Annotated in this window: 57 protein-coding genes, 1 tRNA gene and 1 riboswitch (2 of these 59 cut by a window edge); of the genes, 37 read left to right on the top strand and 21 right to left on the bottom strand. The window is 65.3% G+C overall.

Annotation, left to right across the window (positions count from 1 at the left end):
- On the bottom strand, positions 1–558 hold the 5' portion of the coding sequence (gene ribA, locus IB235_RS07070; RefSeq protein WP_192336165.1) for a GTP cyclohydrolase II. The gene continues 504 nt to the left of window position 1, outside the view; the window shows 558 of its 1,062 coding nt (coding positions 1–558); it begins with the start codon at positions 556–558; the stop codon falls past the left edge of the window.
- Positions 559–691: 133 nt separating this feature from the next.
- Here ribA and IB235_RS07065 point away from each other — a divergent pair, with 133 nt between their 5' ends.
- The 5 genes from IB235_RS07065 to IB235_RS07045 all read left to right on the top strand — a co-directional run bounded on the left by IB235_RS07065 (position 692) and on the right by IB235_RS07045 (position 4,220).
- Positions 692–1,378, top strand: a complete 687-nt coding sequence (locus tag IB235_RS07065; protein WP_155038900.1) for a response regulator transcription factor — start codon at positions 692–694, stop codon at positions 1,376–1,378.
- 218 nt (positions 1,379–1,596) lie between these two features.
- On the top strand, positions 1,597–2,382 hold the full coding sequence (locus IB235_RS07060; protein ID WP_192336164.1) for an exodeoxyribonuclease III: 786 nt from the start codon (positions 1,597–1,599) through the stop codon (positions 2,380–2,382).
- Positions 2,383–2,456: 74 nt separating this feature from the next.
- A complete protein-coding gene (gene trxA, locus IB235_RS07055) occupies positions 2,457–3,374 on the top strand; it encodes a thioredoxin (RefSeq protein WP_370576842.1) in 918 nt (305 codons plus the stop codon).
- Between the two features lies 1 nt (position 3,375).
- A complete protein-coding gene (locus IB235_RS07050) occupies positions 3,376–4,017 on the top strand; it encodes an LON peptidase substrate-binding domain-containing protein (RefSeq protein WP_155038898.1) in 642 nt (213 codons plus the stop codon).
- Positions 4,014–4,220 (top strand): Trm112 family protein, encoded by a 207-nt coding sequence (locus IB235_RS07045; RefSeq protein WP_155038897.1) that lies wholly within the window; start codon positions 4,014–4,016, stop codon positions 4,218–4,220. The genes IB235_RS07050 and IB235_RS07045 overlap by 4 nt, the downstream gene beginning before the upstream one ends.
- Before the next feature lie 81 nt (positions 4,221–4,301).
- Here IB235_RS07045 and argC read toward each other — a convergent pair whose 3' ends face one another.
- The 7 genes from argC to IB235_RS07010 all read right to left on the bottom strand — a co-directional run bounded on the left by argC (position 4,302) and on the right by IB235_RS07010 (position 16,030).
- Complete coding sequence (gene argC / locus IB235_RS07040; protein ID WP_192336163.1) at positions 4,302–5,210, bottom strand: N-acetyl-gamma-glutamyl-phosphate reductase; 909 nt, start codon at positions 5,208–5,210, stop codon at positions 4,302–4,304.
- Between the two features lie 62 nt (positions 5,211–5,272).
- Positions 5,273–5,605, bottom strand: a complete 333-nt coding sequence (locus IB235_RS07035; protein ID WP_192336162.1) for a DUF779 domain-containing protein — start codon at positions 5,603–5,605, stop codon at positions 5,273–5,275.
- Between the two features lie 18 nt (positions 5,606–5,623).
- A complete protein-coding gene (adhP, locus tag IB235_RS07030) occupies positions 5,624–6,658 on the bottom strand; it encodes an alcohol dehydrogenase AdhP (protein WP_192336161.1) in 1,035 nt (344 codons plus the stop codon).
- Positions 6,659–6,743: 85 nt separating this feature from the next.
- Positions 6,744–8,270, bottom strand: a complete 1,527-nt coding sequence (adh, locus tag IB235_RS07025) for an aldehyde dehydrogenase (RefSeq protein WP_155038893.1) — start codon at positions 8,268–8,270, stop codon at positions 6,744–6,746.
- A gap of 103 nt (positions 8,271–8,373) precedes the next feature.
- Positions 8,374–9,345, bottom strand: a complete 972-nt coding sequence (locus tag IB235_RS07020) for a GAF domain-containing protein (protein ID WP_192336160.1) — start codon at positions 9,343–9,345, stop codon at positions 8,374–8,376.
- Positions 9,346–9,412: 67 nt separating this feature from the next.
- Positions 9,413–14,911 (bottom strand): alpha-2-macroglobulin family protein, encoded by a 5,499-nt coding sequence (locus IB235_RS07015; protein WP_192336159.1) that lies wholly within the window; start codon positions 14,909–14,911, stop codon positions 9,413–9,415.
- Positions 14,912–14,971: 60 nt separating this feature from the next.
- Positions 14,972–16,030: a quinoprotein relay system zinc metallohydrolase 2 gene (locus IB235_RS07010; RefSeq protein ID WP_192336158.1), complete on the bottom strand. Its 1,059-nt coding sequence runs from the start codon at positions 16,028–16,030 to the stop codon at positions 14,972–14,974.
- Positions 16,031–16,221: 191 nt separating this feature from the next.
- Between IB235_RS07010 and pqqA the strand changes: the two genes are divergently transcribed.
- The 6 genes from pqqA to IB235_RS06980 all read left to right on the top strand — a co-directional run bounded on the left by pqqA (position 16,222) and on the right by IB235_RS06980 (position 20,258).
- Positions 16,222–16,314, top strand: a complete 93-nt coding sequence (pqqA, locus tag IB235_RS07005; protein WP_028720682.1) for a pyrroloquinoline quinone precursor peptide PqqA — start codon at positions 16,222–16,224, stop codon at positions 16,312–16,314.
- A gap of 72 nt (positions 16,315–16,386) precedes the next feature.
- Complete coding sequence (gene pqqB, locus IB235_RS07000; RefSeq protein ID WP_192336157.1) at positions 16,387–17,277, top strand: pyrroloquinoline quinone biosynthesis protein PqqB; 891 nt, start codon at positions 16,387–16,389, stop codon at positions 17,275–17,277.
- Positions 17,274–18,053, top strand: a complete 780-nt coding sequence (pqqC, locus tag IB235_RS06995) for a pyrroloquinoline-quinone synthase PqqC (RefSeq protein ID WP_192336156.1) — start codon at positions 17,274–17,276, stop codon at positions 18,051–18,053. Before pqqB ends, pqqC begins: the two co-directional genes overlap by 4 nt.
- Positions 18,050–18,358, top strand: coding sequence for a pyrroloquinoline quinone biosynthesis peptide chaperone PqqD (gene pqqD, locus IB235_RS06990; protein WP_155038887.1), 309 nt, complete (start codon positions 18,050–18,052; stop codon positions 18,356–18,358). Before pqqC ends, pqqD begins: the two co-directional genes overlap by 4 nt.
- Entirely contained in the window at positions 18,355–19,491 is a 1,137-nt protein-coding gene (gene pqqE / locus IB235_RS06985; protein ID WP_192336155.1) for a pyrroloquinoline quinone biosynthesis protein PqqE, read from the top strand. The genes pqqD and pqqE overlap by 4 nt, the downstream gene beginning before the upstream one ends.
- Entirely contained in the window at positions 19,488–20,258 is a 771-nt protein-coding gene (locus IB235_RS06980; protein ID WP_192336154.1) for a quinoprotein dehydrogenase-associated SoxYZ-like carrier, read from the top strand. Before pqqE ends, IB235_RS06980 begins: the two co-directional genes overlap by 4 nt.
- On the opposite strand, the gene IB235_RS06975 is transcribed toward IB235_RS06980, so the two are convergent.
- The 3 genes from IB235_RS06975 to IB235_RS06965 all read right to left on the bottom strand — a co-directional run bounded on the left by IB235_RS06975 (position 20,246) and on the right by IB235_RS06965 (position 22,587).
- Positions 20,246–20,836, bottom strand: a complete 591-nt coding sequence (locus tag IB235_RS06975; RefSeq protein WP_192336153.1) for an ATP-binding cassette domain-containing protein — start codon at positions 20,834–20,836, stop codon at positions 20,246–20,248. The two genes, IB235_RS06980 and IB235_RS06975, sit on opposite strands and share 13 nt — an antisense overlap.
- Positions 20,826–21,539 (bottom strand): ABC transporter permease, encoded by a 714-nt coding sequence (locus tag IB235_RS06970; protein ID WP_192336240.1) that lies wholly within the window; start codon positions 21,537–21,539, stop codon positions 20,826–20,828. The genes IB235_RS06975 and IB235_RS06970 overlap by 11 nt, the downstream gene beginning before the upstream one ends.
- Positions 21,540–21,603: 64 nt before the next feature.
- Positions 21,604–22,587: an ABC transporter substrate-binding protein gene (locus IB235_RS06965; RefSeq protein ID WP_192336152.1), complete on the bottom strand. Its 984-nt coding sequence runs from the start codon at positions 22,585–22,587 to the stop codon at positions 21,604–21,606.
- 190 nt (positions 22,588–22,777) lie between these two features.
- Between IB235_RS06965 and IB235_RS06960 the strand changes: the two genes are divergently transcribed.
- The 11 genes from IB235_RS06960 to IB235_RS06910 all read left to right on the top strand — a co-directional run bounded on the left by IB235_RS06960 (position 22,778) and on the right by IB235_RS06910 (position 33,219).
- Positions 22,778–23,488: a response regulator transcription factor gene (locus tag IB235_RS06960; RefSeq protein ID WP_192336151.1), complete on the top strand. Its 711-nt coding sequence runs from the start codon at positions 22,778–22,780 to the stop codon at positions 23,486–23,488.
- Complete coding sequence (locus IB235_RS06955; RefSeq protein WP_192336150.1) at positions 23,485–24,672, top strand: FIST N-terminal domain-containing protein; 1,188 nt, start codon at positions 23,485–23,487, stop codon at positions 24,670–24,672. The genes IB235_RS06960 and IB235_RS06955 overlap by 4 nt, the downstream gene beginning before the upstream one ends.
- 3 nt (positions 24,673–24,675) lie before the next feature.
- Positions 24,676–26,001 carry a hybrid sensor histidine kinase/response regulator gene (locus IB235_RS06950; RefSeq protein WP_155038881.1) on the top strand — a complete coding sequence of 442 codons (1,326 nt, stop codon included), beginning with the start codon at positions 24,676–24,678 and terminating at the stop codon, positions 25,999–26,001.
- Positions 26,002–26,085: 84 nt separating this feature from the next.
- Positions 26,086–26,703, top strand: coding sequence for a hypothetical protein (locus IB235_RS06945; protein WP_155038880.1), 618 nt, complete (start codon positions 26,086–26,088; stop codon positions 26,701–26,703).
- Positions 26,700–27,041 carry a hypothetical protein gene (locus tag IB235_RS06940; protein ID WP_192336149.1) on the top strand — a complete coding sequence of 114 codons (342 nt, stop codon included), beginning with the start codon at positions 26,700–26,702 and terminating at the stop codon, positions 27,039–27,041. Before IB235_RS06945 ends, IB235_RS06940 begins: the two co-directional genes overlap by 4 nt.
- Before the next feature lie 60 nt (positions 27,042–27,101).
- Positions 27,102–27,884 (top strand): SDR family oxidoreductase, encoded by a 783-nt coding sequence (locus IB235_RS06935; RefSeq protein ID WP_192336148.1) that lies wholly within the window; start codon positions 27,102–27,104, stop codon positions 27,882–27,884.
- A gap of 55 nt (positions 27,885–27,939) precedes the next feature.
- Positions 27,940–28,029, top strand: a riboswitch (glycine riboswitch).
- 130 nt (positions 28,030–28,159) lie between these two features.
- A complete protein-coding gene (gene gcvT, locus IB235_RS06930; protein WP_192336147.1) occupies positions 28,160–29,272 on the top strand; it encodes a glycine cleavage system aminomethyltransferase GcvT in 1,113 nt (370 codons plus the stop codon).
- 10 nt (positions 29,273–29,282) lie between these two features.
- Positions 29,283–29,639 (top strand): glycine cleavage system protein GcvH, encoded by a 357-nt coding sequence (gene gcvH / locus IB235_RS06925; protein ID WP_155038876.1) that lies wholly within the window; start codon positions 29,283–29,285, stop codon positions 29,637–29,639.
- Positions 29,640–29,770: 131 nt separating this feature from the next.
- On the top strand, positions 29,771–32,602 hold the full coding sequence (gene gcvP, locus IB235_RS06920) for an aminomethyl-transferring glycine dehydrogenase (protein ID WP_192336146.1): 2,832 nt from the start codon (positions 29,771–29,773) through the stop codon (positions 32,600–32,602).
- A gap of 59 nt (positions 32,603–32,661) precedes the next feature.
- Entirely contained in the window at positions 32,662–33,108 is a 447-nt protein-coding gene (trxC, locus tag IB235_RS06915; RefSeq protein WP_192336145.1) for a thioredoxin TrxC, read from the top strand.
- A gap of 35 nt (positions 33,109–33,143) precedes the next feature.
- Positions 33,144–33,219: transfer RNA gene (locus IB235_RS06910), tRNA-Ala, on the top strand.
- 87 nt (positions 33,220–33,306) lie between these two features.
- Here IB235_RS06910 and IB235_RS06905 read toward each other — a convergent pair.
- On the bottom strand, positions 33,307–34,047 hold the full coding sequence (locus IB235_RS06905; RefSeq protein ID WP_192336144.1) for an N-formylglutamate amidohydrolase: 741 nt from the start codon (positions 34,045–34,047) through the stop codon (positions 33,307–33,309).
- 120 nt (positions 34,048–34,167) lie between these two features.
- Between IB235_RS06905 and pyk the strand changes: the two genes are divergently transcribed.
- The 8 genes from pyk to pheS all read left to right on the top strand — a co-directional run bounded on the left by pyk (position 34,168) and on the right by pheS (position 41,100).
- The gene (gene pyk / locus IB235_RS06900; protein WP_155038872.1) at positions 34,168–35,613 is read left to right on the top strand and encodes a pyruvate kinase; all 1,446 of its coding nucleotides are present in this window, start codon (positions 34,168–34,170) and stop codon (positions 35,611–35,613) included.
- 42 nt (positions 35,614–35,655) lie between these two features.
- Positions 35,656–36,024 (top strand): hypothetical protein, encoded by a 369-nt coding sequence (locus tag IB235_RS06895; RefSeq protein WP_192336143.1) that lies wholly within the window; start codon positions 35,656–35,658, stop codon positions 36,022–36,024.
- Positions 36,025–36,132: 108 nt separating this feature from the next.
- Complete coding sequence (rpmI, locus tag IB235_RS06890; RefSeq protein WP_024843601.1) at positions 36,133–36,333, top strand: 50S ribosomal protein L35; 201 nt, start codon at positions 36,133–36,135, stop codon at positions 36,331–36,333.
- 12 nt (positions 36,334–36,345) lie between these two features.
- A complete protein-coding gene (gene rplT, locus IB235_RS06885; protein WP_155038870.1) occupies positions 36,346–36,705 on the top strand; it encodes a 50S ribosomal protein L20 in 360 nt (119 codons plus the stop codon).
- Between the two features lie 65 nt (positions 36,706–36,770).
- Positions 36,771–38,141, top strand: a complete 1,371-nt coding sequence (locus IB235_RS06880) for a cytochrome P450 (protein WP_192336239.1) — start codon at positions 36,771–36,773, stop codon at positions 38,139–38,141.
- Positions 38,142–38,199: 58 nt separating this feature from the next.
- The gene (locus tag IB235_RS06875) at positions 38,200–39,609 is read left to right on the top strand and encodes a sodium:alanine symporter family protein (protein WP_192336142.1); all 1,410 of its coding nucleotides are present in this window, start codon (positions 38,200–38,202) and stop codon (positions 39,607–39,609) included.
- 3 nt (positions 39,610–39,612) lie between these two features.
- Positions 39,613–39,951 carry an arsenate reductase family protein gene (locus IB235_RS06870; protein WP_192336141.1) on the top strand — a complete coding sequence of 113 codons (339 nt, stop codon included), beginning with the start codon at positions 39,613–39,615 and terminating at the stop codon, positions 39,949–39,951.
- A gap of 66 nt (positions 39,952–40,017) precedes the next feature.
- On the top strand, positions 40,018–41,100 hold the full coding sequence (gene pheS, locus IB235_RS06865; protein WP_192336140.1) for a phenylalanine--tRNA ligase subunit alpha: 1,083 nt from the start codon (positions 40,018–40,020) through the stop codon (positions 41,098–41,100).
- A gap of 46 nt (positions 41,101–41,146) precedes the next feature.
- On the opposite strand, the gene IB235_RS06860 is transcribed toward pheS, so the two are convergent.
- Positions 41,147–41,473 (bottom strand): TM2 domain-containing protein, encoded by a 327-nt coding sequence (locus IB235_RS06860; RefSeq protein ID WP_155038867.1) that lies wholly within the window; start codon positions 41,471–41,473, stop codon positions 41,147–41,149.
- A gap of 253 nt (positions 41,474–41,726) precedes the next feature.
- Between IB235_RS06860 and IB235_RS06855 the strand changes: the two genes are divergently transcribed.
- Complete coding sequence (locus tag IB235_RS06855; RefSeq protein ID WP_192336139.1) at positions 41,727–42,659, top strand: Hint domain-containing protein; 933 nt, start codon at positions 41,727–41,729, stop codon at positions 42,657–42,659.
- 37 nt (positions 42,660–42,696) lie between these two features.
- Here the strand turns inward: IB235_RS06855 and IB235_RS06850 are convergent, their stop codons facing one another.
- Together IB235_RS06850 and IB235_RS06845 are read right to left on the bottom strand one after the other, a co-directional pair.
- Positions 42,697–43,470, bottom strand: coding sequence for a hypothetical protein (locus IB235_RS06850; RefSeq protein ID WP_192336138.1), 774 nt, complete (start codon positions 43,468–43,470; stop codon positions 42,697–42,699).
- A gap of 65 nt (positions 43,471–43,535) precedes the next feature.
- On the bottom strand, positions 43,536–43,847 hold the full coding sequence (locus tag IB235_RS06845) for a TM2 domain-containing protein (RefSeq protein WP_155038864.1): 312 nt from the start codon (positions 43,845–43,847) through the stop codon (positions 43,536–43,538).
- Between the two features lie 174 nt (positions 43,848–44,021).
- Here IB235_RS06845 and pheT point away from each other — a divergent pair, with 174 nt between their 5' ends.
- Positions 44,022–46,409, top strand: a complete 2,388-nt coding sequence (pheT, locus tag IB235_RS06840; RefSeq protein WP_192336137.1) for a phenylalanine--tRNA ligase subunit beta — start codon at positions 44,022–44,024, stop codon at positions 46,407–46,409.
- A gap of 32 nt (positions 46,410–46,441) precedes the next feature.
- On the opposite strand, the gene IB235_RS06835 is transcribed toward pheT, so the two are convergent.
- Together IB235_RS06835 and IB235_RS06830 are read right to left on the bottom strand one after the other, a co-directional pair.
- Entirely contained in the window at positions 46,442–47,194 is a 753-nt protein-coding gene (locus tag IB235_RS06835) for a YoaK family protein (protein ID WP_192336136.1), read from the bottom strand.
- A gap of 123 nt (positions 47,195–47,317) precedes the next feature.
- Positions 47,318–48,019: a glutathione S-transferase N-terminal domain-containing protein gene (locus tag IB235_RS06830; protein WP_192336135.1), complete on the bottom strand. Its 702-nt coding sequence runs from the start codon at positions 48,017–48,019 to the stop codon at positions 47,318–47,320.
- An 89-nt stretch (positions 48,020–48,108) separates the two neighbouring features.
- Here IB235_RS06830 and mscL point away from each other — a divergent pair, with 89 nt between their 5' ends.
- On the top strand, positions 48,109–48,543 hold the full coding sequence (gene mscL, locus IB235_RS06825; RefSeq protein WP_192336134.1) for a large conductance mechanosensitive channel protein MscL: 435 nt from the start codon (positions 48,109–48,111) through the stop codon (positions 48,541–48,543).
- Between the two features lie 117 nt (positions 48,544–48,660).
- Positions 48,661–49,119 (top strand): Lrp/AsnC family transcriptional regulator, encoded by a 459-nt coding sequence (locus IB235_RS06820; RefSeq protein ID WP_192336238.1) that lies wholly within the window; start codon positions 48,661–48,663, stop codon positions 49,117–49,119.
- Between the two features lie 63 nt (positions 49,120–49,182).
- Here IB235_RS06820 and rpsU read toward each other — a convergent pair whose 3' ends face one another.
- Positions 49,183–49,389, bottom strand: a complete 207-nt coding sequence (gene rpsU / locus IB235_RS06815; RefSeq protein ID WP_011748553.1) for a 30S ribosomal protein S21 — start codon at positions 49,387–49,389, stop codon at positions 49,183–49,185.
- Positions 49,390–49,502: 113 nt separating this feature from the next.
- On the opposite strand from rpsU, the gene IB235_RS06810 reads away from it, so the two are divergent.
- Both IB235_RS06810 and IB235_RS06805 read left to right on the top strand, forming a co-directional pair.
- Positions 49,503–50,183, top strand: a complete 681-nt coding sequence (locus IB235_RS06810; protein WP_192336133.1) for a COQ9 family protein — start codon at positions 49,503–49,505, stop codon at positions 50,181–50,183.
- On the top strand, positions 50,180–51,172 hold the full coding sequence (locus IB235_RS06805) for an NAD(P)H-quinone oxidoreductase (RefSeq protein ID WP_192336132.1): 993 nt from the start codon (positions 50,180–50,182) through the stop codon (positions 51,170–51,172). The genes IB235_RS06810 and IB235_RS06805 overlap by 4 nt, the downstream gene beginning before the upstream one ends.
- A gap of 234 nt (positions 51,173–51,406) precedes the next feature.
- Here the strand turns inward: IB235_RS06805 and IB235_RS06800 are convergent, their stop codons facing one another.
- On the bottom strand, positions 51,407–52,039 hold the full coding sequence (locus IB235_RS06800; RefSeq protein WP_192336131.1) for a ribonuclease T2: 633 nt from the start codon (positions 52,037–52,039) through the stop codon (positions 51,407–51,409).
- 165 nt (positions 52,040–52,204) lie between these two features.
- On the opposite strand from IB235_RS06800, the gene IB235_RS06795 reads away from it, so the two are divergent.
- Entirely contained in the window at positions 52,205–52,954 is a 750-nt protein-coding gene (locus tag IB235_RS06795) for a DUF1013 domain-containing protein (RefSeq protein WP_155038855.1), read from the top strand.
- Positions 52,955–53,002: 48 nt separating this feature from the next.
- Here the strand turns inward: IB235_RS06795 and IB235_RS06790 are convergent, their stop codons facing one another.
- Positions 53,003–54,475, bottom strand: a complete 1,473-nt coding sequence (locus IB235_RS06790) for an NAD-dependent succinate-semialdehyde dehydrogenase (protein WP_192336130.1) — start codon at positions 54,473–54,475, stop codon at positions 53,003–53,005.
- 197 nt (positions 54,476–54,672) lie between these two features.
- Positions 54,673–55,438, bottom strand: partial view of a P1 family peptidase gene (locus IB235_RS06785; RefSeq protein ID WP_192336237.1) — the 3' portion only. The gene runs 218 nt beyond the window's last position; the window shows 766 of its 984 coding nt (coding positions 219–984); its start codon lies beyond the right edge, outside the window; it ends in the stop codon at positions 54,673–54,675.

Raw genomic sequence — 55,438 nt, 5'->3', positions numbered from 1 at the left:
ATCGTCGGGTCGAAAGATATGCAGCTTCGAATTCTCGGCGGCCAGAAGCGGTAGCCGCGCCGCCGCGACCGGAGCCATGATGGATTCGCGCGCCAGTTGCTCCAGCGCCGGGCCGGGTTCCAGCCGGGTCAGCCCCTCGGGGACGCTATCCACCGGAACCATCAGCACGGCCGGCAGCAGTTCCGCCGATTTCGCCAGCGCGATGGCGGCACGATGCGCCGCGACATCGCCGCCGCGCAGGCTGTTGAGCGGCCCTTTCATCGGTGTCATCAGATCGCCCGCCGGATCGGCCATCGATCGCAGCCAGGCCAGATCGGCATCGGGGGGCAGCGCGATCCGCGCCAGATCGCCGTCATAAACCCGCGCCTTCAGCGTGCCGGCCCGCCAAGCGGTCAGCGCCAGATGCGCCGCGCCCATTTGGCGCATCAGGGCCAGCCGATCGGGCGACAAGGTCTCGATCGCGGCGGCCAGATAGCCCCCCAGCACGACCGGCAGACCGATCCGCAGATCGGTGCGCGCGCGCGAAACGGTTTCGATCAGGGTAGGGATCAGGGACATGGCTCGGGCCGGATTGAAACAAACTGAAACATAGGGACGATTTCCGACAACTCCATGTGAGAATTGCTGCAATGCGCTGGACGCCCGCCCCCGGTCCCCTCACGTTTCCGACATAAAGCCAAAGGAGGCAAGAATGGCCGGACTGAAAAAGATCCTGTTGGTCGATGACGAAGAGGACCTGCGCGAGGCGCTGGCCGAGCAACTTGTCGCGACCGAAGATTTCGAAGTGTTCGAGGCGGGCTCGGGCCATGAGGCGGTCGAACGCACCAAGGGCGCGATCTTTGACCTCGTGGTGCTGGATGTGGGCCTGCCCGATACCGACGGGCGCGAGCTGTGCAAGCGCCTGCGCAAGCAGGGCGTGAAATGCCCGATCGTCATGCTGACCGGACATGACACCGATGCCGACACCATCCTTGGCCTTGATTCCGGCGCGAACGATTACATCACCAAGCCGTTCAAGTTCCCGGTCCTGCTGGCCCGCCTGCGGGCGCAACTGCGTACCCATGAACAGTCCGAGGACGCGATCTTCCAGCTTGGCCCCTATACGTTCAAGCCAGCGATGAAGATGCTCATCGATCAGAAGGACCGCAAGATCCGCCTGACCGAGAAGGAAACCAATATCCTGAAGTTCCTCTATCGCGCGCAGGATGGCGTGGTTGCCCGCGACGTGCTGCTGCACGAGGTCTGGGGCTACAACGCCGGCGTCACCACCCACACGCTGGAAACCCATATCTACCGACTGCGCCAGAAGATCGAGCCCGATCCCTCCAGCGCGCGCCTGCTGGTCACCGAATCCGGTGGCTACCGGTTGGTGGTCTGAGGGCAGGTTTCAGCCTAGGCGGCGAGGGCGCTTCGCCCCCCGCACCCCCGAGGATATTTAAGCAAGAAAGAACTTCTCGACACTCTCGGTCCCGCGCAGCTTCTTTCTTGTCCAAATATCCCGCAGGGGGTTCGGGGGACGCGAAGTCCCCCGTGGCGGAACGGTGGACAAGGGCGCTCCGCCGCCCTAGGGTCCGGCCCCGACAAAGGAGCGCGCCCATGTTCACCATCGCCACCTGGAACATCAATTCGGTCCGCCTGCGCGAGGCGCTGGTCTCGCGGCTTCTGACCGAGGAAACCCCCGACATCCTCTGCCTGCAAGAGATCAAGACCCCGATCGAGAAATTTCCGGCCGAGGCCTTTGCCGCGCTTGGCTACCGCTATCTCGTGGCGCGGGGGCAAAAGGGCTATAATGGCGTCGCCATCCTGTCGAAGCTGCCGCTGGAAGATGCGGGCGACCGTGACTATGCCAGCCTTGGCCATGCCCGCCATGTCGCGGCCACGCTGGAAAACGGCGTTACCATCCACAATTTCTATGTCCCTGCCGGCGGCGACATTCCCGATCGCGAGCAGAACGTGAAATTCGGCCAGAAGCTGGATTTCCTGACCGAGATGCGCGACGCCTTCCATGCCGACAACCCGTCGAAATCGATCATGGTGGGCGATCTGAACATCGCGCCGCGCGAAGATGACGTCTGGTCGCACAAGCAGTTGCTGAAGATCGTCAGCCACACCCCCATTGAGGTCGAGCATCTGGGCGCCGCGCAGGACGCGGGCAAATGGGTCGACATCACTCGTCAGGACATCCCCTCGGGCCTGCTTTACAGTTGGTGGAGCTATCGCGCCAAGGATTGGGACGCCGCCGACAAGGGCCGCCGTCTGGACCATATCTGGGCCACGCCCGATATCGCGAATGCCGGCCACGCCAGCCGCATCCTGCGCCCTGTGCGCGGATGGGAACAGCCCAGCGACCACGTCCCGGTTCTGGCCAGCTTCGATCTGTAATCCGGCCTTTCGCAAGAGCCGATCAGGCACCATATTGCGCCTGACGCAAAACACCCGAACTTCTGGGGAAGACAATGGCCATGCTTTTTGACGGCGCCGCCCAACCCGCGCCCAAGACCGAAGACTTCATCATCGACGTGACCGAGGCCAATTTCATGGCCGAGGTGGTGGAAAAATCCATGGAGGTCCCGGTCATCGTGGACTTCTGGGCGCCGTGGTGCGGTCCCTGCAAGACGCTGGGACCCCAGATGGAGGCCGAGGTCGCCCGCCACAAGGGCCGCGTGCGCATGGCCAAGGTGAACGTGGACGAGAACCAGATGATCGCCGCGCAGATGCGCGTGCAGTCGATCCCGACCGTCTATGCCTTTTTCCAGGGCCAGCCGGTTGACGGTTTCCAGGGCGCCGTGCCGCAAAGCCAGATCAAGCAATTCGTCGACAAGTTGGCCCAGATGGGCGGCGATGATGGCGGCCTTGCCGATGCGCTGGAAGCGGCCGAGGCCATGCTGACCGAAGGCGCGAACGAGGACGCGGCCGAGACCTTTGCCGCGATCATCGGTGAGGAGCCCGAAAACGCCATCGCGTGGGGCGGGCTGATCCGCGCCCGTCTGGCCTCGGGCGATCTGGATGCGGCCGAAGCCGATCTGGCCAATGTCCCCGCCGCTGCCGCCACCGCCGCTCCGGTCGAAGCTGCCCGCGCCCAGTTGCAACTGGCGCGTCAGGCCGCATCGGCCGGACCGCTTGACGATCTGCGCCACAAGGTCGAGGCCGATCCCGCCGACCAGCAGGCGCGTTTCGACTATGCCACCGCGCTTCATGCCGGGGGTGAGGTCGAAGCCGCGATCGACCAGCTTCTGGAAGGTTTCCGTCGCGACCGCGAATGGAATGACGGCGCGGCCAAGGCCCAGCTCATCACCATCTTCGATGCGCTGAAGCCCACCGATCCGATTGCCCAGAAAGGTCGCCGGCGGCTCTCGTCGCTGATCTTCCTGTAAGATGGCGCGCAGCCCGGACCTGCCACGGACGATCCCGCTGTTCCCGCTGGGGGGCGCGATCCTGCTGCCGCGCTCGCGGCTGCCCCTGCAGATCTTTGAGCCGCGCTATCTGCAGATGGTCGAGGACGTGCTGGCCACGCCCGAGCGGCTGATCGGCATGATCCAACCCATGCAGAACGGCAAGGGGCGGCTGTCGCAGATTGGCTGCGCCGGTCGTATCGTCGCCTTTTCGGAACTGCCGGACCGGCGGATGATGATCTCGCTTCAGGCGCGCTCGCGCTTCCGGGTGCTGCATCAGGAACCCGAGGGCGAGCGCCCTTACCGGGTGGCGCTGGTCGATTGGCAGGATTTCCGGCAGGATCTGGACAGCCGCGGCGAATCTGCCCCCGGCTATGACCGCGCCACCCTGATGACGCGGTTGCGGCGCTTTGCCGATCTGCGCGGGCTGGCCTCGGATTGGAGCGCTGCCGAATCGGCCGAGGAAGAAACGCTGGTCAACATGCTGTCCATGCTGCTGCCCTTCTCGCATGAGGAAAAACAGGCGCTGCTGGAAAGCCCGACCCTTGCGGATCGTCGCGAATTGCTGGACGGGCTGCTGGAATACGCCCTGCGGGGCGGCGAAGACGAAGAGAGGATCCAATGAGCGACGCGACTGCATCCGCCCCCGAACGCGGTTTCGACCGCCATATGCTTGAGGCGCTGGTCTGCCCGGTGACCCATGCCACCCTGCGCTATGACGCCAAGGCGCAGGAGCTGATCTCGGAAGCCGCGGGACTGGCTTTCCCGATCCATGACGGCATCCCGATCATGCTGATCGACGAGGCCCGGCAGATCAAGGCCGACTGAGCTTTCGGTGCTGCTCGGCATACGGGCGGTTTACGGCCTGTGTACAGATGTCACAGGCCGTTTTTTCATGTTCTCAGGCCGTTACAGGCCCGCAGCCTCATCGGTGCCTAGCATGATGTTCAGGTTCTGAACCGCTGCGCCGGACGCGCCCTTGCCAAGGTTGTCCAACACCGCCACCAGCACCGCGCAGCCGTTTTCGGCATCGCCATGCACCGACAGTTCCAGCCGGTTGGTGTCATTCAGCGCCGTCGGCACGACCCGCGCCGCGGCATCGACGACCGAGACGAAACGGCTGCCCGCATAATGCGCCTCAAGCGCCTCGCGCAGGTTGGTCAGGTTACGCTTGCCGTCCAGATGCAGCGGGATCTGCACCGCCATGCCTTGGGCGAAATTGCCCACCGAAGGCGAAAAGACCGGGCGTGTCGAAAGCCCGACATATTTCATGATTTCAGGCAGATGCTTGTGCTTCTGTCCCAGTGCATAGACGAAGGCGGCGGGGGCCTGGCCGCGCTCGTATTCGCCGATCAGCTCTTTGCCGCCGCCGGTATAGCCCGACACCGCATTGATCGACAAAGCCTCATCCGCGCCGACCAGCCCGGCCTTGACCACCGGGGCAAGCGCCGCGATCGCCCCGGTCGAATAGCAGCCGGGATTGCTGACCAGTTTCGCGCCCGCAATCGCCTGGCGCATGCCGGGGGCCAGTTCGGCAAAGCCGAAAACCCAGGCCGGATCAACGCGATGCGCGGTCGAGGCATCGATGAAGCGCACCGGCAGGTCTGCGGCCAAAGCCACGGCTTCCTTGGCGGCCGCGTCGGGCAGGCACAGGATCGCCACATCGGCGCTGGCAAAAGCCTCGCGACGGGCATCGGCATCCTTGCGGCGGGCGGGATCGATCTGGATCAGTTCGATATCCTTGCGCCCGATCAGCCGGTCGCGGATCTGCAAGCCGGTCGTGCCAGCTTCGCCGTCGATGAAAACCTTATGCGCCATCATGGCCTCCTGTATCGCGGGGGCGTTGTAGCGCAGGGGCGGGGTTCAGGCAAACCCGGATGTCAGATCTCGCACAGGTCCGAGCGGGTCAGGAACCGCTGCTCGCGCCCATTATCCAGACTGAACATGCCGCCCCGGCCGGGAACCGCGTCGATGGTCAGGCGGGTATGCTTCCACACCTCATACTGGCTGGCCGAGATGTAAAAGGGCATGCCGCCGATCTCGCCCAGCTTCACGTCCCGCTCGCTCAGGCGAAACTCGCCTTGCGGGTAGCACATGGGCGATGACCCGTCGCAGCATCCCCCCGACTGATGGAACAGCACCGGCCCGTGTTCGGCGACGATCTGGGTCAGCAATTGCAGCGCGGCATGGGTGGCGGTGACGCGGTCCTCCATGGTTCAGGCCTCCATGGCTCAGGCGGTCAGGTCAAGGACCATGCGGCCCTCGATCTGCCCTTTGTGCATGCGCGAGAAGATGTCGTTGATGTCTTCCAGTTTGGCACTGTGGACGGTCGCACGAACCTTGCCCTGCGCCGCGAAATCCAGAGATTCCTGCAGATCCAGCCGCGTTCCGACGATCGAGCCACGCACGGTGATCCCGTTCAGCACCATGCCAAAGATATCCAGCGGGAAATTCCCCGGCGGCAGGCCGTTCAGCGACACGGTGCCGCCGCGCGCGGTCATGCCGATGGCCTGCTCGAACGCCTTGGGACTGACGGCGGTGACCAGAACGCCCTGCGCGCCGCCATCGGTCTCGCGCCGGATGGTGGCGGCGGGGTCGATATCGGTCTTGGCGTTGACGGTGATCGTTGCGCCCAGCTTGCGGGCAAAGGCCAGTTTTTCATCGTCGATATCGACGGCGGCGACGTTCAGGCCCATCGCCTTGGCATATTGCACAGCCATATGGCCCAGCCCGCCCACGCCCGAGATTACCACCCAGTCGCCGGGCTTGGTATCGGTGACCTTCAGCCCCTTGTAGACGGTGACGCCCGCGCACAGCACGGGGGCGATTTCCAGAAAGTCGATACCTTTCGGCAGATGGCCCACGTAATTCGGATCGGCCACGACATATTCGGCAAAGCCGCCATTGACCGAATAGCCGGTATTCTGCTGCTCGGTGCAAAGCGTCTCCCAGCCGCCAAGGCAATGGCGGCAATGGCCGCAGGCGGTGTAAAGCCATGGCACGCCGACGCGGTCGCCTTCCTTGACATGCTTCACGCCCGCGCCCACGGCAGAGACAAAGCCCACGCCCTCATGCCCCGGAATGAAGGGCGGATTGGGCTTGACCGGCCAGTCGCCCTCGGCGGCATGCAAGTCGGTATGGCAGACACCCGAGGCCTGTATGGCGACCTGAATCATGCCGGGGCCGGGTTCGGGGACCGGCACCTCGTCGATGGTCAGGGGTTTGCCGAATGCGCGGACCACCGCGGCCTTCATGGTCTTTGCCATACCGTAAGCTCCTTGCGGAAAGATCGTCGGGAAGGAAAAGGGTAGGGCACCGGGGCGGATTACCCGCCCCGATGCGCTTGCCGGTTCAGAAGAAGCCGAGCTTCTTGGGAGAGTAGCTGACCAGCATGTTCTTGGTCTGCTGATAGTGATCCAGCATCATCTTGTGGGTTTCGCGACCGATGCCGGACTGCTTGTAGCCGCCAAAGGCCGCATGGGCCGGATAGGCGTGATAGCAGTTGGTCCAGACCCGGCCAGCCTTGATGCCGCGGCCCATGCTGTAGCAGGTATTGGCATCGCGCGACCACACGCCCGCGCCAAGGCCGTACAGCGTGTCATTGGCGATTTCCAAGGCTTCGGCCTGGGTCTTGAAGGTCGTGACCGACACCACCGGGCCAAAGATTTCTTCCTGGAAAATCCGCATCTTGTTGTGGCCGCGGAAGATCGTCGGCTCGATATAGAAGCCGCTGGACAGCTCGCCGCCCAGATCGGCCGCCTTGCCGCCGATCAGGACCTCGGCGCCTTCCTTCTTGCCGATGTCCAGATAGGACAGGATCTTTTCCTTCTGCTCGGATGAGGCCTGCGCGCCGATCATGGTGGCGGCATCGCGCGGATCGCCCTGCTTGATCGCCTGCACGCGCTTCACCGCGCGTTCCATGAACCGGTCATAGATCGATTCCTGGATCAGCACGCGCGACGGGCAGGTGCAGACCTCGCCCTGGTTCAGCGCGAACATGGCAAAGCCTTCCAGTGCCTTGTCGAAGAAATCGTCATCCTCGCGGGCAACATCCTCGAAGAAGATGTTGGGAGACTTGCCCCCGAGTTCCAGCGTCACCGGGATCAGGTTTTCAGCCGCATATTGCATGATCAGGCGGCCGGTGGTGGTTTCCCCGGTGAAGGCGATCTTGGAAATCCGCGGGTTCGAGGCCAGCGGCTTGCCCGCCTCAAGCCCGAAGCCATTGACGATGTTCAAGACGCCCGGAGGCAGCAGGTCACCGATCAGGTTGGCCCAGACCATGATGCTGGCCGGGGTCTGTTCGGCGGGTTTCAGCACCACGCAGTTGCCTGCAGCCAGCGCCGGGGCCAGTTTCCAGCAGGCCATCAGCAGCGGGAAGTTCCACGGGATGATCTGGCCGACGACGCCCAGCGGCTCGTGGAAGTGATAGGCGATGGTGGTGGCGTCGATTTCCGAGATCGTGCCTTCTTGCGAACGCAGGACACCGGCGAAATAGCGGAAATGGTCGATGGCCAGCGGCACGTCGGCGGCCATGGTCTCGCGGATGGGTTTGCCATTGTCCCAGGTCTCGGCGGTGGCGAGCAGCTCAAGGTTCGCCTCCATCCGGTCGGCGATCTTCAGCAGCGCATTGGCCCGTTCGGCAACCGGGGTTTGGCCCCATTTGTCCTTGGCGGCATGGGCCGCGTCCAGCGCCAGTTCGATGTCATCGGCATTGGAACGCGCGATCTCGCCGATCTCGGCTCCGGTGATCGGCGTGGTGTTGGTGAAGTATTTTCCGGATTTCGGCGCGACCCAGTTGCCACCGATAAAGTTGTCGTAGCGCTTGGCGAAGGGCAGCACGTTCACGCCCTTGAAGTCATGCGTCTGGTCGTTCGGCATTGTTTCCTCCTGTCAGTCCGGCTCCTCCTGCCGGTCTGGGGAAAGCCTGTGACGGAGGCGCAGACAAATCAACGCAAGGTCACGCCGCAGCGCGGAATGTGTTTCAGGACCGAGACAGTCGGCCCGGATTTTCGGAAATCCCCAGACGGGACATGCGCCGGTACAGCGTCGCGCGCCCCACACCCAGCGCGCGTGCTGCCGCCGAGACGTTTCCTTCCGCCCGCGCAAGGGCACGAATCAGCGCGGCGCGTTCGGCCTTTTCAAAGCCGGTCGCCTCATCCTCGCGCCCGAACAGGTCCGATGCGGGGCGGGGGCGAAGCTGGCCTTCCTTTTCCAGCCCAAAGGCGCGGCGGGCGGCGCGGTTCACGCCGATGGCCAGATCGTCCTTGTCGACGGCGATCAGCAGCATCGCCTCGTCCCCGCCGGGCGGTTGCGCGGTGATGATGCGGGCACCGGGGAACGAGGCGCGAAAGAACGCGGCCTCGATCTGGCGGGCGCTTTGCGCGACCTGCGCGGCGATCAGCCCGTTCCAGCGCTCGGTATCGGTGCGCGCCGAACTGACATCCAGCGCCGCGATCAACCGCCCGTCCGGGCCCCAGATCGGCGCATCCATGCAGGACAGGCCGGTATTGCGGGCATAGAAATGTTCGTCGCGATGGATGGTGACCTGCCGCCCCTCGATGATGCAGGTGCCGATGCCGTTGGTGCCCTCGGCGGCCTCGGACCAGTCGGCGCCGTTGCACAGGCCCCAGCCGCGGAAAACGCCCGCATCGGCCTCGGTCACGCGCTGTTCCAGCACGATGCCACTGGCATCGGTCAGCAGCACGCTGCATCCGGTCGGGCAGACCAGCTGGAACAGCTGGTCCAGCTGCGGGCGGGCGACGTTGATGAAGCCGTCCAGTGCCTCGCGACGCTCGGCCAGTTCGCGCGGGGTCAGCCGGCGCACGCTGGGCGCACCTGCCGGGTCCAGACCATGCTTGACCATCGAACGTCGCCAGCTTGCCGCCAGCCGCGTCACCGCGCCGGGCGATTGCGAGGCTTTCGCGACGCGATCCTCATGTCGGTGTTCGGGCAAGGCGTCCTCCCTTCCTTACTCGATCCCCGGAGTATCGACCGGCTTGTCGTATGGGGCAAGAAATCCTTTACGGCGTGACGGTGACGTGACCCCCGGCGCTCCAGGCCCGGAACTCGGGGCGATACATGTCCTCGACGCTGGCCGAGGGGTGGCGGAAGCTGCCCTGCGTCACCGCGCGGATGATATAGGCCAACCGGAAGGGCTCGGTCCCGGTCCAGCTGAGCGCGGCGGCAAAGCGGTCGGAGCGGAACTCGGTCATCTCGGCATCGGTCTGGCCGTCCAGCCAGTCCAGCGAGGACACATCGCCCGCCCGCAGCAGGTTCGGGTTGTCGATCTCCCATCCGGCGGGCAGCGGGTCGGTGACGATCAGGCGGCCACCGCCGTCGGATTCCGGGGTGACCTCCAGCCGGACGACCATGCGCGTGCCCTGCGCGACCTGCGTGGGGTCGATCGCTTCGCCCTCCATGGTGAAGTAGCTGCGCGCGATGCGGTAGCCGCGCCCACCGACCTGCGGCGGGGTGGCGGGTTTGCCGGTGGCGGTCAATGTCACCTCCAGCGGCTGATCGCCGGGATTGGCGATGGCTGCGGATGCATCGGGCAGGCTGGTCACGGGCTGGTCCAGTGCCATGCCGTTCAGGCTGGCCTGCGGCGGGGATTGCGACAGCGCCTGCGCCGCCAGCACCGTCCAGACCGATTCCTGCGTTGAGAGGCTGCGTCCGCTATCCTGCGCATTCCCGATCTGCTCGGCCACGTCGCTGGTCAGCGCGGTCTGGTCGATCACCTGGGTCTTGGCCTCGGCGGCCAGAGCCAGCAGTGCCGTCGCATCGCGCAGGCGCGTGCCGTAATCGGCGCGGAAGACCTGCGGTTCCGGCGTGGACTGGTCCAGCGCCGCGCCCGCCTGCTGGAACATCCGGTCGGCGCGGGCCTGATCGCCATACGAGGCCAGCGCCGCCCCCAGATGCCCTGCCGCCATCGGCGTCGAGAAGGCCGCCGCCGCGGTATCGGCATAGTAGCGCAGATCGCCCACCGTCGCCGCACGTTCCCGCGCCAGCACCGCCAGCGCATAAGCCAGCGCGGCATTGTCCTCGGGCGAGGAGGCGCTGGGGTCGCTGGCGTAATTGGCGCGGTTTCTCAGATTGTCGATCGCCATGCGGAAGGCGCGGTCGGGGACCTGATGACCCGCCGTCCGTGCGCGGGACAGGAAGTCGGTGGTATAGGCCTCTAGCCACAGATCGCCCGAATCCGCCCGCCACAACCCGAAGCCGCCATTCGGGGCCTGCCGGGTCAGGATCTGGGTGATGGCGTCCGTGACGGCCTTGTCGGTGTCCGTCGCGCCGACGCCCTCGATGGCGGACAGGCGCGGCAGATACAGCAGCGGCAGCGCGCCCGAGGTCAGCTGTTCGGTGCAGCCATAGGGATAACGCTCCAGCCGGGCCAGCGCGCCCGCCACATCCAGCCGTGCATAGGGGCCGATGGCTGCGGTCAGCAGCGCGCCGGGCATCAGCCCTTCGGTCAGGTCCGGGGGCAGGGTGACGCTGCTGCCCGGCGCGACGCTCAGCCGGTCCTGCCGCTGGATGTCGGGATCGTTCAGCGCCACGGCAATGGCGATGTCTTTGGTCAGCTGGGTGCCGTCGGGCGTGGTCAGGGTCAGGCGCAGATTGGCCACGCCCTCGGCATCGCTGGCGGTGATGGGCATCTGGACCTGAGCCTCGGATTTCTCGGCCAGGGTGACTTCGGGCTGCGGCAGGCTGGCCAGAACGGGCGCGTCGCCGCCAGTCTGCTGGACGGCCAGACGCATCGCGCCCGTCGGGCCCGAGGCATGGGTCAGGCGCAGTCCGACCTGCGCGGCATCGCCCGGCGCAAGGAAGGCGGGCGCGGTCACGGTCAGCACCACCGGGTCGCGGACAAGGACCGAGGTATCGGCCTGACCGACGCCCTGATCGCTCCAGACCACGGCCATGACCCGGACCTCGCCGTTGAAATCGCCCACGGGGATTTCAACCTTGGCCGTGCCGTCCGCAGCAATGGTGACGGGGCCAGAGAACCAGCTCATCAGTTTCTCGGTCGGGGGCGGGCCGTCGGCATTGGCGGACATGGCGTCGCCGCCTTCGCGCAGCGCCCCGTCCGGCGCGCCCGAGGGCAGGATCAGCCGCCCATAAAGATCGCGCAGGCCCACGCCCAGCCGCCGCTGGCCGAAGTAATGGCCGGATGGGTCGGGCGGTGCAAAGCGGGTCAGGTTCAGGATACCCTGATCGACGGCGGCAATGGTCGCCTGCACCGTCTGGCCCGCCGCGCCTTCGACCTTCAGGGTCACCGGGATTACTCCGCGCGGGCGGGTTTCCTTGGGGGCCTCGATCGCGGCGGACAGCTTTCGCGGCCCCGGATCGACAGCGGCGTGGGCCAGACCCAGCGCCCGCACCGGGACGCGATTGCCCGGCGCGACCTCGCCCAAGGGGCGGATGGCGCTGACGGTGACATAGACGCCGGCGCCCCAATCATCGGTCACCGGCAGGTCCACGGTGTTTTCACCGGCCTTCAGCGCCACGGTCTGCATGGCGACCAGCCGGTTCGACAGGACCGAGACAATCCCCATCCCATCGGCCAGGGCCTGCACCTTGACCCGCGCGGTGTCGCCGCTGCGATAGGCGGGCTTATCCAGCAGCACCTGCAAGCGGTCCGGCGTGGGCGACCCGGCATTGGCCACCGCACCCCAACCCGCATTGAAGGTGACCGAAGCTTGGCCGCCGCTGCCCGAGGCAGGTTCCGCGACCAGCTCATATTGGCCCCATTCCACCGGGACCGCGATCTCGGCAGGGTCCGCGCCGGGCTCAGCCACGCCTTCGGTCACGCGCGAGCGCGTCGTGATCGGCTCCCAGTTCCATTGCCCGTCCAGCGAGTACCATTGGTAATCGGTATCGATCCGGTTCAGCACCCAGCGGACCGGGGCGGTCGTGCGGGTCAGGTCGGGGGCCACCGCGACCAGCGAAAAGCGGGCCTCGGCGTTTTCGGCGACGGTATCGCCCTCAAATAGCGGACGGATGCCGATGATCGGCGCATCAGGCATGACGATGCGCGATTCCACCCGCTCGACCGGGCGGCCCGCGCCTTCGCGCAGATCAAGGATGACCGTCGCGTCGAAGGGACGCGGACCAAGCTGGGTCGCCGGGGGCAGACTGGCTTGCAGGCTGTAATTCCCCTGCGCATCGGTCACGCCCGCGGGCAGGCTTTCCATGACCGGCTGGGTTTCGTCGTCAGCACGGCCGAACTGATAGCCGTCGAAACCGGCAAGGCTGCGGCTGGGGGCAAGGCGCAACTGTCCCTCGACCGGCAGGTTTGCGGCGGGCGCGCCGAACAGCCAATGCGCGCTAAGCGAGACGGTAAGCTCGCCTCCGGCACGGGCGGGGCCATCGGGCAGGCGGGGGGTAAAGTCGATGCGCTCGGGCAGGAAATCCTCGACCAGCAGGCGGGCGGTGGCCAATGCCGGGCCATCAGCTTCGGCGCGCAGTTCCAGCCGCCATGTTCCACGTGGGGCATTGCCGGGGATCTGCCAGTTCAGCGTGCTGCCGCCCGCACCGGCGGCAGTGGGCTGCAGCCGCGCCTGCTCAACCCCGTCGGGGCGCAGGACCACCGCCGTCAAAGGCAACTTGTCCAGCGCACGGACCTGCGCGTCGCGGGCAAGGATCGTGGCGTTCACGACTTCGCCCACGCGATAGGCACCACGATCAGTCGTCAGGAAGATGTCGATGGGCGGCGCGGGCGGCTGGCCCTCGACCCCGCGATCGGACAGGTCGAATTCAGGATCGGTCAGCGACAGGAAGGCCATGTCGCGCGGCGCGCGGTCCGCGCCCTCGCCTTGCCAATCGGTCACCGTGACCAGCGCAGGTTCCGCCCCGCCGGTCCCAAAGCTCAGGCCCGGCGCGAAATGGGCGATGCCTTGGGCATCGCTCGCCACCCGCGCCAGAACCTCGTTCGAGCGGCTGACCAGCGCGACTTCGGCCCCCGGCTTGGCACCGCCGTCGCGCAGGCCCCGCACCGCGACGGTCAGCCCGTCCGTGCCCGAGAAGGTCGAGATCCCGAAATCCGAGATCACGAACCATTGCGTCGCCAGTCCCGTGTCCTGCACATCCTGACCCGAGACATTGGCCTCAAGGATATAGATTCCCGGCTCAAGCGGCCCGGCCTCGGCGGGCACGGCAAGACTGGTGGTCAGTTCCTGATTGAGCGATTCGCGACCGACCGGACGCGCGACCTCGGCCGAGCCCTTCCAGACCTCGCGCGCCATCCGCCCCGAGAAATAATCGGTCTGCCAGCTGTCGAGAGGCGAGGCGAACATGTCCTCGGCCATGGTGCGGATCAGGTTGCGGTCGGAAATCCGCAGCAGGCGCAGATCGACGCGATCGGCATTGATCGTGACCATCGACAGGCGCTGGTCCCCCGATGCGGGCAGGACATAGGCGCGGCCCGGAAAGCGCACCTCGGGCGCGCGGTCGCGGACATAGCCTTTCAGCGTCACGTCGCGCGCCAGTTTCTCGCCATCGCCCGAAGGCAGGCCCGCGCGCAGGGTCATTTCGACATCCTGCCCATGGGTCAGTCCGGCAACGCACAGCCGGTCGCCACTGGCCTCAACCGTCAGGTCACCGGCGGGCAGGCGCAGATAGGGGACGTAATCGGCGCCCTTGACCAGCTCGCGCGACATTACGGCGCAGAAGCGGGGCAGGCGGGATTCGGGCTCGACCTGCGTGTCGGTGACGCGGAAACCGTTCCGGGCCTCGGATTCGTCCAATGCGGTCGCGATTTCGGGGTCGTTCGGCGAAAGCTGGGCCGCCAGCCGCAGCGCGCTTAGCCCGTCGCGGCCCCGGTCCAGACGCTCCAGCGCCATGGCCAGCCAGGACAGCGCCCGCCCTGCCACGGCATCGGAATCGGCGCGAAGATAGCCGTTCACCGCCATCGAGGCGATGGAGCCCGCGGCCTGCCGGTCGTTCGAATCGCTGGTGTAGAGCGTGAGCCGGGCCAGATTGGTCCAGTCCTCGGCCAGATCGTCGGTGGAGACGATCTGCGACAGGCTGCGCGCCGCCCCGGCCAGATCGCCTGCTGCCTCGGCGGCTTCGGCTTCGGCACGGGGATCGCCCGGACCCTGCGTCGGGGTCATCGCGGGCCACAGCCGCGCCTGATGCAGCGCGGCGTCCAGATCGGCCGTAGACAGAAAAGCAGCAGCCCCGGCCCGCGCGCGGGCAAGGTCGCGCTGCTCATCGGGGGTGGCGACGACGCGGGCGGAAATGGCCCCGACAAAGGGTGCGGGTTCGCCCGCCTCGGATTTGGGGAAGCAGGACCGCGCCTTCTGGTTATAGGTCAGCGCCTGGCATTGGTCGTCACCCAGACAGGCCTGAATGCAGGCCTGCAGCGTGGTGTCGAAAATCCGTGACAGATCGCCGCCGGGCAAGTCGGCATCGGGCAGAAGTTGCAGGCGGCGGTCGGGAATCGGCGCATCCTGCGCTATTGCGGGCGCGGTCAGCGACAGGCCAAGGGCAAGGGCGGCGACAAGATGGCGGGGCGATTGCACGAGCATGGGCTTCTCCGGTCCGAATGCCCATAGTTGTGGCATCACCGGCCCATGCGGGCAATCAGCCTATTCCCATTCGATCTGGGAATAGGCGGTGGCGGCATTGCGGGCGGTGGTGGCGGCGAAATCAGCCCAGCCCTCGGACCAGGGCTTCATCATGTTGACGATGGCGGGGATCGCCTGCGACAGCGGCATGCCATTCGCGACGGCCTTGCGGGTCGTATCGCGCAGCGCCTGCAGATACTGCTGCTGCGGCGCCACGGCTTCGTCCCAGTTTTCTGCGATGGGGCCGTGGCCCGGCACGATCAGCGCGGGTGCCGGTTCGGGCGGACCTACCGCGATCCAGTCAAGCCAGCCCTTGAGCGACCCGTCCAGCGACGGCGTCAGCCCGCGAAACACCAGATCCCCGGTGAAAAGCGCGCCTGATTCGCTGTCCTGCACGATCAGGTCATTGTCGGTATGGCCGCTGGGCTCGGGCGTCACCGTCAGCTCGGTCGGTCCCAGCGGGATCACCATGGCTGCGGTCAGCTTCTGGTCGACCGGGGCGATCTGGGTGCCCAGAAAGGCGAGATTCCCGATCTGGTTGGGGATCGAGATCATCCAGCCATCGGCGCGGCGGGCCACCGCCTCGGGCAGGCGGCTGGATGCGACGATGCGCGCGCCGGCCTCGGCAAAGACCTCGGCCCCCAGAATGTGGTCGGGATGCATATGGGTCAGGATCAGGTGGCTGATCGGCTTGTCGGTGACCTTGCGGATCGCGGCATAGAGCGCCTCGCCCTCGGCCCGGCTGCCACCGGCGTCGATCACTGCGACGGTATCGCCGACGATGAACGAGAGGTTGGCGATACGGCCCTGATTCTGCCGCGAAAGCTGATCGACCGCGCCCTGGTGGAAAAACAGGTCGCCAGCGATTTCCTGCATCGCCAGCGCGGGCAGGTCCTCGGTCGGGACGCAGCGCGCCTCGCCACCCTTCAGCCGGGGGTGTCGGGCCAGCCAGTCGCGGGCGATCGGCTCGGCCCGGCGCTGGCATTCGGCGCGGTCGGCAGAGTCGGCGGCGGGCAACAGGCGCTCGGCGCAGGTGGTTGGATCATTCGCCAGACAGGCGGCCAGCATCAGATGAAACATACCCGCCCTCCATGTTTCGCGCGGCAGGGGAAAGTAGCATGGCATGGCCCGGCGCGCCAACTGGAGCTTGTGGGCAGATGTCCCGGGTGAGCCGGTCGAAATGTCCTAAGACCTTTGGCTGGTTGACTGAAATCACCATCGGCATAGCATCACAGGGTCCGCAATTGCGGCGCTATGATAGGGAGGAACTCATGGCTTGGACCAAACCCGCGCTGAAGGAAATTTCCTGCGGCATGGAAATCAACATGTACGCCCCGGCCGAAGACGAGCCGGTCCTGTTCTGAGATAATCTGACACAAGCGTAATTCCGGCCGGTTCCGCCCGCGTCGGGACCGGTCGCGCCAAAAGCCATAACCATGCGTATCGTGATTCTCGGCACCGGCGCCGGTGGAGGGCTGCCGCAGTGGAACTGTGGCTGTCCGAACTGCGAAGCCGCGCGCGCGGGGCGTATCCCCGCGATGAGCCAGAGCGGGATTGCGATTTCCGCAGACGGAATCGATTGGGCGCTGGTGAATGCCTCGCCCGATCTTCGAACCCAATTGGCCGCCAGCCCCGTGTTGCGCCCTGAAGGGCTGCGGCATTCCCCGATCCGCTCGGTTCTTGTGACCAATGGCGATATCGACCATGTCGCGGGGCTTCTGACCCTGCGCGAAGGGCAGGCCTTTGATCTGTTCGCCACGCCCGCCATTCATCGCGTGCTGGCGGACAACCCGATGCTGGCCGCCCTGAACCCCCAGCTTGTCCCCCGGCGCGAGATCGTTCTGGACCGACCTTTCACGCTGGTCCCGGGCGTCACCGCGACGCTGTTCGCCGTGCCCGGCAAGGTGCCCCTGTATCTTGAGGGCGAGGTGGTCGAGACCGGCCAGATGGGTGAGGAAACGGTCGGCGTGGAACTTAGCGCGGGCGGTCGGCGCGTCTATTACATCCCCGGCTGCGCCACCGTCCCCGAATGGCTGAAGGACCGCATCGCGGGCGCCGATGCGCTGCTGATGGACGGGACCTTATGGACCGATGATGAGATGATCCGCGCGGGTCTTGGTGCCAAGACCGGGCGGCGCATGGGGCATGTCCCGGTCTCGGGCGCGGATGGCAGCATGTCGGCCCTGAACGACGTGCCGGTCGCATGCCGGATCTATGTGCATCTGAACAATTCAAACCCGCTGGTCGATCCCGCCAGTCCCGAGCGCGCCCGCGCCGAGGCTGCTGGCTGGCAGATCGGCCATGACGGCATGGAGATCACGCCATGAAGCTTGCCGATCGCGGACCCCAATCCCGTACCGATTTCCACGAACGGCTCAAGCATATCGGGGCCGAGCGTTATCACGACCGCCACCCGTTCCATAAGCGGCTGCATGGCGGGCAATGCTCGGTCGACGAGGTGCGGGCATGGGTCATCAATCGCTGGCAGTACCAGTCCCGCATCCCGATGAAGGACGCGGCCTTCATGTCCCGGATCGAGGACCCGCAACTGCGCCGCATCTGGCGCAGTCGCATCGAGGATCACGATGGCGGCGTCACCGAGGGCGGCGGCATTCGCCGCTGGCTGGCCTTGGCCCAGGCGGTGGGGCTTGATCCCGACTATGTCGCCAGCGGGGTGGGCGTCATGCCCGCCACCCGCTTTGCCGTCGATGCCTATGTCCGCTTCGTCCGCGACATGCCGCTGCTGGATGCGGTGGCGGCTTCCCTGACCGAGATGTTCGCCCCCAAGATCCATGCCGAACGGATCGAGGGCCTGCTGGCGCATTACGACTTTGCCGATGATGCCAGCCTGGCCTATTTCAAGAAGCGTCTGGCCGAGGCGCCCAAGGATGTCGAATTCGGGCTGAACTATGTGCTGGACCATGCCGATACGCTGGAAAAGCAGGATGCAGCGGCGGCGGCCCTGACCTTCAAGACCGATGTGCTGTGGGCGCAGCTTGATGCGCTGTGGCATGGCTATGTGGAAGGGCGCATTCCCCCCGGCGCATGGCGACCCGGCGAAGGGCTGGCGCTGCGTGGCCCTGCCTTGGCCGAGGTGTCATGACCGGCCCGCGGATCAGCAATCTCTGCGTCCCTTATCTGCCGCGGGGGGTCCGGCTTTATGATGACCGCGTGCGTGGCATCCGCGTGCTGCTGGCCCCGGAACGGGCGATGCAGCTTGATCCGATTGGCGACGCGATCCTGTCGGAACTGGACGGGCAGCGCAGCATGGCCGAGGTCATCCTGACGCTGTGCGAACGCTACAATGCCCCGGTCGAGCAGATCGAGGGCGACGTGCATGAATTCATCGCCGGGCTGGTCGATCGACGCATGGTCTTTCTGGCCGCGGCTGACGAGGTGACGCCATGACCCAGCAAACCTCTCCGCATGACATCCGCGGCAATCCGGTCCGGGTCGGCTTGCCGATGGCAATGCTGGCCGAGCTGACGCATCGCTGCCCGCTGGCCTGTCCCTATTGCTCGAACCCGGTCGAGCTGGCCCGCGTCTCGACCGAACTTACGGCAGCGGAATGGGGCGACATCTTTCGGCAGGCGGCGGATCTGGGGGTGCTGCAGGTGCATCTGTCCGGCGGTGAGCCCGCCTCGCGCCGCGACCTGACGGAAATTGCCGCCAGCGCCCGCGAAGCCGGGCTGTATGTGAACCTGATCACCTCGGGGATCGGTCTGACCGAGGCGCGCCTGCGCGAGTTGGACGGGTTGGTCGATCACGTGCAACTGTCCCTGCAGGGGATCGATGCCGAGATGGCCGACTGGATCAGCGGCTATGGCGGCAGCTTCGCGCGCAAGATGCTGGTCGCGGAATGGATCGGCCAGATCGGCTTTCCGCTGACCCTGAACGCGGTGGTGCATCGCCAGAACCTTGATCGCCTGCCCGAGATGATCGATCTGGCCGAAAGGCTGGGATGTCGCCGGATCGAGGTCGCGACCGTCCAGTTCCACGGCTGGGCCGACCTGAACCGCCGTCCGCTGATGCCAACCCGCGAACAGGCGCAGCGCGCCCGCGAAGTGGTCAATCAGGCCCGCCACCGGCTGCGCGGGCGCATGGTCGTCGATTACGTTCCTGCCGACCATCATGCGACATTCCCGAAAAGCTGCATGGGGGGCTGGGGCTCGACCGGGCTGAACATCGCGCCGGACGGCATTGTGCTGCCCTGCCATGCCGCCCAGACTATCAAGGGGCTGGAGTTCCAGAACATCCGCGATGCCAAGCTGACCGAAATCTGGCACAACGGCCCGGCCTTCAACGCCTTTCGCGGCACGGCATGGCTGCCCGAGCCCTGCGCCAGTTGTGAGCGGCGCGAGATCGACCACGGCGGCTGCCGTTGTCAGGCCATGGCGATGGCCAATGATCCGATGGCAACCGATCCGGTCTGTTCGCGTTCTCCTTTCAATGCGCGGCTGCGGGCCGAGGCCGAGGCCGATGCCGCCAGTGACGATGTCGCGCTGGTCTACCGGCGCATGTCGCGGGAGAAACGGACATGAGACGCCTTGTGCTGATCGCGTTGCTTTGCCTGCCGCAACTGGGATTGGCGGCCGAGGTCGAAAACCCGCTGGAACCCTCGCCGATCTGGGACGACCTGCGTTCCAGCATCATCGGGACCGAGGACGAACCGGCGATCGACCCCGGCGTGCTGCTGCTGGATGCGCCGAAGCGCGCCGACAACCCGGCGCTGGTGCCGGTGCATGTGACCCAGCCGCCGGGCGCGCCCGCGATTACCGCGCTGACGCTGGTGATTGACGGCAATCCCGCCCCGGTCGCGGCCGAGTTCACCTTTGGTCCCGCCCTGATGCCGCTGGATTTCGAGGTTCGCGTCCGGGTCGACAGCTATTCCGACCTGCGCGCCATCGCCACGCTGGCGGATGGGCGCAAGGTCATGGCCGGACGCTATGTGAAAGCCTCGGGCGGTTGCGCCGCGCCTGCCGGAAAAAGCATGGACGAGATGCGCGCCACCATGGGCGAAATGCGTTTCAAGAAGGCCGAGGAAAGCGGGCGCGACATTGGCACCCTGATGATCCGGCACCCGAACTTCTCGGGATTGCAGCGCGATCAGGTGACGCTGCTGACCATCCCCGCCGAGTTCATCCAGACGCTTGAGGTCAAGCAGGATGGGGCCGAGCTGTTCACCATGAGCGCTGGCATCTCGATTTCCGAAGACCCAGTGTTCCGCTTTGCCTATCAGCCGGGCGACGGTCCCGTTCAGGTCCATGCCGTCGACACCGAAAGCCGGGCCTGGGATCAGTCCTTCTGAAGCTCGGCCGGGTTGCCCGACAGTCGCAGGCTGCGGGCGCGCAGGGCCTCGGCCTCGGTCGCGTCATGGGTGACGATGACCAGCCCGGCCCCGGTGCGGGTCAGCAACTCCTCGGTCAGGGCCAGCATCCGCGCGCGGGTGTCCTCATCAAGCGAGGCGAAGGGCTCATCCGCCAGCAGGATGTCGGGTGCGGCGGCAAAGGCACGGGCCAGCGCCAGCCGCCTTTGCTGGCCCAGTGACATCTGGCGCGGGAACTTGGTCTCATGTCCCGACAGGCCGACCTGTTCCATCCAGTGCCGCGCCGTGTCGGCGTCGCAGCCGGTCGGGATGGTGATATTGGCGATGGCATCGCGCCAAGGCAGCAGCACCGGTTCCTGAAACACCAGCGCCAGCCGGTCGCCCCCCTGAAGCTGTCCGCGAAAACGGCTGTCCAGGCCGGCAAGAATGCGCAGCAGTGTCGACTTTCCGATGCCGGACGGCCCCAGTATCGCCAGCCTTTCCCCACGCGAGACCGTCAGCGTGATCCGGCCCAAAATCTCGCGTTGACCAAAGCTCTTGCCGTCCAGTTCAAGCCGCATCCTGCCTCCAGCGATTGGCGCGGCTTTCCCATGGGCGCAGAATGAACAGGTCGATTGCCAGCATCACCGCGACAAAGGCCAAAGCCCAGGCCAGCACCCCGGTCACGTCGAAGCTGGAAAACAGCAGGTGGATCTTGAAGCCGACGCCGTTCGAGCGGCCCAGAAATTCGACCACCAGCACGATTTTCCAGATGAGCGAGATCCCGGCCCGCGCCGAGGCCGCGATCTGCGGTGCCAGTTGGGGCAGAACGACATGGCGCAGTCGCGCCGTCCGCGTCATGCGGAATGCGCGGGCCATCTCGTCCAGATCGGGGCGCAGCGCGCGCGTGCCCTCGCGGATCATCACCGCGACGACCGGGATCTTGTTCAGGGCGACGGCAAGGATGGCGGCGGTCTCATTCAGGCCGATCCAGATGTAGCACAGCACGATGACCACCAGTGCGGGCACGTTCAGCAGGATGATCAGGCCGGGATTCAGCCAATCGTCCAGCGCCCGGCTGCGGCCCATCATCAGCCCGATGACCAGCCCGACGGCCATGGCCAGCGCGAAGCTCGCGCCCACCCGCATCAGGGTCATCCCGGCGTTGAACCACAGCTCTCCGGTCGAGGCGAGGTGACCGATCCGCGCCAGCACTTCCCATGGCGGGGGCAGGGTCTGGGGGCGGTCGGTCAGCATGGAGGCGACCACCCAGACCGCCAGCATCGCCAGAACAGACAGGACGCCCGGCAGCAGCGCCGAGCGCGGTTTTGCGGTATCCGTCAACAGGCTACTCCGGCGACCAGAACAGGCCGTCGGGCAGGGTGGTGACCCCGCCGGTCAGCTCATCCCCGCCCAGTTCGGCCATGGCGGTGAAGGCTTGCTGCGCGTCCTCGGCATTGACCGGGCCGGGCTTGGGCACGCCCGCGCGCCAGCCAGCTTTCAGCGCCTCGAATTCGGCATCGTCCTTGGCGTCCATATAGCTGCGTATGTCCTGCCACGCGGCATCGTCGGTCAGCAGCACCTGCTTGGCATCGCGCGAGGCCTTGGCCAGCCCCGCTGCCAGCGCCGGATTGGCCTTGATCCAGCTGTCGCGCAGCACATAGCCCAGCAGCGGCGTCGAAGGGTCCAGCCCCAGATCCTTGGCGGCGGTTTCGACCGAGATCACCTCGCGCATGCCGCGCGCCCGCATCTTGGCCTGGAAGTGCCAGAAATTGATCGCGGCATCGACCTCGCCGGTTTCGGCGGCATTCAGGATCATCGGCGGTGCGCCAAAGACCTGTTCGGAGGTTTCGGCAATATCCTGACCCAGCTTCTCACGCGACCATGCTCGCAGGATCAGCCAGCTTTTGTCGACCGGGCCACCGGCGATCCCGATCTTCTTGCCCTTGAGATCGGCCAGAGACTGCACAGGACTGTCGCCCTTGACCATCAGCCCGCCGACGGCGGTCGAATAGGGCAGGAAGGTGAAATCCGTGCCCCGCGCCCGCTGCTGCGCCACCCACAGCCAGTCCGAGACGATGGTTTCGACCTCGCCCCCCTGCATGGCGACCTGCGTGGCGGGGTTTCCGGCCAGAATCATCGGAACCAGCCGGAAGCCGTTCTCGCGGTCCAGCCCGCGCTTGATGATCGTCTGGATCTCCCAGTTGACGGTGCCGTTTTCCAGCGTGCCGATGCGGATCTGCGGCAGCGAATCCGCGGCGCAAGCAGGCAGGGCCAAGCCGCTCAGGACCGCCGCAAAGCCCAGCAGAGCCGTTCGCCTGTTGAATTGCATGATCTGTCTCCCCCCAAATCGCGCCCAAACTGGCATGTGCCGCAATCGGGACCAATCCAACCGAAGTCGTAGAAGATTTTCGACAGCCGCGCCATAAGCCTTGCGCCAAGCGCCCATCGTCCTAAGATGCTACTTGACTGCCGCAGCGTGAAGAAGCCCGGCAACCATCTCGTTCTTTGGGAGGAGGACGGTGGACTCAGCTACCTCGAATGCGCAGGACCGCAACACGGCACGGCATCTTCCCGTCGACCGCGTGCGCGAGATCCTGATTGTCGAAGACCACCCGCTGATGTGCGATGCTCTCGCGCTGACGCTGAAGATCAGCTTTGGGCTGAAGAATGTCCGCACCGCGCGCAGCCTGTCCGCTGCGCAGGAGCAGATCCGCAATCAGGGCATGCCCGATGCGGTGATCCTTGACGTGAACCTGCCCGATGCGCGCGGGGCCGAAGGGCTGGTCATGCTGCGTCGTCAGATTCCGGATGTGCCGATCACCATGATCTCGGCCGATCTGGACAATGCGATGATCTCGGCTGCGATGGCGGCAGGGGCGCAGGGCTATGTCTCGAAGTCCCTGGCGCGAGAGGCGCTGGTCGCCAGCCTGCGCCGCATGTGGGAGGGCGAACGGGTCACCCCCGACAGCTACGTCCCCGAGGATGCGGGCGAGGAAGACGCCGCCCGTGCCGAACTGGCCCGCCGCTTTGCCAGCCTGACGCCCCAGCAGATGAAGATCCTGCGGCTGATCTGTCAGGGCAAGGCCAACAAGGAAATCAGCTACGAGCTGTCCATCGCCGAGGCCACGGTCAAGACCCACATCACCGCGATCATGTCCAAGATCAACGCCCGCCGCCGCACGCAGGCCGTGCTGCTGGCCAATAGCGTAAGGTTGTTCGAACCCGCATGAACCGCGTCCTGCCCGAGCAATGGCCGGGTGTCGCGCCTACCGACCGCCCGAAACGGACCGGGCCTGCGCCCGCCCCGCCTGTGGCCGTATCCGTGCCTTCGGATGCCCCGGATATTGTCGCGCAGGTTCTGGCCCGGCTGCAACCGGTCGATCCGGCGCTGGTCCTGCTGTTCGGGGATCCGGGGAATGGCTTGGGCGCGGTCGGTGCCCAACTGACAAAGGCGCTGGGGCCGGACTGCACAGTCGTCGGCTGCTCCTCGGCGGGTGAGATCGGGCCAAGCGGCTATTGCACGGATAGCGTGATTGCCTTGGGCTTTCCTGCGGACAGCTTTCGGGCTGGGGTCTGCATGCTGCGCGATCAGGCGCATGTGCCGGTCTCGGATTGGATGGCGACCCTGCGCCGCTTCCATGCCGATTTCGCGCCGCGTGCCGGACGGTCCTGCTTCGGTATCCTGCTGGCCGATGCACAGGCCCGGCAGGAAGACGTGCTGGTCGCCACGCTGGATGCCGCGATCCCGGGGGTGCCGGTGGTTGGCGGCTCGGCGGCGCGGGGGCTGAATTTCGCCCCCTCCTGCCAGATGGTCGCGGGCGAGGGGCGGACGGGGGCCGCAATCTTTTTGCTGGTCGAGACCGATTTCGCCGTGGCCGAAGTGTCCTTTGCGCATTTCCGTCCGACCGAGCATCGCGCCGTCGTCACCGCCGCCAACCCCCATGACCGCATCATCTGGGAGCTGAACGCCGAACCCGCCGCCGAGGAATATGCCCGCCTTGCCGGGCTGCGCCCCGAGGCCCTCACCACCACCGAATTCGCCCGCCATCCCCTGTTGCAGCGTACCGGACGGCGGCACCATGTCCGCGCCATCCGCGCGGTGACCCCGGATGGTGGCCTGCAACTGCTTTCCGGGATCGAGGCGGGGAATATCCTGACCTTGGGCAATGCCGTCGACATGACCCGCGGCTTTGCCGAAGCACTGGACGCGTTGCCCCGCCCGCCGGTGATGGTGCTGGGCTTCGACTGCATCCTACGCCGCCTTGCGCTGGAGCGCGCCGGCATGGCCGAGCAGATGTCCGACCTGCTGGCCCGCTACCATGTCGCCGGCTTCAACACCTATGGTGAGCAGCATAGCGGCATGCATGTGAACCAGACCTTTGTCGGCATGGCGCTGATGCCGCCGGAAAGTTGAGCCATGTTCCTGCGCAGCGATGACAATGAGGCCCGCCGCGTCGAAAAGCTGACGCGCATCTCGGATGTGCTGGTTGAGCGGATAGACCGGCTTGAGGAAAGCCGCGGCTCGGCATGGTCGATGTTTCAGGCCGCCGTTGCGCTGGAACAGGAGGTGCAGGCCCGCACCCGCGATCTGGAAAAGGCCCTGGCCGACCTGTCCGACCGCAACCGTGAACTGGCCGTCGCCCGCGCCTTTGCCGAAGAGGCCAACCGCTCCAAGACCCGTTTTCTGCGCGCGGCCAGCCATGACCTGCTGCAACCGCTTTCCGCCGCCAAGCTGTTCCTGTCGGCGCTGCAGGACACCGCGCAGGACGAGTTGCAGACCGAGCTGTCGCAGCGTCTGGCCGGGGCCTTTGAATCGGTCGAGGAGCTGATGCATGCGGTGCTCGACATCTCGCGGCTGGACAGCCAACGCATCGAGTTCCAGCGCAAACCTGTCCATCTGGGCGAGATGTTCCAGCGGCTGGCCGTCGAATACCTGCCAATGGCGCAGGCCAAGGGGCTGCGGCTGCGCTTTATTCCGACCATGGCGGTGGTGGAAAGCGACCCGACCTTCCTGCGGCGGATCGCGCAGAACCTGATCTCGAACGCGATCAAGTATACCGATCAGGGCGGGGTTCTGGTGGGCGCGCGCAAGCGTGGCGAATCGGTCTGGCTGGAGGTGTTCGACACCGGCATCGGCATTGCCGCCCATGACCGCGCCCGGATCTTCAACGAGTTCCACCGCATCAGCCGCGACGGCGGTGCGCCGGGCATGGGGCTGGGCCTGTCGATCGTGCGCCGGGCCTGCGCAAAACTGGGCCATCCGATCGCCATGGACAGCGAGCCGGGGCGGGGCACGGTGTTTCGTGTCAGCCTGCCTTTGGTCACGCCCGAAAGCCGGGTCATCGTGCCCGCAGCCCTGCAATCCGGGCCCTGCCTGCGCGGGCGGGTGGCGCTGGTCGTCGAAAATGACGCGGCCATGCGCCGGGCGCTGCAACTGCTGTTGCGCGACCGGCTGGGCATGGTCGCCCGTGTGACCGGCGGCACGGCCGAGGCGCTGGCCGAAATGGGCGACGACCCGCCCGATGTGGTGATCGCGGATTACAATCTGGACAATGGGGATACCGGCTTGCAGGCCATTGCCGCGCTGCGCCGGGCGGTCGGTCAACCGGTGCCCGCGATCATCATCACCGCGCGCCGCGACCCCGAGATCGGCCGCGCCGGGTTGGAGATGGGCGCGCTGGTTCTGGAAAAGCCGCTGCGCCCCGATGAACTGCAGGCGGCACTGCAGCACATGCTTGCCTAAGACCAAAGCATCAGAGCCGGATCGCCGCCCTTTCGCGATGCATGGGGCGGGGGCAGGTTCGGCCCGAGGGAAGGAACCACTGACATGAAAATATTCCGCAGTCTGGTCCTGATCGGCCTTCTGGCCGCAGGTCCCGCGCTGGCCGACAAGGCAGGCGATCTGGTTTTCACCGAACGCGGCCCCTGGCAATTGACCGATGCGCCGCTGAAATGGGCGATCAGCCAGACCGGTCCCGAGGTCGAGGGCTTCAAGCCCTTGGGGCAGGGCACGATCACCATGACGCAGATCAGCGATCCGTCCGACGGCAAGCCGGTGCTGCAACTGGCCGAGGACACCGCCCGCATCAAGCGCAAGATCGGGCCGTTTCCGGTCACCGGCGGCGACCCTTCGGTGACGTTCTTTCTGGAAACCGTGGCCCGCGACATGGCCGCGCTGACCGGGGGCAGCCCGTTCTATATCCGCAACCGGCTCAAGGATGCGCTGTTTCGGGGCGGTGAGGTGACGCAGGACGGCAACCTGACCGTCGCCAGCTTCCAGCCCTTCAAAGGCGACAAGAACAGCCAGCGCATGTATGGGTTCGAGACGCTGGTGCTGCGCTTTGCGCTGGACGATCCGAAAAAGCCGATCCGCAAGATGAGCGCGCAGACCGGTCCTCTGGCTGGCGATCGCCCCGCCTATCTCAGCGAAATGGTCCTGAAATGAGCCGGATTGCGCATCTGGTAGCGGCCATGGCGCTGTGGGCGGGGTCGGCCTCGGCGCAGTCGGTCAATGACTATCCGACCAATGCGCGGGCGGATTACGTCTTTGTCTGCATGGCGACCAATGGCCAGACCCGCGAGATGCTGGACAAATGCTCCTGCGCCATCGACCATATCGCGGAAATCCTGCCCTATGAGCATTACGTCCAGGCCGAGACCGTGCTGCGCATGCGGCAGGTCGCGGGTGAACGGACGGCCATGTTCCGGCAGGGCGCGGTGGTGAATGAAATGGTCGCCGAATACCGCCGCGCGCAGGCCGAGGCCGAGATCCTCTGCTTCTGAACTGGACAAAACGCGCGCCCCGCGTTTCCTTGGCGCCAACCATAGAAAAGGGGGAAACGCATGGATCTGGGTATCAGGGGCAAGCGCGCGCTGGTCTGCGCCGCATCAAAAGGCTTGGGCCGTGGCTGCGCCGAGGCACTGGCCGAGGCCGGGGTGGATCTGGTCATCAACGCCCGCGGCGCCGAGGCGCTTGAGCAGACCGCCAAGGACATCGCCGCGAAATACGGCGTCAAGGTGACGCCCGTGGCCGCCGACATCACCACCGAGGAAGGCCGCGCCGCCGTGCTGGAGGCGCTGGGCGGTCAGGCCGACATTCTGGTGAACAATGCGGGCGGGCCGCCGCCCGGCAAATGGACCGACTGGAGCCGCGACGATTTCATCAAGGCTATCGACGCCAACATGCTGACGGCCGTGGCGCTGATGCAGGCGCTGGTCCCGGGCATGATGGAGCGCGGCTGGGGCCGGGTCGTCAACATCACCTCGCAATCGGTGCGCACCCCGATCGCGATTCTGGGCCTGTCGAATACGGCTCGCGCTGGGCTGACCGGCTTTGTCGCTGGCATGTCGCGGCAGGTCGCGCCCGCGGGCGTGGTGGTGAACAACCTGCTGCCGGGTATCCATGCGACGGATCGCGCCGACAGCCTTGATGCGGGCGTGGCCAAGGCCGAGGGCATCAGCATTGATGAGGCTCGTCATCGCCGCGAACAGACGATCCCGACCCACAGCTATGGCACGGCCGAGGATTTCGGCGCGACCTGTGCCTTCCTGTGCAGCCAGCATGCCCGATTCATCGTCGGCCAGAACATCCTGCTGGATGGCGGGGCCTCGAACATCTCGATGTAAAGCACTGGGCGGCAGGTTGGCTCTTGCCAGAATCCTGCCGCCCGGCTAGTCCGAAAGTCGGAAATCGGGAGACACTGGCGCAAGTCAGGGCCGAAGGAGCAACCGCCCCGGTAAACTCTCAGGCAAAGCGAACCGTTTTCCGACGAAGACTCTGGAGAGTGGCGGCACATGTCGCCCGCCGAAGGGATAACGATCTCAGGCGCCCCGGACGGGGTAGGGACAGAGGGGGCATCGAAACGGACGGGATTATTCCGTCCGCAAGGTGAGGGATGCCCATGGCCGATTTACGGCGCACGAAGCTATATGATCTGCATCTCGCGCTGGGCGCGAAGATGGTTCCCTTTGCCGGCTGGGAAATGCCGGTCCAATACCCGATGGGCGTGATGGGTGAACATCTGCAGACCCGCGCAAAGGCCGGGCTGTTCGATGTCAGCCATATGGGTCAGGTGATCCTGCGCGGGCCGGATGTGGCTCTGGCACTGGAAACGCTTGTCCCCGCCGACATCGCCGGGCTGGGGCAGGGTCGACAGCGCTACGGCGTCTTTACCAATGTCACCGGTGGCATCCTTGACGACCTGATGATTGCCAACAAGGGCGATCACCTGTTTCTGGTCGTGAACGCCGCCTGTGTCGATCAGGACATCGCCCATCTGCGCAAGCTGGAAGCCTTGGGCGTATCTGTCGAACCGGTCGAGGGCCGCGCGCTGCTGGCGCTGCAAGGCCCCGAGGCCGAGGCCGTGCTGGCGCAGCTGGTTCCCGGCGTCGAGGCGATGAAATTCATGGACGTGGCCGAGTTCGACTGGAACGGCGCGACGCTGTGGGTCAGCCGCTCGGGCTATACCGGCGAGGATGGCTATGAGATCTCGATCCCCGGTGAGCGGGCCGAGGATTTCGCCCGCGCGCTTCTGGATCAGGAGGCGGTTGCCCCGATCGGTCTGGGCGCGCGTGACAGCCTGCGGCTGGAAGCCGGGATGCCGCTTTACGGCCACGACATGGATGCGGGCGTGACGCCTGCCGTCGCGGCGCTTGGCTGGTCGATCCCCAAGGCCCGCCGTTTGGGCGGCGCGCGCGAGGGCGGCTTCCCCGGAGCGGATACGGTGCTGGCCGAACTGGCCAGCGGTCCCGCGATGAGCCGTCGTGGGCTGCGCCCCGAGGGCCGCGCCCCGATCCGCGAGGGTGTCGAGATCTTTGACGCGGCCGAGGGTGGCCGGCGCATCGGTACCGTCTGTTCGGGCGGTTTCGGCCCCTCGGTCGGCGGGCCGGTGGCCATGGCAATCCTGCCGGTGGATCTGGCCGAAGGCGCGACCGTTTACGCGGAATTGCGCGGCAAGCGACTGCCTGTCACCCTGACCGCACTCCCCTTCCACAAACCGAGCTACAAGCGCTGAGAGGCCAGGCATGCTGAAATACACCGAAGACCACGAATGGCTGAAACAGGATGGCGACGAGATCATCGTCGGCATCACCGCCCATGCCAGCGAACAGCTGGGCGATGTCGTCTTTATTGAACTGCCCGAGGTCGGCCGTGAGGTCGAGGCAGGCGAGGAGATCGTGGTGATCGAATCCGTGAAGGCGGCATCCGATATCGTGGCCCCGGTCGCCGGTGTCGTGACCGCGATCAACGAGGCGCTGCCCGATGCGCCTGGCGCGGTGAATGACGACCCGCTGGGGGCGTGGTTCTTCCGCATCAAGCCGACTTCGGTCGATCTGTCCGAATTCATGGACGAGGCCGCCTATAACGAACTGATCGGCTAAGGCCGCTCTGCCGGGCCTGACGGCCCGGCGAAAACCGAGGGGGCTGTCTGCCCCCTCGGGCTCCCCCGAGGATATTTCCGCAAGAAAGAAGCCGCGCTCGCGGCGTTGCGTGACCTGACTGGAAGGCGCAGATGGCCACCTGGACCCCGACCACCTATAACCCCGACGATTTTGCCAACCGCCGTCACATCGGCCCCTCTCCGGCCGAGATGGAGGCCATGCTGAAGGTCGTCGGCGCGGATACGCTGGACACCCTGATCGAGCAGACCGTGCCCGCGAGCATCCGGCAGGAAAAGCCGCTGGACTGGCCCGCGCTTTCCGAAGCGGCGCTGCTGGGCCGCATGCGCGAAGTCGCCTCACGCAACCGCGTGATGACCAGCCTGATCGGGCAGGGCTATTACGGCACCGTGACCCCCCCGGCGATCCAGCGCAACATTCTGGAAAACCCGGCCTGGTACACGGCCTATACGCCCTACCAGCCCGAGATCGCGCAGGGTCGCCTTGAGGCGCTGCTGAACTACCAGACCATGGTTGCCGATCTGACCGGCCTTCCGGTGGCGAACGCGTCCTTGCTGGACGAGGCGACTGCCGCCGCCGAAGCGATGGCGATGGCGCAGCGCGTGGCGAAATCGAAGTCGAAGGCGTTCTTTGTCAGCGACAACCTGCATCCGCAGACGATTTCCGTCATCGAGACGCGGGCCGAACCGCTCGGCATCGAGATCATCCGCGGGACGGAATGCGATCCCAAGGCGGTGTTTGGCGCGATCTTCCAGTATCCGGGCACGTTCGGCGAGGTTCGCGACTATACGGCGGAATGCGCGGCGCTGCATGCCGCCGGTGCCGTCGCGATTTTCGCCACCGACCTGCTGGCGCTGTGTGTGCTGAAGGAGCCGGGCGCGATGGGGGCGGATATCGCCGTGGGCTCGGCGCAACGCTTTGGCGTGCCGATGGGCTATGGCGGGCCGCATGCCGGCTTCATGGCCTGCCGCGACGAGATGAAGCGCGCCATGCCGGGTCGCATCGTCGGCGTCTCGATCGACGCCAAGGGCAACAAGGCCTACCGTCTGTCCCTGCAGACCCGCGAGCAGCATATCCGCCGCGAGAAGGCCACGTCCAACGTCTGCACCGCGCAGGCCCTGCTGGCGGTGATGGCCAGCTTCTATGCCGTCTTCCATGGTCCGGTGGGCCTGCGCGCCATTGCGCAGCGCGTGCATTTGAACGCGGTGACGCTGGCCAATGCGCTGCGCGAGGCCGGGGCCGAGGTGCAGCCGGATGCCTTCTTCGACACGATCACAGTGCGCGTCGGGGTGGGCCAGCAAGGCATCATGGCCGCTGCCCGCCATCGCGGCATCAACCTGCGCAAGGTGGGCCGCGACCGGGTCGGCATCTCGGTCGATGAAACCACGGATGCGGGTGTTATCGCACGGGTTTTGGATGCTTTTGGGATCACCCATGAGGCCAGCGCCGCGACCGCGCCAGCGATCCCCGAGACGCTGATCCGTGACAGCGACTATCTGACCCATCCCGTCTTCCACATGAACCGGGCCGAGTCGGAAATGATGCGCTACATGCGTCGTCTGTCGGATCGCGATCTGGCGCTGGATCGGGCAATGATTCCGCTGGGCTCGTGCACGATGAAGCTGAACGCCGCCGCCGAGATGATGCCGATCACCTGGCCCGAATTCGGCGCGCTGCACCCATTCGCGCCGGAAGATCAGGCTGCGGGCTACCATGAGGTCTTTGCCGATCTGTCCGCGAAACTGTGCGAGATCACCGGCTATGATGCGTTTTCCTTGCAGCCTAACTCGGGTGCGCAGGGGGAATATGCGGGCCTGCTGACCATTGCCGCCTATCACAAGTCGCGCGGCGAGGATCGTGACATCTGCCTGATCCCGGTTTCCGCCCATGGCACGAACCCGGCCTCGGCGCAGATGTGCGGGATGAAGGTCGTGGTGGTGAAATCCGCTCCGAACGGCGATATCGACCTTGAAGACTTTGCCGCCCATGCCGCGAAGGCGGGCGACAGGCTGGCCGCCGTGATGATCACCTATCCTTCGACCCATGGCGTCTTTGAAGACACCGTGCGCGAGGTCTGCGACATCGCCCACAAATATGGCGGTCAGGTCTATATCGACGGCGCGAACATGAACGCGCTGGTCGGTCTGGTGAAGCCCGGAGAAATCGGCGGCGACGTGAGCCACCTGAACCTGCACAAGACCTTTGCCATCCCGCATGGCGGCGGCGGTCCGGGCATGGGTCCGATCGGCGTGAGGTCGCATCTGGCACCTTTCCTGCCTGCCGATCCGCGCACCGGCGATATCGGTGCGGTCTCGGCGGCGCCTTGGGGCTCGGCCTCGATCCTGCTGATCAGCTGGGCCTATTGCCTGATGATGGGTGGCGAGGGGCTGACGCAGGCGACGCGCGTGGCGATCCTGAACGCGAACTATATCGCGAGCCGTCTGGCCGGGGCCTATCCGGTGCTGTTCATGGGCAATCGCGGCCGCGTGGCGCATGAATGCATCCTCGACATGCGGCCGTTCCAAGCGCATGGCGTGACCGTGGACGACATCGCCAAACGTCTGATCGACAACGGTTTCCACGCGCCGACGATGAGCTGGCCGGTGGCTGGCACGCTGATGGTCGAGCCGACCGAGTCGGAAACCAAGGCCGAGATTGACCGTCTGATCACCGCCTTCGAGGCGATCCGGGCCGAGATCACCGAAGTCGCCGAGGGCCGCATCAGCGCCGAGGCCTCGCCCCTGCGCCATGCCCCGCACACGGTCGAGGATCTGGTTGCCGACTGGGATCGCGAATATTCGCGTGAGCAGGGTTGCTTCCCGCCGGGTGCGTTCCGGGTGGACAAGTACTGGCCTCCGGTCGGACGCGTCGACAACGCCTATGGCGATCGCAACCTGATCTGCACCTGCCCGCCGCTGGAAAGCTATGCCGAGGCGGCCGAGTAAGGCCCATTGAAATCCGGCATCGCGGGATCATCTTGGGGTGAAAGACCCGGAGACCCGCGATGCCCGCCGTGAAACTGACCTGCCTGTCCTGCGGACAGGTGAACCGCCTGCCCGAAGAGCGCCTGTCCGCCAGCCCGAAATGCGGGATCTGCGGCGCGGGCCTGATCGCGGCCAAGCCCCAGCCAGTCGATTTCGCGACCCTGCAAAAAGCCGCGCGCAACGACGACATGCCGCTTCTGGTCGATTTCTGGGCACCCTGGTGCGGTCCCTGCCGCGCCATGGCCCCCGAATTCGAGAAGGCCGCACAAGCGCTGAAGGGCCGGGTGAGGCTGGTCAAAATCGACACTCAGGCCCATCCGCAGGCCAGCCAACGTTGGAACATCCGCGGTATTCCGGCCTTCATCCTGTTCCGTTCGGGGCGCGAGATTGCGCGCGAGGCCGGCGCCCGCCCCGCCGCCGATCTGATCCGTTTCGCCGAGTCTGCTGCGCGCGCGAGAACGTCTTGACATTCCCATTCGGGCGGTCCAATTAGCCCCGAAGTGGGGCCGTAGCTCAGTTGGTAGAGCGCGTCGTTCGCAATGACGAGGCCAGGGGTTCGATTCCCCTCGGCTCCACCAAATCCCAGAATTCACCTGATAATCAGCGGCTTCATCTGGCGCTGGCTTGTTGCGTTTTGGCTGGTTCCTTTGCAGGCCGCTGCCAAATCAGACCCCGCAGCGATCAAGGAAGCCGTCAAGCACCGCGGCCAACCGGGCGGCCCAAAGATCCTGCCCGGCCTCGTCCTCGATCAGATCGTTGCAGATCTCGATCAGCACGTTGGGGCGGCCATGGGCCAGCGCATGGCGGTCGATGGAATCGCCGTCCAGATGGCCGGAATAGGGCTCGTTGTCGCCGGTGATCCAGCCCTTGTCGCGGCATTCGCGGATCAGGGCCGGGCCAAGCCGCTCATCCCGATGCGAATACAGCACGCCGACCGCCCATGGCCTGCGCGACCGACCGCGCAATTGCCGGGTAAAGCTGTGGATGGCGCAGATCGCCCGAAGCGGATGGCTGGCGGCCAGATCGGCATAGGCTGCGTGGTAGGGGCGGTAAAGCCGCTCCAGCCGGCGCTCGCGCTCGGCCATGTCCATGCGGCGATTGGCGGGGATGACGGTGCCGTCATAGATCCGCATCAGCAGGGTCGGATCATCCTCGCCCCGGTTCGGGTCGATCACCAGACGCGAGAAATTCGACAGGATCGCGGGCGCGTCCAGCCGTTCGGCCAGTCGTTGCGCCAGCCCCGCCGCGCCCACGTCATAGGCGATGTGGCGGGCCATGTCCGCAGGGTCGATTCCCAGGTCCCCGCCATTGATCCAGTCGGGAACACGGTTCGCCGCATGGTCGCAGGTGACAAGCCAACGCGACATGCGGTCGCGTCCGATGGTGGTGTAAGCTTCTGCCGTCATGGTTCCTTGGCCTTGCATGAGGCAAGGTTTAGTGCAAGCCCTGACCCTGGCACAGTTGCCGTGGCACGGCCAATATGGGTATACAGCGCTTGCTAGCGCAAACACCGACGGGAGAGACGGATGAGACGGCACCGCAAGGTCAAAATCGTGGCAACCCTGGGTCCATCCTCCAGCGATTTCGAGACCATCCGCAAATTGTTCGAGGCCGGTGCCGATGTGTTCCGCCTGAACATGAGCCATGGCACCCATGCCGAGCAGAAGGCGCGCTACGACATCATCCGCCGGGTCGAAACCGAATCGGGCCGCCCGATCGCGGTTCTGGCCGACCTTCAGGGGCCGAAGCTGCGCGTGGGCGCCTTTGCCGCCGGGCCGCATGATCTGGCCAATGGTCAGGCCTTCCGCTTCGATCTGGACGCCACGCCCGGCACTGCCGAGCGCGTGCAACTGCCCCATCCCGAGATCTTTGCCGCGCTCGAACCCGGTTCGGAGTTGCTGGTCAATGACGGCAAGATCCGTCTGCGCGTTGAAAAATGCGGCCCCGATTTCGCCGAATGCGTGGTCACGGCCGGTGGCGCGATCTCGAACCGCAAGGGCGTGAACGTGCCCGACGTGGTGCTGCCGCTGGCGGCGCTGTCGGACAAGGACCGCGACGATCTGGAATTCGCCTGTGAACTGGGCGTGGACTGGCTGGCCCTGTCCTTTGTCCAGCGTCCCGAAGACGTGATCGAGGCCCGCAAGCTGGCCAAGGGTCGTGCCGCGATCCTGTCGAAGATCGAGAAACCCGCCGCCGTCCGCGCATTCTCGGAAATCCTCAAGGTCTCGGACGGGATCATGGTGGCGCGGGGCGATCTGGGCGTCGAGCTGCCGGTCCATTCGGTGCCGCCGATCCAGAAGCGACTGGTTCGCCAGTGCCGCGCAGCGGCCAAACCGGTGATCGTCGCCACCCAGATGCTGGAATCGATGATCGAAAGCCCGATGCCGACCCGCGCCGAGGTTTCGGACGTGGCAACCGCCATCTATGAAGGCGCTGACGCGATCATGCTGTCGGCGGAAAGCGCCGCCGGGGCCTATCCGGTCGAGGCGGTCCTGACCATGGACGCCGTCGCCCGCTCGGTTGAAAGCGACCCGACCTATCGCGACATCATCGAAAGCTCGCGCGTGGCCAAGCGCCAGACCGTCGCCGACGGCATCGTTGCCGCGGCGCGCGAGATTGCCGAAACCACCGACATTTCCGCGATTTGCGCCTTTACCCAATCGGGCACCACCGGCAGCCTGATCGCGCGTGAACGTCCGCGCGTCCCGATTATCGCCATGTCCTCGGAGATCCCGACGCTGCGGCGGCTGTGCCTGACCTGGGGGACGCATTGCGTACTGACCCCCTCGCTGGAGCGGTTCAAGCAGGCGGTGGTCAACGCGGCCAAGGCGGCACGCGATTTCGGCTTTGCCGATGAGACCAATCAGATCGTCGTCACCGCGGGCGTGCCCTTCAATCAGGCCGGGACCACCAACATCCTGCGCATCGCGCCTTGCGACGAACGCTTGATCTATCGCACCGATCCGGAATAAGCCTTTGTTTCAACCGGATCTGCCAGCGCAAGGGACCGCATGATGATCGATATTCTGTTGCTTGCGGGCGTCGCCCTTTGTGCCCTGTCGGTGCTGCTGGCGATCCTGTCGCTGGCCCGCACGCAGGCCCCGCGCGGGGCGGCGATTGCGCTGGTTCTGGGGCTGCTGGTCCTGCTGGGGGTCAATGTCCTTGATGACCGCCCGCTTAGCCTGAACAGCGTGGCGCAGTCGTGGTCGCGCGTGACGAGCGGCAATGTCGCGCCGCCGGCTCCGGAGGCTGCGGCGCCTGCCGCTGCCCCGGAGGCTGCTGCACCTGCTGCACCTGCTGCGGCTCCGGTCACGGAGGCTCCGGCCCCTGCGGCGGAAACCCCGGCCAATCCTGCGGCCCCGGCTGCAACTCCTGCCCAATAGGGCTTGCCTTTTCGCTGGCGCCCCCGTATAGGGCGCGCTTCCACCCGCACGGCCGGCCAATATGGCATTGCCGAGTCGTGCGTTCACTCTGACCGCAAGGAGAGTAAAATGCCGAAGATGAAGACCAAATCGGCCGCCAAAAAGCGGTTCTCGATGACGGCCTCGGGCAAAGTGAAAGCTGGCCCGGCTGGCAAGCGCCACGGCATGATCAAGCGCTCGACGAAATTCATCCGCGATGTGACCGGGACCATGATCCTGTCCGATGCGGACGCGAAGATCGTCAAGAAATACATGCCCTACAACCGCTAAGGAGAACCGGACATGGCACGAGTCAAATCGGGTAAAGTCACCCACGCCCGCCACAAGAAGGTTCTTGACGCGGCGAAAGGCTATTACGGCAACCGTTCGCGCAACTTCCGCACCGCCACCCAGGCTGTCGACAAGGCGAACCAGTACGCCACCCGCGACCGCAAGAACCGCAAGCGCAACTTCCGCGCCCTGTGGATCCAGCGGATCAACGCAGCCGTCCGTCTGGTCGATGCGGAAATGACCTATTCGCGCTTCATCGCGGCGCTGGCCAAAGCCGGCATCGAAGTGGACCGCAAGGTTCTGGCCGACCTGGCCGTGCATGAGCCCGAGGCTTTCGCCGCGGTCGTTGCACAAGCCAAGGCTGCTGCCTGATCGTCATCGTCTGAAAAAGGCGAAACGTGATGAAACCCGCGCCCCCGGCGCGGGTTTTTCGTTGCATGCATGATCTCGCCGCACCCCACCCTCTGAGATCCCACTATCCCGCGCGTGTGGCGCTGGGTCGCAGGCCCTTGGGGATCATCGGCTCGGCGCTGACCGCGCGGCGCAATGTCCTTGAACTGATTCCCGAAATCGCAACGCGACAGCCCATGGTCTCGGGGCGGACCGGCAAGCGCTGGCACATGGTCATGGACCCCGGCGCCCTGCGCATCGTGCTGAAGGACCGGGTCGAGGATTACCCGAAATCGGTCATCACCAAATCGCTTCTGGAACCCGCGATCGGCCAGTCGCTGTTCGTGGCCGAGGGTGCGCATTGGCGTTGGCAGCGCCGCGCCGCCGCGCCCGCCTTTGCGCAGCGCCATATCGAGGCCCTGACCCCGGTAATGACCGCCGCTGCCGAGGCCAGTGCCCGCCGCCTTGCCGCTGCCAGCGGTCCGGTCGACATCTTTGCCGAAACCGTGGCCGCGACCTTCGAGGTGATCTCGGACGTGACCTTCTCGGGCGATGAGGGGTTTCAGCGCGACGCGGTGCATCAGGCGATCGACAGCTATATTGCGGGCGCGGCGCGGCTCTCGATTCTGGATATCATCGGCTTGCCGGGCTGGGTGCCGCGGCCGGGACGGCTGCGGTCCGGCAATGACCTGAAGCGGATGAAGCAGGTGGCCGATGACGCGATCCGGGCGCGGGCGCGGTCCGGTCCACGCGAGGTGCCCGATCTGCTGGACTTGCTGCGGGCGGGCGAGGACCCCGAGACGCACCGCGCCATGTCCATCCCCGAACTGCGCGACAACCTGCTGACCTTCATCGTCGCCGGGCATGAAACCACGGCCCTGACGCTGGCCTGGGCGCTGTATCTGTTGGCCTTCGATCCGCAGGTGCAGGACCGTGCGGCCATCGAGGCCCGCACGGTCCTGGGCGCACGCGCCGCCACCGCGCAGGATGTGGCGCAGCTGACCTATATCCGCCAGATCATCGACGAATCCCTGCGGATGTATCCGCCCGCCGCCTTCCTGTCGCGAACCTCGCTGATCCATGACCGGCTGGGCGGGCGCGAGGTCCATCCCGGCGAGACGATCATGCTGCCCATCTATGCGCTGCACCGCCACCACCTGCTTTGGGACGATCCCGACCGTTTCGATCCCGACCGCTTCGCCCCCGGCGTCACCCGCGACCGCTTTGCTTTCCTGCCTTTTGGCGCCGGTCCCCGCATCTGTATCGGCGCGAGCTTTGCCATCCAGGAGGCGGTGATCATCCTTGCCACCTTGCTGGCCCGCTTGCGGTTCGACTTGACCGAACGCCAGCCCGAGCCGCGGATGATCCTGACCCTGCGACCGCAGGGCGGAGTCTGGTTGACGGTGAAATTACGCTAATTCTTGCGCGGCTTACGCGATGGGGTCACACTCGCGGGCATGTGACAGGAGCAAGCTCATGACAGCGATCATTGACTTCCTGAATACGATTTTCTGGGGATATGTTCTGATTTACGGCCTGCTGGCGGTCGGTATCTATTTCACCATTCGCCTCGGCTTCATCCAGATCCTGCATTTTGGGGAAATGTTTCGCTGCGTGCTGGGATCACGTGCGGCGGACAAGGACGGGATCTCGCCCTTTCAGGCGTTGACGGTCAGTCTCGCCAGTCGCGTCGGCACCGGCAACATCGCGGGTGTGGCGGTGGCAATCACGCTGGGCGGGCCGGGGGCGATCTTCTGGATGTGGATGGTCGCGCTGGTCGGCATGGCCACGGCCTATGCCGAATCCACACTGGCGCAGCTTTACAAGGAACACGGGCCGGGCGGCATGTATCGCGGCGGTCCGGCCTTTTACATCAAGAAGGGACTGGGGCAGGGGTGGCTTGCGGGGATTTTCGCCGTGACGCTCATCGTCACCTTCGGGCTGATCTTCAACGCCGTGCAGTCGAACTCGATCGCCGAGGCTGCCTCGGGGGCTTTCGGCCTCAATAAGGCGGTGGTCGGCATCGCGGTCGCAGTGCTGTCGGCGCTGATCATCTTTGGCGGCATTCCGCAGATTGCACGGGTGGCCGAGTTCATGGTGCCGTTCATGGCGGGGGCCTATCTGCTGGCGGCAGCATGGGTGATGATCGCCAACATCACCGAGGTTCCCGGCGTCTTTGGCCATATCATCGCCTCGGCCTTTGGCTGGCAAGAGGCGGCGGGCGGTGCCGCAGGCGGCATCGCGGCGGCCATGATGAACGGGGTCAAACGCGGCCTTTTCTCGAACGAGGCGGGCATGGGCTCGGCCCCGAACATTGCCGCGGTTGCGGTTCCCGTTCCGCACCACCCGTCAAGTCAGGGCTTCGTGCAGGCGCTTGGCGTTTTCATCGACACGCTGATGGTCTGTTCGGCCACGGCGGTGATGATCCTGCTGTCGGGCGCGATCCCTTCGGCGGAACTGACGGGCGTGGCGCTGACTCAGGCAGCATTGACCGAGCACTTCGGCGGCTTCGGCCAGACTTTCGTGGCGGTGGCGATCTTCTTCTTCGCCTTCACCTCGATCATCGGCAACTACGCCTATGCCGAGAACGCGATGGTCTTTCTTGGCCATAACCACATGACCGGAGTCGTCGTCCTGCGCGTCGCGGTCATTGCCATGGTGATCTGGGGCGCAATCCAGAAGGTGCAGACGGTCTTTGACTTTGCCGATGCCTCGATGGGGCTGATGGCGACAATCAACCTGTTCGCCATCGTTGCGCTGTCGGGAACGATCACCTATGTCACCCGCGACTATCTGAACCAGCGCGCCGCGGGCCGCGACCCGACCTTCCGTGTCAGCGACCATCCCGAAATCGCGCCGGGCGTGAATCCCTTGATCTGGAAGTAAGACGTGATCACCATCTACCACAAGCCGAACTGCAGCACCTCTCGCAAGGTGCTGCAGATGATCCGCGATGCCGGGCATGAGCCGCGTGTCATCGACTATATCAAGCAGGGCTGGGACCGCGAGGTTTTGGCGGATCTGCTCAAGGCCGCCAGCCTGACACCCGCGCAGGCGCTGCGCGTCAAGGGCACCGACGCCGCCGAGCGCGGGCTGGTCGGCGCGGATGATGCGACCATCCTTGACCACATGGTGCAGAACCCTGCGCTGGTCGAGCGTCCCATCGTCGCCGGCCCCCGCGCCACGCGTCTTTGCCGTCCCGTTGATCTGGTCGGCCAGACCTACTGACCCCCGCACACTTTCGCATTCCGCCCGTGCGTGATAAGGCGCGCGGGAACCGCAAGGAAAGCCGCCATGTCCGATCTGATCACCCTTCGCCAGTCCTATCTCGACCGCATCTCGACCGCCGCCGATGCCGATGCACTGGAACAGGTGCGCCTTGGCGCCCTTGGCAAGAAGGGCGAGATCAGTGGCATGATGAAGGAATTGGGGCGCATGACCCCGGAAGAGCGCCAGACCCGTGGTGCCGACCTGAACCGCCTGAAGGACGAGATCGACGCCGCCCTGCGCGCCCGCAAGCAGGGCATGGAGGACGCGGCACTGGACGCGCGCCTGAAAGAGGAATGGCTGGACGTGACCCTGCCGGGCCGTCCGCGCGGGCAGGGGACCATCCACCCGGTCAGCCAGGTCACCGAGGAAGTCACCGCGATCTTTGCCGATATGGGCTTCCGCGTCGCCGAAGGGCCGCAGATCGAATCCGACTGGTTCAACTTCGACGCGCTGAACATCCCGCCCGAGCACCCCGCCCGGCAGGAACATGACACTTTCTTCATGGCCCGCGCCGAGGATGACCCGCGTCCCCCGCATGTCCTGCGCACCCATACTTCGCCGGTGCAGATCCGCGCCATGCAGGCAACGGGCGCCCCGATCCGCGTCATCGCGCCGGGCCGTGTCTATCGCATGGACATGGACCAGACCCATTCGCCGATGTTCCATCAGGTCGAGGGTCTTGCCCTTGGCAAGGACATCTCGATGGCGAACCTGAAATGGACGCTGGAGGAATTCTGCCGTGCCTTCTTCGAGGTCGACAATGTCGAGCTGCGCTTCCGCGCCAGTCATTTCCCCTTCACCGAACCCTCGGCCGAGGTCGATATCCGCTGCTCCTGGGAGGGCGGCAAGCTGACCATCGGGCAGGGCAATTCCTGGCTGGAGATCCTCGGTTCCGGCATGGTTCACCCCAAGGTTCTGGCGGCCGCTGGCGTCGATCCGAACGAATGGCAGGGCTTCGCCTTTGGCATGGGCATCGACCGTATCGCCATGCTGAAATACGGTATCCCCGACCTGCGGGCCTTCTTCGAATCCGATCTGCGCTGGCTGCGCCATTACGGCTTTGCTGCCGGTGATGTGCCCAGTGTGGCGGGCGGGTTGTCGCGCTAAACGCGCCAATCTCATCATCCCGCCGCGCCTTTCATGGGCGCGGCGGTCACAGGCCCAGTGGCACGCCCAGCGAATAGCGCTGGCGCAGCACCTCCTGGCATCCCCGGACCATGCCAGGGATCAGGAAAATGTCCACCACCCACCATATCACGACGGCGATCAGCGGGATCAGCCCGACGCCCAGCACCAGCGTGAGCCAGCCGAGGATCGACAGGATCAGGATGGTGATCGCGGTTCCGGTCTTGCCCAGATAGAACCGATGGGCACCGAACCCGCCCAAGAAAATCAACAGCAGGTAGGCCACGACCGGCGACGGCGCCTCATTCGTGATGCGTTGCTCAATAAGCATTTGTTGCTGAACGGTCAGGCTCATGGCTCCCCCTGAGGCTGCGAAATACTTCGCAGTCATGCCACGGCACCGTTTAATATCAGGTGAACGCCGGATCGTGATTTCTGACGCGTAGGGTGCGCTTCAGCGCACCCGTCCCGCTCAACACCCGGACATAAAAATTCTTTGTCACCCCGCCCCGATATGCCACCCTCCTCATGGGGAGGGGCTTTCCGATCGGCGGAACAGCCACCCCGGCCATGTCTTGTAACATTCCAGCAGATGACCGGAGTCGATTATGGCAGAATTCGTTGTTGATGCGACCGGCGCGGGCTCTTTCGGGGCCGTCGCGGGCGGCAATGGTGAGGATGACACCATCATCGTGAATATCGGCCCGGATTTTTCGGGCACAATTCAGATCAGTTCCTCGCCTTTTGACGGAGAGATCGAATCCACGACCGTCAATCTGCCCGAGGGCTGGTCACTGCAGCTGACGGGCCAAGAGGTGATCGACGATGTCGAAGACCCAGCCTACAAGAACTACTCCTACGTCGTCCTGAATGCCGACGGGCAGGAGGTCGGAACGCTCAGCGTGAACAGCAATGTCATCGACGGCGCGCCCTGCTTCACCCGTGGCACATTGATCCGCACCCCGCAGGGCGACGTCGCGATCGAACAACTTGCGCCTGGTGACCTCGTCCTGACCCGTGATCGCGGCGCGCAGCCGGTGCGCTGGATCGGATCGACCCGCCTCGGCGCTGCGGCGCTTGCAGCCTTGCCGCATCTGCGCCCGATCCGCATCGCAGCCGGAGCATTGGCCGAGGGCTTGCCGAACTCGGACCTGCTGGTTTCACCCCAGCATCGCGTGCTGGTCCGCTCACGCATCGCGCAGCGGATGTTCTGTGCGGACGAGGTGCTGGTCGCCGCTCGGCAATTGCTGGATGTGCCGGGTATCACCGTCGCGGATGACGTGCCCGAGGTTGAATATATCCATATGCTGTTCGAACAGCATGAGGTCGTGATCTCGAATGGCGCCCAGACCGAGTCGCTCTATCCCGGTGCACAGGCGCTGAAATTCGTCGGTCGCGTCGCAGCCGAGGAAATCTTCACGCTGTTCCCTGAGCTGCGCGCTGCGGACCACGCCCCGATGCCGGCCCGGACTCTGCCCGGCGGTCGGCAGAGCCGCCAACTGGCCCGACGCCATGTTCAGAATGGCCGCGGCTTGCAGTGACCATGCCGATGTAGGGTGCGCTTCAGCGCACCCTCGCTCATCCTCCGGCGCGCAAATCTGACAGCAACTCCTCCAGCGCCTCGGGCTGCATCGCGGCGGGCGGACTATAGGGGTTGGAGAACGCAAAAATCATGTAAAGCACGATCCCGGTATAGGCGCTGAAGATCGACAGCAGCACGATGATCTGCCGCTCGGGCGGAAAGATGTAATAGCCCGCCGAGATCAGGATCATCCCCGATACAGCCGCAAACCAGAAGATCGCGAAAGTCGGCAGGGTCCAGCTGCGATCCCGCTGATCGCGGGCATCGGCAATGTCATGGATTCGCGCCAGCATGTTGTTGTGCAGCGCCGCCTGACGCGGTGTCTGCGGGATCAGGTCCAGAACCTCGCGATAGGCCGCGTCCCATGCGTTCCAGCCCTCGGGCAGCAGCTGGCCGCCGGGACCGTCCTCGTGCCATTCCTGCGTCGTCACCACGTCCAGATAGCGCAGCATCGCCGCCCTGACCGGCTCGGCGGTCGGGCTCTCATAGCGGATGGCATCGTTGTAGATATCGGCGACGGCGCTGGCCTCGGAGGACAGCACACCCTCCAGCCGCTGATAGGATTCCATTTCCTGCGCAAAGACCAAGGCCAGAATCAGCCCCTGCAACGCGCCCAGACGGACGACGATGGAACCGGCCATCTCGCGGTGATGCGGGGCCTCGCCCGGCGCCAGCAGGTGGCGGGTCAGGGCATAGGTGATCAGCGAAATTGCCACCGTGCCGCCAATGAAGGCGACACCATAGACGATGCCCTGCCACGTGACCAACATGCACCGGATGATCCGGCAGTCGGCCCGTTAACGCAAATGATATTCCGCGCCGGACGCGGCAGGTCTCAGACCCAGCCCGACCCCATGCGCCGCCGCATCTCGTCCTTGTCGGACTGGATCATGCCGGGGATCAGGAACAGGTCGATCACCGCCCACAGACAGACCAGCCCGACCAGCGGCCAGCCGATCAGCACGGGCGTCAGCAACCAGCCCAGCCCCCACATCGCCAGCATCACCAGCCCGCTCATCCAGCGGCCCAGATACATGCGATGCGCACCGAAGCCCCATAGCAGGATCGCCAGCAGGTAAGCCACCAGCGGCGACTTCGCGTCATTCGCGACCCTCTGTTCGATCAGCATTTCTCTTTGGGTGTCCATCGGCCTCACATCCTTGATGTTTACGCTGTTAACATAGGAAGAGGGCAGCGTAGAACAATAGGATCGCGGGCAATTTAAGGGAATCCGCGCAGCGTCTCAGGGGGCCGGGGTCCACAACCCTACCATTCCGCCGCGCCATGCGCTAAGGGACGCCAAACCCGACGGAGCCGCGCCATGAAATTCACCTTCTCCTGGCTCAAGGAGCATCTCGACACCACCGCCTCGCTTGATGAGATCACCGAGGCGCTGACCGATCTCGGCCTCGAGGTCGAAGGCGTGAGCGATCCCGCATCCAAGCTGAAGACCTTCACCCTCGCCAAGGTGATCGAGGCTGTCCAGCATCCCGATGCCGACCGCCTGCGCGTCTGCCGCGTGATGACGGATGAGGGCGAAAAGCAGATCGTCTGCGGCGCGCCCAATGCCCGTGAAGGCATTACCGTCGTGCTGGCCAAACCCGGCGATTACGTCCCCGGCATCGACGTGACCCTCAGCGTCGGCAAGATCCGTGGCATCGAATCCCACGGCATGATGGCGTCCGAGCGTGAGCTGGAGCTGTCCGAAGAGCATAACGGCATCATCGAACTGCCCTCGGGCGAGGTCGGCGACAAGTTCGTCGACTGGCTGGCCGCGAACCGCCCCGAAACGGTCGATCCGGTCATCGAGATCAAGATCACCCCGAACCGTCCCGACGCGCTTGGCGTGCATGGCGTCGCCCGCGATCTGGCGGCGCGTGGTCTTGGCACGCTGAAAGCGGTCAAGGACGTGACCGTTCCGGGCAGCTTCCCGTCGCCGATCAAGGTGGTGATCGCGCCGGAAGTCGCCGCGAAAGCGCCGTTCTTCTCGGGCCGGCTGATCCGTGGCGTCAAGAATGGCCCCTCGCCGGAATGGCTGCAAATGCGCCTGACCGCCATCGGCCTGCGTCCGATCAACACGCTGGTCGATATCACCAACTTCTTCACCTTCGACCTGAACCGCCCGCTGCATGTCTTCGATGCGGCCAAGGTCAAGGGCGACCTGCATGTCCGCCCCTCGGTTGAGGGTGAGGAACTGCTGGCGCTGGACGGCAAGACCTATGCCTTTGCCCCCGGCACCATGATCATCGCCGACGAAAACGGCCCCGAAAGCATCGCCGGCATCATGGGCGGCGAGCATTCCGGCTGCTCGGACGAAACTGTCGATGTCTTCCTTGAAAGCGCCTTCTGGGACCCGATCGCGATCGCGACCGCAGGCCGCGCGCTCAAGATCAATTCGGATGCCCGCTACCGTTTCGAGCGTGGCGCTGACCCCAGCTTCACCCAGCCGGGGCTGGAACTGGCGACGCAGATGGTCCTTGATCTGTGCGGCGGCGAGGCCTCGGAGGTTGTGACCGCAGGCAGCGTCCCCGACACCACTCGCAGCTACACGCTAGAGCCCGCCCGCGTCATCAGCCTTGTCGGCATGGAGATCCCCGAGGCCGAGCAGCGCGCGACGCTGACGGCGCTTGGCTTCCGTCTGGAAGGCGATCAGGCCTTTGTTCCCGGCTGGCGTCCCGACGTGCTGGGCAGCGCCGATCTGGTCGAGGAGGTTGCCCGCATTGCCTCGCTGACCAAGCTGCAAGGCCAGCCTTTGTCGCGTCCGCAGGCGGGCGTACCGCAGCCGGTGCTGACGCCGCTGCAGGTCCGCGAAAAGACGGCCCGTCGCATGGCCGCCAGCCTTGGTTACAATGAATGCGTGACCTACAGTTTCATCGACAAGGCGCAAGCCGAGCTGTTCGGCGGTGGCACCGACGCCCTGCGCATCGAGAACCCGATCAGCAGCGAGATGACGCATATGCGCCCCGACCTGCTGCCCGGTCTGCTGGCGGCGGCGGCGCGCAATCAGGCGCGCGGCTTCATGGACCTGTCGCTGTTCGAATGCGGCCCGGTCTTCTCGGGCGGTGAGCCGGGCGAGCAAGACCTGCATCTGTCGGGCATCCTTGTCGGCGCGAATGCCGCGCGCGATCCGTTTGCCTCGCGTCGCAAGGTCGACATCTTCGACGCCAAGGCCGATGCCGAAGCGATCCTGCAGACCATCGGTGCGCCTGCGAAATCGCAGATCAACCGCAAGCTGGACGGCTGGTGGCATCCGGGCCGCGCGGGCAATATCGCGCTGGGTCCGAATGCGCTGGCCACCTTTGGCGAGATTCACCCCCGCATCCTGCGCCATTTCGGCATCAAGGGCACGGTCGTCGCCTTCACCATCCGCATCGCGGCGATCCCGCTGCCCAAGGTCAAGACGCCCTCGCGTCCGGCGCTGGTCCTGTCGGATCTGCAAGCCGTCGAGCGCGACTTTGCCTTCGTCGTGGATGCGCAGGTCGAGGCGCTGACGCTGGTCAATGCCGCAGCCGGTGCCGACAAGGCGCTGATCGAACGTGTCTCGGTCTTTGACCAGTTCACCGGGCTGGAGGGGGGCAAGAAGTCCATCGCCATCACCGCCCGCCTGCAACCGCGCGACAAGACCCTGACGGATGCGGAAATCGAATCCGTCAGCGCCAAGATCGTCGAAAAGGTGACGAAAGCCACCGGCGGCACGCTGCGCAGCTAAGCCCGCGCAAATTCTGGATCAAGCGGCCCGCATCACGCGGGCCGTTTTCGTTTTAGAAGTGGCAGCGCGGGCAGTGAGATCGCCAGCAGCAAAAACGCCAGCGGCAGGGAAAAGAGGAAGCCGACGGCCGAATAGCCTGCCGCCCCCACGATCCCGCCCAGCAGGAAGGCCCCGATCAGGGTCAGCAGGATTTTCAGCTTTACGACATTGGGCCGGACACCCGATGTGGGCAGCAGCAGGCGACACATCGCCCGGCCCAGCTCAATGCCGATATCGGTGATCATGCCGGTTGCATGGGTCGTGCGCACCCGTGCGTAGGAAATCTTGGTGATGGTTGCGTTCTGCATGCCCATGATGAAGCAAAGGCAGGCCAGAGCGAACAGATGGCCCAGTGTTCCGCGCAGGATGCCGCCAGCGGCAAAGCACAGCAGGAACAGCCCCTGAATGGCGATTGGCAGCGCATATTGCCTGCGCCCCAGCCGGATGCGCGCCCAGTTGATCAGAAGGCTGCTGAACCCCGCGCCGGTGACAAAGGCTGCAATGGCAAGCGCCGCGATCGCTGCCACCGGCAATTCCCCGGCGACCAGATGGTCGGGGATCTGGGACAGGTACCCCGTCATATGCGAGGTATATTGCCCCAGCGCAAAGAACCCTCCGGCATTTGCGGCCCCCGCGACAAAGGCAAGAAGGGTGGCCAGCACATAGTCGCTGCCGGGACTTCTGCGATGCCCGACAAGGATGCGGGCCGAGGCGATCGGATGGAAAATGCGGTTGCGACGAGCCATTTCAGCGGGCCATGCCAAGGAATGTCCACCCTGACTGTCGCGTCCGGTCCGGTCCTGCGCAAGGCGTCTTGACTCAGGGCGCGATGGCGCAGCCGCTCAATTTCGGCGGCTGCGCGCAAGGGTTCAGGCCGCGCCGACGACCAGCCCGCGCTGCACGGCGGGGCGCGCCAGGAAACGTTCCAGATAGGCCTGGACATTGGCCATCTCGGCCAGACCCGTCTCGACCTCGGCATCGTAGCTGGTGCGCAAAGTCCGCACCCAGGGTGCTATGGCCATGTCGGCGATGGAATATTCGCCGGTGATCCATTCCTTGCCGATCAGCTGGCGGTCCAGCACGCCTAGCAGCCGTCGCGCCTCATTGTAGTAGCGGGTGCGGGGACGGGGGTCTTCGATTTCCTTGCCCTTGTAGCGGTGGAAAAAGCCGACCTGCCCGAACATCGGCCCGACGCCGCCCATCTGCCACATCAGCCATTGCAGGGTGTGATAGCGCGCCGCCCCTTCGAGCGGCAGGAACTTCCCGGTCTTGTCGCCCAGATAGATCAGCATGGCACCGGTCTCGAACAGGCCGATCGGTTGGCCATCCGGCCCGTTCGGGTCGATCATCGCCGGGATCTTGTTGTTGGGGTTCAGCGACAGGAACTCTGGCGTGTACTGATCCTCGGGGTTGCCGATGCTGATGTGATGGGCGTCATAATCCAGCCCGCACTCCTCCAGCATGACCGAGGTCTTGATGCCGTTCGGCGTATTCAGCGTGTAAAGCTGGATCACGTCGGGGCGGACAGGCGGCCAGCGACGCGTGATCGGAAAATCAGAAAGTGTAGACATTTTGGGACGATCCTGAACAATCTTCAAAGGATGGATGCGGGCCAGGACTTGGCCCCGCCAACGCAAGTGGCCTCAGGAAAGGTAAGCAGATGCTCAAGGAGTTCAAGGAATTCATCGCCCGCGGCAATGTCATCGACCTTGCTGTTGGTATCATCATCGGTGCCGCCTTCACTGCCATCGTGAACTCGCTGGTGGCCGATCTGATCAATCCGATCATCGGCCTGATGACCGGCGGGACGGATTTCAGCGGCCATTATTTCGTGCTGAAAGGCAATGTCCCCGAGGGTGCCAGCCTGCAGGCGGCGCGCGATGCCGGGGCCTCGGTCTTTGCCTATGGCTCGTTCCTGTCCGCGATCATCAATTTCCTGATCATCGCTTGGGCGGTCTTCCTGCTGGTCAAGGCCGTGAACCGGGTGCAGCGCAGCGTGGTCCAGAAAAAGGCCGAGGAAGCCGCGCCGACCGGTCCCACTTCCGAGGAACTTCTGCTGCAGATTCGCGACGAACTGCGCGCGACCCGCGCCTGAGCGCAGGCCCATACCCGGCGGCGCGTCCCGACGCGCCGTTTTCTTTTGCGCGGATGGCCGATACTCTGGTGAAAAATACACCGGATCGACGGATAGACAGCAGGGATGACCACGATGATCGAGATCGACGCCACGGATCGCCGCATCCTTGCGGTCCTGCAGCGCAACGGGCGCATCACCAATGCCGAATTGGCGGTCGAGGTCAGCCTGTCTGCCAGCGCCTGCCACAGACGGGTTCAACGCCTTGAGGAAACAGGCCTGATCCGCGGCTATGTCGCACTACTGGATGCCCGCAAGCTGGAGCGCCCGACCACGGTATTCGTGGAAATCACCCTCTCCGGGCAGGCGGATGAGTTGCTGGACGCCTTTGAAAAGGCGGTGCGTAAGATCCCGGATGTGCTGGAATGCCACCTGATGGCCGGATCGGCGGACTACCTGCTGAAGGTCGTCGCGCAGGATACCGACGACTTCGCCCGCATTCACCGCCAGCGTTTGGCCAAGTTGCCGGGCGTGGCGCAGATGCATTCATCGTTTTCGCTGAAGACCGTGGCCTTCACCACGGCGCTGCCAGTCTGAAATATAGGAAACCCCCGAAGCCGGGGCCACGGGGGTATCCAGAAAACAAACGTGTCGCTTGTCTTACAGTGCGCCTTCGCGTTGCGCTTTTTTGCGCGCCAGCTTACGGGCACGGCGGACGGCCTCGGCCTTTTCACGGGCCTTCTTGACCGAGGGTTTCTCGAAATGCTGCTTGAGCTTCATTTCACGGAACACCCCCTCGCGCTGAAGTTTTTTCTTCAGAGCACGAAGCGCCTGTTCGACGTTATTGTCGCGAACACTTACCTGCATGTGGTTGTCACCACCTTCCTAGGTTAAAGTTGAGCAGATTTGCAGGAAGCGGTCTCATATCAGGGCGAATCGCTTTTGTCCAGATTTTCCCCGGCCATCCGCAGGAGAGCAGAATGACCACAGAACGGGACAGGTTGATCGACGCAGCGCTGGAGCATGTCGTCTTTGACGGCATGAGCGACAAGGCCATAGCTGCGGGTGCGCGCGACATCGGCATCTCATCCAGTCTTGCGCATGTCCACCTGCCGCGCGGCGGCGTGGATCTGGCCGCGGCCTATCATCGCCGGGGTGATGCGGCCTTGCGCACATGGCTGGCCACGACGCCCTTGCAGGGTCGTTTTCGCGACCGTGTGGTCGATGCGGTGATGCAGCGGCTAAGGCTGACGGATCGCGAAATGGCGCGGGCAGGGGCGGTGCTGTTCGCCCTGCCACAGAATGCCGCATTGGGTGCGCGACTGGTCTGGGAGACCTCGGATGCGGTGTGGGACGGGCTGGGCGACACCTCGGAGGACGTGAACTGGTATTCCAAGCGCGCGACGCTTTCCACGGTCTATGGTGCGACGGTGCTGTACTGGCTGGGCGACGAGACGCCCGAGCTGGACGAAACCCGCGCCTTCGTGGAACGCCGGATCGATGGCGTGATGCGCTTTGAGAAGGTCAAGGCCCGGTTGGCGGGCCTTCCGGGCATGGCGGCGCTGACCGGCCTTGCCACCGGTTGGATTCATCGCCCGGCAGGCGCGCGCGGTCCCGGTCACCTGCGTGACGTGACCCGTCCCGGCGGGGGCGATGCATGAATTCCAATCTGATGCAGGCGGTCGAGATCACCCGACCGGGCAGCCCCGAAGTCCTGAAACCCGCCACGCGTCCGATCCCCCCCGTGGGTCACGGCCAGATCCTGATCCGCGTTGCCTGGGCGGGCGTGAACCGCCCGGACGCGCTTCAACGCGCGGGGCTTTATGCGCCGCCGGCTGGGGCGTCGGATCTGCCGGGCCTTGAATGCGCGGGAACCGTGGTGGGTATCGGGCCGGGGGTGTCGCGCTGGAAGGTCGGCGACCGCGTTTGCGCGTTGCTGCCCGGCGGCGGCTATGCCGAATACGCAGCCTGTCCTGCCGATCACGCCTTGCCGATCCCCGCGGGACTTGGCCTGCGCGAGGCCGCAGCCCTGCCGGAAACCGCATTCACCGTCTGGTCCAACATCGTCACGCGGGGCGGGTTGCAGGCCGGGGAACGCTTCCTTGTGCATGGTGGCTCGTCCGGTATCGGGACGATGGCTATTCAGGTCGCGCGCGCCTTGGGCGCTCGGGTCTGGGCCACCGCAGGTTCGCCAGACAAATGCGACGCCTGTACCCGCCTTGGGGCACAGGCAATCAATTATCGCGATGCCGATTTCGTCGAGATCCTGACGCAGGCCGGTGGGGCCGACCTGATCCTTGACATGGTGGGCGGAGCCTATATCGCGCGCAATCTTCGGGCGCTGGCCGATGACGGCCGGCTGGTGATGATCGCCTTTTTGGGCGGGGCCAAGGCCGACATCAACTTTGCCCAGATCATGATGCGACGGCTGACAGTCACCGGTTCGACCCTGCGCCCGCAATCCGACGCCGCCAAGGCCCGTATCGCGCATGAGTTGTGCCGTGAGCTATGGCCGTTTGTCGAGACCGGCGCGGTCCGCCCGCTGATCGACAGCTCCTATCCGCTGGCCCGCGCCAGCGAAGCCCATGACCGCATGGAAGGCGGCGCGCATATCGGCAAGATCCTGTTGCAGGTCTCGGGCGAGGAATGAAGCGGCCGGACATCTGGCTGCTGCCCGGAGCCTCCGGCGGGGATATTTAAGCAAGAAAGAAACGCGCACACCCCGCCCGCCGGAGCAAAGGGTCGGGGTGTGGCTTCTCTCTTGGCGGTCATCGGCGTCCCCGCCTGTTCCGCAAGGCCAAGCTTGCGCCCGAAATTCTTGCGATTCGGTTAACCGCTTCTCCGTTTCCGAAATACCCCCGCCGGAGGCAATGCGAGGTTGCCGCTATTCCGGCGCGGGCATCAGGAAGCTGCCCTGGCAGTCCCGGCGGGCATCGGGTGCGCAACTGCGCGGTTCAAGGTCCTTGGTGACGCAGATTCGCACTTCTTGAAGCGCCTTGGCGCGGCAGGTCACCGTGATGCCGTCGCGCGTCATTCCGGGATTTTTTTCAAGAAAGGCCTCCTCGATCACCTTCGAAGGCAGGGTGACGTCGCGCGACAGGCGGTTCAGCACTTCGGGCAGGTGGACGCGGGCGGTGGCCTTGCGCACCAATGCGAAATAGTCGCGCGAGGTCAGCCCCGAGCAACGGCCGTGTTTTTTCCATTGATACCAAGCCAATCCACCCGAACCCATGATATCGGCCATGTCGCGGGTTTCGCGGCGCGAGGGGTCGCGGGCATTGGTCCGGCAGTCTGCGGGCCAGCCTTTTTCGTATTGCGGCCAAAGCCCGTGGACGGTGAAGCCAAGCTTGCGGCCGGCGTCGCATTGGTCCGAGTTTTCGGCGCGGCCCTCAAGGTCGCACCAGCTTGGTGACCAGCTGAGCGAGAGGACGTAATAGTCGAACTCTCCGGCCTTGTCGGCGGCATGCAATGGGGCGGCCATCAGGGCCAGAACGGCAAGCGTGGCGAGTGATCTCATGGTCGCAAGAGTAGCGGCAACGGTGCAACCGCGCCACGAAATTCAGGCTTTATTCCGGCTTGGCAAAGCCCTATATATCCTGTCAATCCCCCCTCCCCGAAAATGGAATGGCACCTGCCAACAGCCGTTTTCCCGGCCGAAGAAGATATTGTTAAGGAGAAGGTCATGAATAAGCCGCTGATGGCCAAGGCCACCGCCGTCTGGCTGGTCGACAACACGACTCTCAGCTTCAAACAGATCGGCGACTTCTGTGGCATGCACGAGCTTGAGGTGCAGGGCATCGCCGATGGTGACGTGGCGGTCGGCGTCAAGGGGTTCGACCCCATCGCCTCGAACCAGCTCGACCAGATCGAGATCGACAAGGGTCAGAAGGACCCCCGCTACAAGCTGCGCCTGAAGCACAACCCCGCCGCCGATGGCGAGGAGAAGCGTCGCGGTCCGCGCTACACCCCGCTGTCCAAGCGTCAGGACCGCCCGGCGGCGATCCTGTGGCTGGTCAAGTTCCACCCGGAACTGGCCGATGCGCAGATCTCGAAGCTGGTGGGCACGACCAAGCCGACCATCGCCTCGATCCGCGAGCGGACGCATTGGAACATCCAGAACATCCAGCCGATCGACCCGGTCGCGTTGGGTCTGTGCCGTCAGTCCGAGCTGGATTCGGCGGTGCAGAAGGCCGCCAAGCGCAAGGCGTCGGAAGGCGGCGCGATGACCGACGATGAGCGCCGCAAGCTGCTCTCGACCGAGACCTCGCTGGCCATGTCGGATGAGCCGCGCCTGTCGGGCGGCCTTGCCGGTCTGGAAGGCTTCGGCCTGACCAAGGATGAGGACAAGCCTGCCGTCGAGGAAAACCTTGATGCGGACAGCTTCTTCAACCTTCCCGCCGCGGACGAGCACGACGAAGACGAGGATCACTGATCCCAGAAACCCCGGAGCGCTGCTCCGGGGTTTTTCATTTCCGCCGAGTCAGACCGACAGGCAGATGTATTTCATTTCCAGATAATCCTCGATCCCGTGGCGCGAGCCCTCGCGGCCAAGGCCCGATTGCTTGACCCCGCCAAAGGGTGCGACCTCGGTCGAGATGATGCCGGTATTCACGCCGACGATGCCGTATTCAAGCGCCTCTTGCACGCGGGTCACGCGACCGATGTCACGGGCATAGAAATAGGCGGCGAGGCCGAAGATCGTGTCATTGGCATATCGCACCGCCTCTTCCTCGGTCTCGAAGCGGAAGAGCGGCGCAAGCGGACCAAAGGTTTCCTCGGTTGCGACCTTCATCGTCTGGGTGATGCCGGTGACCACGGTCGGCTCAAAGAAAAGGCCCTCGATCGGCTGGCCGCCGGTCAGGATCTGCGCGCCGCCATCCAGCGCGTCCTGAATATGGTCCTGCACCTTTTCGACGGCCTTTTCGTTGATCAGCGGGCCGGTGGTGACGCCCTCGGTCAGGCCGTCGCCGACATTCAGTTTCTCGACCGCCGCTGCCAGCTTGTCGGCAAAGGCGTCATAGACGCCCGCCTGCACATAGATGCGGTTCGCACAGACGCAGGTCTGGCCATTGTTGCGGAATTTCGAGGCCATCGCCCCTTCGACAGCCGCATCCAGATCGGCGTCGTCAAAGACGATGAAGGGGGCATTGCCGCCCAGCTCCATCGAGCATTTCAGCACCTGATCCGCCGCCTGCCGTAGCAGGATGCGTCCGGTATTGGTCGAGCCGGTGAAGGTCAGCTTGCGGATGGCGGGGTTCTCGCAGAATTCCTTGCCGATGTCCGACGCCTTGGTCGAGGGCACGATGCTGAACAGCCCCTTGGGGATGCCCGCACGTTCGGCCAGCACCGCCATGGCCAGCGCCGAAAGCGGCGTTTCCGAGGCGGGGCGCCCGACAAAACCGCAGCCCGCCGCAATGGCCGGGGCGCATTTGCGGGTGATCATCGCGTTCGGAAAGTTCCACGGCGTGATCGAGGCCACGACGCCAATCGGCTGGCGGATCACCGTCAGGCGCTTGTCGGGCATATGGCCGGGGATGGTCTCGCCATAGATGCGCTTGGCCTCTTCGCCGAACCATTCGATGAAGCTGGCGCCATAGGCGATCTCGCCCTTGGCCTCGGCCAGCGGCTTGCCCATCTCGGCGGTCAGGATCTTGCCCAGATCGTCCTGATTTTCCATCATCAGGTCGAACCATTTGCGCATGACCTGCGCGCGGTCCTTGGCGGTGCGGGCGGCCCAAAGCTTCATCGCGGCCTCGGCGGCGGTGATGGCGCGCTTGACCTCGGCCCGGCCAAGGTCGGTGACCTGGGCGATGACATCGCCACGGGACGGATTCGTCACTTCGAAGGTGGCGCCGTCATCGGCTTCGATCCATTCACCGGCGACATAGGCGCGGGTCTCAAGAAGCGAGGGGTCCTTGAGCAGCATTTTCAGGTCGGTCACATGCTTGTTCATGGCGCAACTCCTGGGCAGGGGACGCTGAAGGCTGGCGCTTTTGCCGTCGCAAGGCAAGCCTGTGGCTGAAATTCCCGCAGTTCACGAAAAAGTTTTGAACTCAAGGGGTTCCCGCGCGTTCCGGCGATAGCGTCAGGTTTTTCCCTCTTGGCGTCTCTCGACTGGGGGCGGCGGATCTCTCTCCCGTCGTCCCCTTTTTACGTCCCGCTCCAGCAGGGCTGCAGATCGCCCGGCTGCGGACGGGCCGCATGCACCCCTCGCGCGATGGCGCGCGCAAGGGCCGATGCGGCGGCATGGCCCAGTTGGAACGGCGTCAGCACCGGGTCGGGCAGGGGTTGCGCACCAGTCGAGACGGCAAAGACCAGATCCCCGTCATAGGGGGTGTGGCTGGGAACGATGGCGCGGGCCATGCCGTCCTGTGCGGCGGTAGCCAGCCGGGTCAGCGCGGCTTTGTCCAGGCTCGCATCGGTCGCAATGATGGCGATGGTCGTGGCCTCGCCCAGCCGTTTGGACATGGGCGGCTCATGGTGGCCGTCGTAGGGGCCGGACAGGCCAAGACCGCCGAATTCGCCGTCGATTTCCCAAGGGGCGGCCCAGAATTGGCGCGACTGGCCCACCGTCACCGAACCCAGGGCATTGACCACCACCAGCGCCCCGACGGTAATCCCGCAATCAAGGCGGGCCGAGGCCGAGCCAAGTCCGCCCTTCCAGCGATGCGTCATCGCGCCAGTGCCTGCGCCCTCGCTGCCCAGAGCGAAATGGGTCGCGGCGGTCCCCAAGGCGGTCCGGCCAAGCGTCGGATAGGGATTCGCCTGCCAGTCCTTGTCGCCGCCATTCAGCAGGTCAAAGACGATCGCCCCCGGCACGATCGGAACGCGCACGGGGCCGACGGCAAAGCCGCGCCCCATCGCCCGCAACCCCTCGGACACGCCGTCGCAGGCCGCAAGGCCAAAGGCCGAGCCA

The sequence above is a fragment of the Paracoccus sp. PAR01 genome, assembly GCF_014851995.1.
In the GTDB taxonomy this organism is placed as follows: Bacteria; Pseudomonadota; Alphaproteobacteria; order Rhodobacterales; family Rhodobacteraceae; genus Paracoccus; species Paracoccus litorisediminis.
The sequence above is the reverse complement of the archived record's forward strand: the minus strand, read 5'-3'. Positions and strand labels throughout refer to the sequence as shown.

Coding starts and splice junctions, on each gene's coding strand:
- adh (WP_155038893.1), bottom strand. CDS start 8,270: ATGCCGAACGACCAGACGCATGACTTCAAGGGCGTGAACGTGCTGCCC.
- IB235_RS06800 (WP_192336131.1), bottom strand. CDS start 52,039: ATGAGATCACTCGCCACGCTTGCCGTTCTGGCCCTGATGGCCGCCCCA.
- IB235_RS06950 (WP_155038881.1), top strand. CDS start 24,676: ATGTTCCTGCGCAGCGATGACAATGAGGCCCGCCGCGTCGAAAAGCTG.
- IB235_RS06905 (WP_192336144.1), bottom strand. CDS start 34,047: ATGACGGCAGAAGCTTACACCACCATCGGACGCGACCGCATGTCGCGT.
- IB235_RS06970 (WP_192336240.1), bottom strand. CDS start 21,539: ATGCTGGCGGTCTGGGTGGTCGCCTCCATGCTGACCGACCGCCCCCAG.
- adhP (WP_192336161.1), bottom strand. CDS start 6,658: ATGGCAAAGACCATGAAGGCCGCGGTGGTCCGCGCATTCGGCAAACCC.
- IB235_RS06795 (WP_155038855.1), top strand. CDS start 52,205: ATGAATAAGCCGCTGATGGCCAAGGCCACCGCCGTCTGGCTGGTCGAC.
- gcvP (WP_192336146.1), top strand. CDS start 29,771: ATGGCCACCTGGACCCCGACCACCTATAACCCCGACGATTTTGCCAAC.
- IB235_RS06980 (WP_192336154.1), top strand. CDS start 19,488: ATGAGACGCCTTGTGCTGATCGCGTTGCTTTGCCTGCCGCAACTGGGA.
- IB235_RS07010 (WP_192336158.1), bottom strand. CDS start 16,030: ATGTTTCATCTGATGCTGGCCGCCTGTCTGGCGAATGATCCAACCACC.
- IB235_RS06860 (WP_155038867.1), bottom strand. CDS start 41,473: ATGAGCCTGACCGTTCAGCAACAAATGCTTATTGAGCAACGCATCACG.
- IB235_RS06965 (WP_192336152.1), bottom strand. CDS start 22,587: ATGCAATTCAACAGGCGAACGGCTCTGCTGGGCTTTGCGGCGGTCCTG.
- IB235_RS07065 (WP_155038900.1), top strand. CDS start 692: ATGGCCGGACTGAAAAAGATCCTGTTGGTCGATGACGAAGAGGACCTG.
- IB235_RS06940 (WP_192336149.1), top strand. CDS start 26,700: ATGAGCCGGATTGCGCATCTGGTAGCGGCCATGGCGCTGTGGGCGGGG.
- IB235_RS07015 (WP_192336159.1), bottom strand. CDS start 14,911: ATGCTCGTGCAATCGCCCCGCCATCTTGTCGCCGCCCTTGCCCTTGGC.
- IB235_RS07035 (WP_192336162.1), bottom strand. CDS start 5,605: ATGGAGGACCGCGTCACCGCCACCCATGCCGCGCTGCAATTGCTGACC.
- rpsU (WP_011748553.1), bottom strand. CDS start 49,389: ATGCAGGTAAGTGTTCGCGACAATAACGTCGAACAGGCGCTTCGTGCT.
- IB235_RS07060 (WP_192336164.1), top strand. CDS start 1,597: ATGTTCACCATCGCCACCTGGAACATCAATTCGGTCCGCCTGCGCGAG.
- IB235_RS06935 (WP_192336148.1), top strand. CDS start 27,102: ATGGATCTGGGTATCAGGGGCAAGCGCGCGCTGGTCTGCGCCGCATCA.
- IB235_RS06830 (WP_192336135.1), bottom strand. CDS start 48,019: ATGTCTACACTTTCTGATTTTCCGATCACGCGTCGCTGGCCGCCTGTC.
- trxA (WP_370576842.1), top strand. CDS start 2,457: ATGGCCATGCTTTTTGACGGCGCCGCCCAACCCGCGCCCAAGACCGAA.
- pqqD (WP_155038887.1), top strand. CDS start 18,050: ATGACCGGCCCGCGGATCAGCAATCTCTGCGTCCCTTATCTGCCGCGG.
- rplT (WP_155038870.1), top strand. CDS start 36,346: ATGGCACGAGTCAAATCGGGTAAAGTCACCCACGCCCGCCACAAGAAG.
- rpmI (WP_024843601.1), top strand. CDS start 36,133: ATGCCGAAGATGAAGACCAAATCGGCCGCCAAAAAGCGGTTCTCGATG.
- argC (WP_192336163.1), bottom strand. CDS start 5,210: ATGGCGCATAAGGTTTTCATCGACGGCGAAGCTGGCACGACCGGCTTG.
- gcvH (WP_155038876.1), top strand. CDS start 29,283: ATGCTGAAATACACCGAAGACCACGAATGGCTGAAACAGGATGGCGAC.
- IB235_RS06955 (WP_192336150.1), top strand. CDS start 23,485: ATGAACCGCGTCCTGCCCGAGCAATGGCCGGGTGTCGCGCCTACCGAC.
- IB235_RS06805 (WP_192336132.1), top strand. CDS start 50,180: ATGAATTCCAATCTGATGCAGGCGGTCGAGATCACCCGACCGGGCAGC.
- pqqB (WP_192336157.1), top strand. CDS start 16,387: ATGCGTATCGTGATTCTCGGCACCGGCGCCGGTGGAGGGCTGCCGCAG.
- IB235_RS06895 (WP_192336143.1), top strand. CDS start 35,656: ATGATCGATATTCTGTTGCTTGCGGGCGTCGCCCTTTGTGCCCTGTCG.
- IB235_RS06855 (WP_192336139.1), top strand. CDS start 41,727: ATGGCAGAATTCGTTGTTGATGCGACCGGCGCGGGCTCTTTCGGGGCC.
- IB235_RS06845 (WP_155038864.1), bottom strand. CDS start 43,847: ATGGACACCCAAAGAGAAATGCTGATCGAACAGAGGGTCGCGAATGAC.
- pyk (WP_155038872.1), top strand. CDS start 34,168: ATGAGACGGCACCGCAAGGTCAAAATCGTGGCAACCCTGGGTCCATCC.
- gcvT (WP_192336147.1), top strand. CDS start 28,160: ATGGCCGATTTACGGCGCACGAAGCTATATGATCTGCATCTCGCGCTG.
- IB235_RS07050 (WP_155038898.1), top strand. CDS start 3,376: ATGGCGCGCAGCCCGGACCTGCCACGGACGATCCCGCTGTTCCCGCTG.
- trxC (WP_192336145.1), top strand. CDS start 32,662: ATGCCCGCCGTGAAACTGACCTGCCTGTCCTGCGGACAGGTGAACCGC.
- IB235_RS06875 (WP_192336142.1), top strand. CDS start 38,200: ATGACAGCGATCATTGACTTCCTGAATACGATTTTCTGGGGATATGTT.
- IB235_RS06790 (WP_192336130.1), bottom strand. CDS start 54,475: ATGAACAAGCATGTGACCGACCTGAAAATGCTGCTCAAGGACCCCTCG.
- IB235_RS06975 (WP_192336153.1), bottom strand. CDS start 20,836: ATGCGGCTTGAACTGGACGGCAAGAGCTTTGGTCAACGCGAGATTTTG.
- pheS (WP_192336140.1), top strand. CDS start 40,018: ATGTCCGATCTGATCACCCTTCGCCAGTCCTATCTCGACCGCATCTCG.
- IB235_RS06835 (WP_192336136.1), bottom strand. CDS start 47,194: ATGGCTCGTCGCAACCGCATTTTCCATCCGATCGCCTCGGCCCGCATC.
- IB235_RS06850 (WP_192336138.1), bottom strand. CDS start 43,470: ATGTTGGTCACGTGGCAGGGCATCGTCTATGGTGTCGCCTTCATTGGC.
- pqqC (WP_192336156.1), top strand. CDS start 17,274: ATGAAGCTTGCCGATCGCGGACCCCAATCCCGTACCGATTTCCACGAA.
- pqqE (WP_192336155.1), top strand. CDS start 18,355: ATGACCCAGCAAACCTCTCCGCATGACATCCGCGGCAATCCGGTCCGG.
- IB235_RS06945 (WP_155038880.1), top strand. CDS start 26,086: ATGAAAATATTCCGCAGTCTGGTCCTGATCGGCCTTCTGGCCGCAGGT.
- IB235_RS07045 (WP_155038897.1), top strand. CDS start 4,014: ATGAGCGACGCGACTGCATCCGCCCCCGAACGCGGTTTCGACCGCCAT.
- IB235_RS06880 (WP_192336239.1), top strand. CDS start 36,771: ATGCATGATCTCGCCGCACCCCACCCTCTGAGATCCCACTATCCCGCG.
- pheT (WP_192336137.1), top strand. CDS start 44,022: ATGAAATTCACCTTCTCCTGGCTCAAGGAGCATCTCGACACCACCGCC.
- IB235_RS06810 (WP_192336133.1), top strand. CDS start 49,503: ATGACCACAGAACGGGACAGGTTGATCGACGCAGCGCTGGAGCATGTC.
- pqqA (WP_028720682.1), top strand. CDS start 16,222: ATGGCTTGGACCAAACCCGCGCTGAAGGAAATTTCCTGCGGCATGGAA.
- mscL (WP_192336134.1), top strand. CDS start 48,109: ATGCTCAAGGAGTTCAAGGAATTCATCGCCCGCGGCAATGTCATCGAC.